This window comes from Bacillus sp. FSL K6-1106 (assembly GCF_038005245.1).
GTDB lineage: Bacteria > Bacillota > Bacilli > Bacillales > Bacillaceae > Bacillus > Bacillus altitudinis.
The window spans coordinates 230,687-286,996 of record NZ_JBBOSV010000002.1; the positions used below are offsets into that span (position 1 = coordinate 230,687).

Here is a 56,310-nt window from a genome sequence, read left to right on the forward strand (position 1 = left end):
AACACCTGTGTATGGATTATTTCGATCAAGGGGTAATAAAATACCTACCACATAAAAGAGAGCCGTTGCATTACACAAGACAGCAGCGCCAATCAACACGATCCAGATCTGATCCGGGAGCGTCAGTGTTGTGATCATAAATAAAACAATTTGGATCACACCAACGAGCAAAAGTCCGAGAAACTTATAAAGAGCCACTTCCCATGGCCTTAGACCAAACGTTTTATACATCCCAAGCATACGTTTGTCATTGCCAAATGAATTAAAAGCTGTTAACCCAGCTAGCGCACATAAGACAAAAAAAGCTTCTCCTTCAAAGCGGAAGGCAAACTGATAACGGACAAATAAAATGACAATAAGGAGGATAAGAAAGTTTAAAATATTTTCTTCATTTCTCACTTGTGACTTTATTTCCTTTACAATGAGTGACCACTTTTTCGAAGATGAAAATGGCAGCTTGTGCAGAAAGGTTAACGCTTTTTTCTCAGCCATAATTGGCATTAAAGCAAGAGAAATAAATGCGCCTCCCGCAGATAATAAGATGAAGAGGATCAAAATCGCATAATTCACCCCGTCAGGAGACATCCCTTGTGCCGCTAAGAAAAAGGGCGCTGTAAAATACATCAAATGATAATCAAACTGTACATATGATTGCTGTATTTGATTGATGTCAAAATGTGTCATTCCATACGCTACAACTAGCGCTAATAAAACAAATATCGCTGCAAATTTTTGCAACGGTAATTTTAATTTTAGTACGAGTAAATAAGTCACGTTGTAAATGAGCTGAAGCAGTGTTAAGACAAAGAGCGATTGCAACAGCACCATCAAAAAGAATGTAAGAATAAAGAAAATACCGATCCCTTGTGCAATAAAATTAGGTAAAAGCAAGATCCCGATGAAAAATAAAACAAGCCCTGTCACGACTGTCACCATCGGAATGAAGTAACCAAGACTTTTTTGAAAGGTAGACAGCGGAAACCAGCTGAGCTGCATAGAAAAACGATCTTGTTCAGGTGTTCTGACTTTGATCAGCACAAATAACAAGCTTGTAAAAATGGATGCATTGATTGCCATCGACACAACCAACAACCCAAGTGAACGTTCATCTCCATTTAAGAAAGCCTTCATAAAGACACCCGTAAAACTGTATCCGATGATGGCTCCCATTGTGACTGCAAACAAAAAGAATAAGACCACAATGATTCGCTTCGTTTGAGTATCAAAGAGCTTATACATCTCCTGCTGCCACATTTTAAGCATCATTTTAGAAATGATTAATGATTTCATCAAAATGTGCACCCCTATCACTTAACATTGAAGCTTTCAGAAACACCTGTTCCAATGTGCTTGATTGATACTTTTCTTTTAAGGCTGAAACCGTTCCTTCATCCATTTTATTTCCTTTAGAAATAATGGCGATCTTGTGGCACAGCTCTTCCGCTGAAAGCATATCATGCGTTGAAAGCAAGATTGCACCATGGTGCTCGGCATAACGTTTCATCAGTTTCTTTGTGTTTATAACCGCTTCAATATCAAGTCCTCTAAAGGGCTCATCCATGATCACTAATTGACTCTCAAGCATAAAGGCAGCAATCAGCTGTGTCTTTTTTTTCATTCCATGGGAATAGGTTTCAATCGGTCTTGATAAAGCTGTTTCCATATCAAACAATTCAATTAGTTGATTTCTTCTTTGAATTGTTTTACATTCATACATAGAAGAAACAAAATCTAAATATTCAGCACCAGTCAATGCTTCAGGGAGCAGCAGATCATCTGGAACATAGGCGACTTGTTTTTTAAAGGATGGATCATCATTTGTGACATCCTTGATATGAATGGTTCCTTCTGTATGCTTAATGATGCCGAGTACACAGTTAATCATCGTTGTTTTACCGGATCCATTTGGTCCAGCCACAGCAACGATTTGATGAGGGGCAATTTTCAAATGAAAATCATTGACAGCAGTCACGTTATTTTTATACGTCTTGGTTAAATTCTCGATCGTAAACATATAACCTCCAAGTGTCTGCATATTCTTTAAAAACAGATCAGGCTAAACCGCCCGCCACAGACGGTTTAGCCCTGGTGTCTTATCTAAGAAGTAAAAAGATGAATCCTAAGTATAGCTACTTACATTCAATTTGGACTTTTAAGCCACTTTCCCACTGAACGGCTCCTGTAAAGCTACCCTTGCCGTTTGCTAAACACCAAACTGCTGCTCCTAGAACAACTGTTGCTCCCAATCCAAGAAGGACAGCAACAAATACTAAGAACCAAGCTTGGTCCATAATAGCAGGTTCCATAGTGGAATAGTCAACTTGCGGCGCTGCATAAGTCATACTTTTCACCTCCCAGCTTATGATGATCGTATCATAGGCGTCACACTCCAAACATCAACAGAAGATCCCATTTTTGACCGAACATATTTTCGTATAAAATGTGACTTTTTATTCAATTATTCATGTTCAACTGTATAAATTCTCCCTTTTTTACTATTTTTCACCACAACATAAGAACCACAAAACCCATATATTGGCAATAAATCCATCTTTTTTCTGCCTTTTTTCAAATAGTTCATTTTCATCATCTCTTCTATTTAATCTTTCATTTTTTTGAGATAGAAAGAATTCCCCCGATATATCAGATATAAAAGTCCTAATTATATGTCGTTAACACATCAAATACGACATATTAACTGATAATTCCGACAAAAGAGTGAGCATATTTTCCTTCTTCTCTTGTCTCTTAAAATATGTATATACAAGAAAAACTGTTGGGAAAAAAGCCCTTGCCTTCTTCCACAGCACATATCATTTTACTTGCTTCTCTTTCTATAAAAAAAGCAAAGCAGCCCGACAAGTATGACTGCTTTGCTTTCATTTATGAGGAACTTGCAGCAGAGGCTGTATCAGGAAAGTAATTGTTCCCAATAATTTCACCAGCAGGAACGTGTGGTCCTGCATCACCATTTCTTTTAAATGGGAGAAGCGGGAAAACAAGTTCTGCTAAATAATAAGATTCTTCTAAGTGCGGATAACCAGAAAAGATAAATGTATCAATACCTAGAGACTGATATTCTATTATACGTTCTGCTACTGTATGCGGGTCCCCGACGAGCGCTGTTCCTGCCCCGCCTCTAACTAAGCCAATGCCCGCCCAAAGATTAGGGCTAATTTCAAGCTTCTCTTTATTCCCTTGATGTAATTCAACCATTCGTTTTTGCCCTACTGAGTCCATCCCTTGTAAAGTCTTTTGCGCATCATCAATAGTCTCTTGATCTAAATGACGAATCAGATGTTCCGCTGCCTGCCAAGCTTCATCTTCCGTTTCCCTCACGATCACATGAAGTCGAATACCAAACCTCACCGTTCTTCCCTCCTTTTCAGCCTGCTTTTTCACTTGTGCGATTTTCTCTTTTACTTGTGCAGGCGGCTCGCCCCAAGTTAAATAAACATCTGTATGTTTTGCAGCGGCTTGAATGCCTGCTTCTGATGATCCTCCAAAAAAAACGGGTGGATGTGGTGTTTGAGCTGGTGGAAATAACAGCCGTCCATTTTGTGTTTGCAGATGCTTCCCTTGAAACTGAACATTCTCTCCTTTCAATAACCTCTTCCAGATGGTCAAAAATTCTTCTGCTGCCTCATAGCGTTCATCATGAGAAATGAATAGCCCGTCTCCTTCAAGTTCTTCTTTACTTCCTCCCGCTACAACATTGATCAGCAGTCTCCCGCCTGAAAGCCGATCAAATGTGGAGGTCATTCTAGCAGCAACAGATGGCTGCATCAACCCTGGCCGAAGAGCCACAAGAAACTTTAAATGGGTTGTTTCTGCAGCTAAAGCGGCCGCTGTCAGCCATGGATCTTCACAAGATCTACCAGTAGGCAGCAAGACCCCTGTGTACCCAAGCTGATCGGCAGCTTGAGCAATTTGTTTAAAATACGGATAGTCTGCCTGTCTTGCCCCTTTCGAAGATCCTAAATAACGCCCATCCCCATGCGTTGGAATAAACCATAGAATATTCATCATATCGCCTCCTATTATTTTTCACCTTGATAACTTGTGCGCCATTTGAGCAGTCGCTTTTCTAACAGCCGTACAAATGAATCAGTCATCTTACCAACTACCGCAAAGATGATAATCCCTACAAACACTTTATCCGTTTGCGAGAATTGTCTTGCATCCATAATCATGTAGCCAACTCCACTACTCGACCCCATCAATTCAGCCACCACTAAACCAAGCCAGGCAATGCCTAATGAAAGCCTCACGCCCAGAAGAATATGAGGAAGGGCAGCAGGTAAAATGAGCTTTGTGATATTTTGATACAGATTAAACTCTAAAGCGCGAGCCACATCGAAAAGCTTGTTATCTACACTGCGAATTCCTAGAAAAGTATTGATATAGCTCGGAAAAAAAGCCCCAAGTGCAATCAATAAAATTTTCGCTGATTCATCAAAACCAAACCAAAGAATAAATAAAGGAGTCACCGCTAAATGAGGAACTGTTCTCAGCATTTGCAAGGTCGGATCTACATACTGCTCGGTTTTCCTAGAAAAACCGACACACAGACCCATCGCAAGTCCTAAACCTCCCCCAAGTAAAAACCCGCATATTGCTCTGTAGAGACTGATGTAAAGATGGCCAAACAGCTCACCGGAACGAATCAACTCACGAAAAGATTCCGCAATGACAGTGGGTGCAGGTAGTACAGTAGAAGAAACGATTTGGGAAGCAGCAGCTCCCTGCCAAATCGCAATGAGTAAAGCAGGTAATACAAGTCCTTTTAACATGATGAAGGATGAAGCTTTTCTCCTTTTTTTCTTCATTCGCTCAGTTTTAGTCACAAGGGCTGGGTTAGATGCAGCTTTCATCAACTCTTCTCCTCTTTCAGCATTTTTTCAATAAACGAATTATCTACCACCTGATTGACATCAATCTTCCGCTGAATCGCCTTTGTTTGATATTGAAAATCAGCTGTATGCTGCTGAGCGTTTATGATCTTCTTAGAAATGGGCTCATTGAGCGGCTCTGTATTGTTTAATACTTGTGTCACCACCTTCTGATCTAATTGTTTCAAACGAGCATAAAGTGTAATGGCTTCCTGTTGATGGTCTTTCTGCCATTTCACCGCTTTGTCATATACTTTTAAAAATTGCACCACTAGTTCAGGGTACTCATCGGCAAACTTGGATCTGACAAGTGTGAATCCAGGTGAATATAAATCGGTCGCTTCTCCATTAACCAGTAGCTTTGCTCCCTTTTCTATCGTTTCAAGTGATAAGAACGGCTCCCAGATCGACCAAGCATCAACTGATCCATTTTCAAACGCAGATATTGCCTCATCCGGCTGAAGCTGAATGATCTGAACATCCTTTGCAGATAAACCAGCCTGATCTAATACTTTGTATAAAAAGTCAAAACCACTGCTTCCTTTGGCAACGGCGATTTTTTTTCCTTTTAAATCTTCTACTTTTTTAATCTCACTGTTCTTATTCACTAAAATCCCATTCGCCTTTAACCCATCCTGAGATAAACCAATTTCCTTAAAATCAATACCTGCTGCCTGACCAGCTATAACAGGTGAATTACCAACCTGTGAAAAATCTAATTGATTGGCGGCGAGTCCTTCGAATTGGGGAGGACCACTTTGGAACTCCACCCACTTGACTTTCACACCTTCTTTTTCAAATGATTGCTCAAACCACCCTTTTTCCTTTGCTAAAAGAAGTGGGCTTAGACTTTGCTGAATCCCAATCCGAATCTCTTTCGGCTTGTCTTCTGATCCATTCGCTGCTTGACCACACCCAGCTAATACAAGGAGGATACCCAGAAAGAGAACGATCCTTTTTTGCCTTTTCATTCAATTTGACCTCCTTAAATTCCTGAGCCATTCGTCAGTAACAGCTCATCTGTTTTCTCAAATTCTGAAAGCACCCTTTGTCTTAAGCTCTGAAAAGCTGTTGACGTTCTATTCCGCGGGAATGGTAAGTTCACGGGAAGGATTTTATGAATTCGACCGGGTCTTGCTTGTAACAGCACAATTTCATTGGCTAAATAAATGGATTCGTCAATATCATGAGTGACAAGCACCATCGTTGTTCTTTTCTCCTGCCAAATATCCAGCAGTACATCCTGTAAGTGTTTCCGTGTAAATGCATCTAGCGCACCAAAAGGTTCATCAAGCAATAAAATCTCCGGATCACGCAGGAGTGCTCTTGCAATAGCAACACGTTGTGACATCCCGCCTGAAAGCTCATGTGGATAGGCGTGTTCAAAACCTTTTAACCGAACAATTTCAATTAATTCATCCACTTTGCGGCGAACAGCCACCTGTTTTAAATTGAAATTGGCAGCGATATTTTCTTCGACCGTCAGCCATGGAAACAAGCGATGCTCTTGAAAGATAAAGCCCTGTTTCATTCCTGGTTCTACCACACGCCTTTCTCCTATCACGATCTGCCCATCATAATCTGTATCAAGGCCTCCAATCATCTTCAGCAATGTACTTTTCCCGCATCCGCTCGGACCAATCACCGTCACGAATTCACCAGGAACGATGGTGAGCCTTACGTTTTCAAGCACTTGAATGGTTTGTTTGTCTTTCCAAAAAGACTTATCCACAATATCAATGGAAATAGTCATTGCAAGTTCACTCCTCTTGTCATCAGATAAATACACAGAAAGGCCCTTATCCCAAAAGAGAGATAAGAGCCTTCGTGTTGTCCGATCAGCTATTCATATTGAGTTGTTAGCACCATCCTAAATCATATTATTCCTATAAATCAACTATATTTTATAAAATGGTTATTTCGACCTTGTATGCTTTTCATCAATACGATCGTAAATTTCTTCTATTCGTTCTTGATTGCTGTAAATCTCATATTTGTTCCGCTCAATCAAAATGTCTAACGTGATATCCAAATGTTTTCTGTATTTTTTTCGTTTTTTCTTTTTCTCCATCTTCAGCTTCCCTCCTGATTAAAATAAAAAAAGGCCCTTCACTCATGCCTGAGTGAACGAGCCTTCGGTTGACCGATCAGCGATTTTTGTTGGTATTTTCAGTATGCTTATGTTAATACATACTATTCCGACATGTCAACTATATTTATTGTTTTTTCAGATTTATCTAAAAAATGATTGACCGGGCAGTAAACAAGATTTATAGTCTTATTAAATATTTCTTATTAAAGTAGTTGGTTTTATCTAACAAAAGGAGGATACACACATGTCAGAAGAACTTCAATTTCGTTTAGAAACAAAAGCAATACACGCAGGTCAAGAACTGGATTCAGCCACCTATTCAAGAGCTGTACCTATTTACCAAACAAGCTCTTTCGGTTTTAGAGATAGTGAGCATGCGGCGAATTTATTCGGACTTCAGGAACCCGGTAATATTTATTCACGTATTATGAACCCGACAAATGATGTGTTTGAAAAACGGATCGCTCAGCTTGAAGGTGGAATTGGTGCACTTGCTGTCTCCTCAGGACAAGCAGCGACCACTTACTCCATTTTAAACATTGCAGGAGCTGGTGACGAAATCGTATCCTCCAGCAGTCTGTATGGCGGCACATATAATTTATTTGCGCATACCTTGAAAAAACTTGGAATAACAGTAAAGTTTGTGGATTCCTCAAACCTTGAAGAACTTGAAGCAGCCATTACAGATAAAACAAAAGCAGTGTATGCAGAGAGCATCGGAAATCCAAAAGGCGACATTTTACATATTGAAGCCGTATCAGCCATTGCACACAAGCACCATATCCCTCTAATTGTGGATAACACACTTGCCAGCCCTTATTTGTTAAGACCGATTGAATTTGGCGCAGACATTGTCGTCCATTCAGCGACGAAATTCATCGGCGGCCACGGCACATCCATTGGCGGAGTCATCGTCGACAGCGGCAAGTTTCCTTGGGGTGATAGCGATAAGTTCAAAGGACTGACTGAACCAGACCCAAGCTATCATGGCCTGACGTATACGGAAGCAATTGGGGAAGCGGCTTATATCACAAAGGCACGTGTACAGCTCTTACGTGATCTAGGGGCGGCATTATCACCATTCAACTCATTTTTACTCTTGCAAGGCTTAGAAACCTTGCATCTACGTCTTAAACGCCACAGTGAAAATGCATTGAAGACAGCACAATTTTTACAAGATCATCCTCTTGTAGAATGGGTCAGCTATCCAGGTCTTGAAGGCCATGAATCCTTTGAGCTGGCTCAAACTTATTTACCAAAAGGACAAGGTGCCATCCTCACATTCGGCATTAAAGGTGGCAAAGACGCAGGAAAAAAACTCATTGATTCGGTTCAGCTTTTCTCACATCTTGCAAACGTAGGCGACTCTAAGTCACTCATCATCCACCCTGCCAGCACAACGCATCAGCAATTAAGTGAAGCAGAGCAAAAAGCCACAGGGGTGACACCAGAACTTATTCGTTTATCTGTTGGAACAGAAGCGATTGAAGATATTCTGGCAGATCTAGAACAGGCGATTTCAAAAAGTCAGTCTTAACCAAACAAAAAAAGCACACGCCTGTGTGCTTTTTCTTATTGATTAGTGATTGATTAAGCGAATATCTTGGAAGGGATAAAACACGAATGATGTTGTCCCTTGAATGTCACTCTTTGTAAAAAGACCTAAACCATTGCGACTGTCCATTGAGTTTTGGCGATTGTCACCCATGACAAAGTACTTTCCTTTAGGGACTGTAAGAGGACCAAAATCAGGTGTCAACAAGGTGCCATCTGCGGCAGCTTTCTTTTTGTTTGATGCTAAATAAGGCTCCGCCACTTTTTGACCGTTCACATATAGCTGGTCATTTTTCATTTCGATTTTATCACCAGGTAAACCAATCAATCGTTTCACATAGTGAGTACTGCGGTCTTCCCCATCAAGAACAATGATCTGTCCGCGTTTATAATCGCCGAAGTAATCGACTGTTTTATTCACAAACACCCGCTCTGTATCATGCAGTGTTGGTTCCATAGAAGTCCCCTTCACAATATACGGTGCGAATAAAAAGTTGCGAATGATAAAAACAGCAATAAATGCGATTAAGATGGCTTTGATCCAGCCCCATAATTCTGATTTCTTTTTTTGTGTTTTTGTATTTGTTGTCATAAGCTCCTCCTGAAATCCCCTAGGACAAAATGAGTTATCGCCAGCTGACCGCTGACGCCACGCTTGTTTCTCCCTAAATATAAACATATTTTGCCAACAAATCAAGCTGTAAGAGAGAAAAAGGCAAGCACCTTTCTGTGCTTGCCCAAAACTCAGTTAGTTAGCAGAAGAATCCTCTTCTGTCTCTTTGTTTGTTTTACCATAGAAATAATCAGATGGATTCACTGGTTTAAAATCAGATAGCTTATGGAATCGAAGAAGATCCCTGTACAGTACTTTATCTGACAGGCTTAACTGATTATCAACACGGGCTTTAATCGCTTCTGTCTTTTTGTTTTGTTTCACCACTTTACCCGTTTTTGTATCGTAGACCGTATTATCTACAAGGGTATATTTTGGTGTCACATAGTTTCCGTTACGGAATGCAACAGTTTGATCATGCTTCTTAGAGAATAAATCTGTTCCAAAATTCACGTACTCATTTGAATCAATACCTTGTAAGTGAAGAAGCGTTGGCATCACGTCTACTTCACCGCCATACGTATGATTCACGCCGCCTTGTTTCCCAGGGATACGAATCATGAGCGGTACACGCTGATTTTGTGCATTTTGATATGGCGTAATTTCTTTCCCTTGAATCTCACTCATTGCACGGTTATGGTTCTCAGAAATACCGTTATGGTCACCATATAATAGAATCACTGAGTCTTTATACAGACCCGATTTTTTCAAGTCCTTAAAGAATTGTTCTAATGACTCATCCAAGTATCTCGCTGTTTGGAAATAATTATCCACTGTTTTATCGCCAGTTGTTGCCTTAGCGATTGTCGCATCTTTCTCATCTAAATTAAATGGATAATGGTTGGTCAATGTCATTAAGTGTGCATAAAATGGCTTTTTCATTGATTCTAACATTGGGATTGATTCTTTAAAGAATGGTTTATCCTTCAGACCCATGTTTACAAGGTTTTCTTCATCCATGTTGTAATAAGATGCATCGAAGAATTGATCAATTCCCATATGTTTATAAATCGTGTCACGGTTCCAGAAAGATTTATAATCCCCGTGAAGCACTGCACTCGTATAGCCTGCTTTTTGATCTAAGATGGCAGGAAGTGATTGGAAGGTATTTTCACCTTTTGTCACAAACGCTGCACCCTCTGGCAAGCCAAACATACTATTATCCATCATGAGCTCAGCATCAGAAGTCTTCCCTTGACCAGTCTGGTGGAAGAAGTTATCAAAATACGTAAAATCTTCTTTTCCATGAGCTAGTTTGTTTAAAAACGGCGTCACTTCTTCTCCATTTAACTTGTAGTCAATTAAAAATGACTGGAAGCTTTCTAAATGGATTTTGATGATGTTTTTTCCTTTTGCTTGACCAAAGTATTCTGCATTTGGTTTCGCATAGTGAGAGGTCGTATAGTTCACGACATCCGTTAAATCATCACTACTCGCATTTGCTACCTGCGTTGCATTTTGTGCGGTTTGCACGCCGTCATAAATCGCATAGTTATAAACACCTAAATATTTCACAATATACTTATGATCAAATGTTCTCGTCAATAATTCTGGACGATCTTTTTCAGCTAAGTGTAGGTTAACGAAGAACAGTCCAACACCTGCAGCCACAATCAGCAGTGCGAAAGTTTTTTTCATTTGGAACTTCTTCACTTCTGGTCTCCAAATGACAATGGCAATTAAAATGATGATATCAAGGAAGTACAAAAGGTCATGCGGCTTAATACTTGCTAACACACCGCCGGTCATACCTCCCCCAAGATTACCGGCTTGTTTCATTGTCGGGAATGTTAAAAAATCATCAAAGAAACGATAGTACGCTACATTCGCATATAAAAGTGCGGTCATAATAAAATCAATGACAATTAAAACAATGGCCGATTTACGCCCCTTCAAAAAGAGAGCAAGTCCTAAAAACACGATGGCTGAACTAAATGGATTTAATAAGAGAAGACCCTCTTGAAAAGATCCCTTCACTCCTAAATTAAAGTCCATTTTGTAGGCTGTGTACGATTTTGCCCAAAATAAAAGGACAGCCAAAACAAAAAAGCTATATTTGTTCGCAAATATTTTTTTCATAAAACCTCTTCTTTCTTATTTTCGATCTGATATAAATGAAATCATAAAAAATTTACATTGATTTTGCAAATGTAAATCTTCTGCACCAAGCATTCCGATGCTCTTTTCTCCGCAGGTTACATGTGCTCCTTTAATATAACGAATAAGAAGCATCATAAGTTTCAAAAAAAATACGAGTAAATAAAAGGAAAAATATCCATTTACATTAAATTTACTGCCTCTACATGTTTCAGAGAATGATGAAGGTTTTGTAAATCACTCAGTACTACTTTACTTTTTTCATCTAATCGTGTCAAAGTAATTATAAAGAAAAGGAAGAATCACCTAGGCTTTTCGACTCACTTAGCCAAATTTATACAAAATCCGAACCGATTTGCTTTTTTATTGTGACTCAACCTCCAGCAATCCATGTATCCTCTCTGCTGCCACATACCTAAAAAACAGTTTTAAGCAAAAAAAGCTTGATTTCCCCTGCCAATGTACGGTGTGATAAAGGTATAGCTCCATCAAATAAATCAAGCTGGGGGACATCCTATGAAATCAAACAAACAAATCAACATATTTGAACAAAGATTCTCAGAAGAAGTGATAGACATCATGGCTGTTACAGGACCTTCTGGAGTCGGCGCAGGAAAAGCAGGAAAAGAGACTCTTTGGACTGCTTCAATCCCGCTCATTGCATGGAAGGAAAAAGACCGCATCATAAACGAAAAAGTGAGACTGTGCTGGTTAACAGATGAAAAGGGATTACGAGAAAAACAAGCGCAATTACATAAAGAATCTATCGTCACACTTCAAGTACGTAAAGGTGAAGGTGAATTTATGCTCGTTTCACTTGTTGATACAGATACTGAAGATAAGGAACTTCAAGAAATATTAGAAGAAGCTCAACAACCTATCTTTTACCACGATGACAAGCTGGGTACCTTTGAATTAGTGAAAGGACTAGACTTATTTGAAACAACCATCCAGTGGGGCAATGAGGAGTGCCTTCTTTACTTCAATCTTGAAGAAGAGGAAGAAATGAATGACTCTCTGAAAACGGCTAGACAACTCGTAGAAGAGCAGACAACATGGGATGCCTCCATGAAGTCATATGCAGCAAATCAGCTGATTGAACTAGCAAAAGATTGGCAGGAACAAGACGACTCCGCTGAACATTCAGAAGAGATCACACCGGATCAATTTATCAGCCGCATCTCTCTTGAAAGCCTCCATGCTTATCCAAATGGAGAATTCGAAGCCTACTATCATGACGGAGATTTATTTTGGGGACATGTCATCATTGTCTCTGGCAATATGAATGGAACGTTTCAAGATGCACACATTGCTGGCTAAAGAATGGGAGATGGATAAATGAAGATCAAAGCTTTTGACGAATTAAATCAACTAGGAAAAACACCTATTGTAGCCAAAATAGGCGGGTTTCGCCCTGATCCTTCTAAGTACAGCTGGTTTGCTGGTCATTTTTTCATCCAACGTGATAAAGGGTGGCCGGCAGATCAAGATGGAGCTATGATTCCCATTTTACAAATGTATTTACCCGAAGTACCAGGGGGAATGAACGGCTTTGATGAATGTAAGATGATTCAAATTTTCATCAACAAGAAAACCCTTCCGATCGATATCGCCAAAAACGGTGAGGGCTGGAAACTCATTGAATATTCATCAATGGAAGGATTAGAAATCGCTGAGACCCCTGAAGACGTGAAAGGAATTAAGCCTTTCCAGATAGAGTGGCTCGAAGGGGAACAACCGGATTATCCATGCTGGGAGGAAGCTTGGTCATACGTTGACTTATCAGAGGTTAATGAAAGTGAAGAAGCGACAGATCATTTCTTCGAGCATTACTCAAACTACTCGTTCACAAAAATCGGTGGATACGGAGCTTACATCCAATCTCCTCCCCACCAGATGTCAGGAGAATTCATGCTACAAATCGCCTCAGAAGAAAAACCTCGGTTCATGATTGGTGATAACGGCACGATGTATTTCTATTACGACAAAAACAATAAAGAATGGTTCATGCACTGGGATTGTTTTTAAAACCAATTGTATGGAACCACTCCCCTTTCTAAACGTAATAAACGATATGAAGGGGGCCAGAGGTATGGGATTCATTTTAGACATCTTCAATCTTGCTCTGTATATCCCTTTTTTACAGGTAGATGAAGATGATATATCACGAAATGCAGCACAGCTAAAAAAATACAGCTGGTTTCAAGCGTTATTAAGTGATCAAACGAGCAGAGAGCTGATCATTTATGATCAAGGAGTCCGCCGGGTAATTGGTCAATTTAAGACGAGTAAACTCCATAAGAAACCATACAACATCAGATGCGAACGAAAGGTACAACAAGCCATACACCGTGCCATGTCAAAACATGGAAAGAGCCGCACTTAGCTGTGGCTCTTTTCGTACAAATGTAATAAATCCTTTTGAAGAAAACAATTGACGCTCGGACAACTCTCCCCGTATATTATGTATAAATCCATCTTTTTTAGAAAAGGGGGCCTCACATGCGCTTGTTTAAGAACTGGAGAAAAAAGCAGCACAAACAGCCGATTACTTCAGATACGCAAGAAGACAGCATCCCAATTAACTTTTCCACTCTTCCCTTTGGCACAGACACCGTAGATGATTTTTTGTTCAACTTAGACCTAACCTCAAAACTGATAGATCCATACAAAGAAGCAGACACGAACAAATAGAACCTAAACTTTCGTGAACCCTCATCCAATATTGGATGATTTTTTTATACTTGGAGGAAGGTGTACCCCCTATGAAGACATATTATTTCGTCAGACACTGTCAAGCAGATGGACAATCCGAGGATGCGTCTTTAACGCCTCAAGGCATCACACAATCGCATGAACTCGCACAGTTTTTTTCCGGCATTCAGCTCAACCACATCATCTCAAGTCCTTATAAACGAGCGATTCAAACCGTTGAGCCCCTTGCTCATGCCAAACAGATCAAGGTACAAATGGATAAGCGTCTCTCTGAACGTAGGTTAAGCAGTCAACCAATGAAGGATTGGTATGAAAAACTAAAGCTCAGTTTTTCGGACTTGCATATGACCTGTGAAGGCGGAGAATCGAGCCAAGAAGCGATGAATCGTATTGTAGAGGCACTCTATGAACAAATAAAATTAGGAAGAGATCATACTTTATTCGCCACTCATGGCAATATTATGAGCCTGCTTCTAAAACACGCCGATCCTGCAATTGGATTCAAGGAGTGGGAACAACTAAGCAATCCAGATGTCTACATCCTGAAATATTTTAAACCAGACCATGTAGAAATAGAAAGAATATAGCATAAATAAAAAAGGCAGGGTTGATCCCTGCCTTTTTCTTATGAAAAACAACTATTGGTGATAGTAAAATGTCTGTACCCACTCATAGGGCTTCTTACGATCCGCACACCATTTCACAAAACCTCTTGTCTGCGTCTGCTGAAATTCCTTCCAGTCCGATAAAAGCTGGTTATAGTAGACTGCTAGTTTTTCAACATTGGTTTGAACCTTTTTATCTTCGATCAGTTTCATGACATCTTGAATCCCTTGAATTCGCTCATGATCTTTCTCATAGGTGCTTAAATAAAGATCTTCATGTATATGATGAAACGAATACCACAAAGCCGAGAAATAGGTTTCGCAAATTTGAACAATCACTCGCTGCTCTTTGCTGCCTCCCATCTCTAATGCCTTCAATAAATAGGGCAGCCCTTCCCCCTGATGCACAAACAAGCCTTGCCAGCGATACGGTCTCACATCCATTGGATCAATATTTTTCCACTCTCGAAGAACAGGGTGGATCACCCCATGTACCAATGGATACACAAGCAAATGATGACCATCCTCAAAACGTTCAATGTAATCAAAAAGCCAAGCAACAAATGAACGCCGTGCTGTAAATTCGTTCTTATTCATCTCTTCAACAAAAGACTGAAGAACCTTTAACGCATCTTTACGCAGACCCTGTTCTTTCCTTACACAGTACTGTCTAAAAAGCGGATAATCATGTGAGCGCTCATCTTCAATCATAGTCTGTAATATCGTCTTCGTTTGCAAGATAACAACTCCGCCTCTTTACATTCATTCTATTGAACTATTATAACCAATTGTAACATCCACATGAAACTAGTAAAAAGATGAGTTGTCCTTTTTCTTTTATAAAACCCTTGGCATCCTCAAATCCATTCTTTTCTGTGTTCATAAATGAATTGTATGTCTTTTTGATAATGTTCAAGGTGCCCCTCATGAATCATTTTTTGAAAGGCTCTATCCCCTTCATTCGCTTTTCGCTTCATGTATTGACATAAACCTTCTAAACGCAGCAACACCATGTCCACATAATCTTCTGGTATTTCCTCACCATAAGCTTCAAAAAATAGTTTGACTCTATACTTTATATGGGCTGCATGCTCTAATGAATGATAATTTACGACCTCCCCTGTTTCAGTACGAAAAAACCTACTGAGAGGGACACAAGTATAGAAAGTATATGCAATATCCCAAAGCTTTGGACCAGGGGCAGCTACATCAAAATCAATGACTCCCACTGGCTTTTTATCTTTGAAAATGATGTTGTACATCGCAAAATCATTATGGCACACAACCTCTATGTTGTTAGGCGTATTGTCCATTCGTTCCCAATCGTCTGAAATGGGAAAATCACTAACAGCATCATGATACAGTCTAAGCATTCTCGCTATTTCTTTCAAAGCATTGTGAGAGCACATGTATTCTTTTAAGGGATCATGACCGGCCACACCTTCAATGAAGGACAAGATCTCTCTACCTTTTTCATCAACCCCTAAAAACTTTGGAGCATAGGAGAAATTCTTTTTTTCTAAATGCTTTAATAATTTGTGTATGTTGCTATTACCTGGCTTTAATTCCCTTCTAACCGTATCCCCCGAACGATAGACGTTTGATAGATTCCCGCCTTTCAGCAATTCTTCATTGTTATTTTGATTTTCCATTTAAAATCCCCCCTAAAAATGTGGACACAATGATGTCTTGTGTCAGCTAGAGGTGGAAATATCCCCATGACGTTTACTATACTAAATTTTGCAGAAATAAATAAAGGTTATTGTAATGCGTTACCTGGAATAATATATGAAGTTAAATATTTTTTGTGATTATTTCCTTAATTTCTTCATAAACTTCAATATTCTCAAATTCTAAATCTTCTAGATTATGATCAATTTTTCTTTCAAGAATAATCCAGAAAGTGCTTCCTTTTTTCATTTTATTTTGTACAAAACCTCTTAAGTTATCTCCTATCGCTTCTTCAATTGAAAAATCTTTAAAGAATGACCTCAGCGTTCTATTAGTAATCAGTAATAGTTGCTTATTAAGATTCTGATTAATAAAGATATCTTTAAAAACTTCTACATTTATTTTATCGGCAGAATCGTATTCTTTCTCTGCATGTTTATTGACTATTTTTGTAATTAATAAAAAATATGTTGCAATAAAAAGGAATGCTGAATTAACTCTAAAGTCATTTGATCCACTCTTATATTTCAATTCTTCTTTAGCATACATTAGAATTAAATAAGGAAAGAGAAAGTGTTCTAAAGGTAAACCTTTAGTATCTTCATTCATTATATCTTTCCACCTACTACCTACTGGAGTCAATTCGTTAGCACGCCCATAAGCTACATTCGGCATTAGTTTTATAGCAGCTGTAAAAGATTGAATTACCTCTTTCGCAGGCAGAACGAATTTCTTTTTTCTATTAACACTTTCAAGTAGATAATTATAACTATCATTACCTCTATAGGATTCTTGTTCTTTCTGATCTAAAGTTATGAATGCCCCTCTTTGTATTTCATAGAAATAACCCAAATTTTTCATTCGATCTTTTAAGCCATTTTGAAATCGGTCTAAAGCATAAAAATCTAGTCCTCTAACAGCATTTTGGCTATTTGTGTACCTTGTAATATTGTCTCTTAACTCTTTCTTCTGAGACTCTTCAGCACTTCGTTTAGTTTTAATTACTTTCACAAGTAAGTGTCCATTGGATTCTAAAACAGAGAGTTCTTTATTAGTCTTGTGTTTATAGAAATCACCCAGAGTTTTGGCAGTTTGGCACCCATTAACTATCTGTGGTGCTTTCATTACTAAACTCCCCATAGTTTCATAGTACTCATCACAAACCACAGTAACCCCATTATTATAATACCAAAAGTTTTCTGGTTCATTTCTTATAGTATCTTTAATACCTTTGTTTATTTTAGTACTCTTTAAATAGTTTCTTATATTTGAATGGAAAAGATGCTTTTCACCTTCGTTAACAAATTGAGAAAAATCTTTAACTCTTACTTTTGCTACAATCGTTTCGAAAGTAGAGAAATTCTCTTCTATATTCATCCTGAATGTTTTTTCACGAAAGTCTTTTGGTAATAGTCCTTTTTTTATTTCTATACTTTCCTGAATATCATCTAAATCAGATGAGAAGAAATTTAAATTCTTAAACTCGATACTAAGATGTTTTAAATTTGATTTTATCTGCATTCTTTCCCAATCACTTATGTGGTTGTTTGTAATATAGTAACAATTTATAATCTCATCATTTTGATATGACTCTCTAACATTTTTACATGCTTCTTTTACAGCATCTCTTTCGGTAATTGGTTCTTCTGTACATACTCGCTGACAATCAGCTATAAACCTTTGTGTAGAGTCAATATTATGAGATGTCTTATACTTACATTGTAATAAGTGAACTTCACCGTTATATTCAAAAACTGCGTCTAAACCGTTATCAAATTTCCCGCCTATCTCTTTAGCTTGTGCTACTTCGTCTTCTCTTAACTCGAATATGTTATAAAGTATCCACTCACAAAAACTGTCCCCCACACTTATGGAATCATTACTTCCACATTCACTAAGATATTCCTCTATAGATTCCTCAATTTGTCTTTGTAAAATTTGGTCGTATTTGTTTTTTTTTGCTACAGCCACACTCATCTCTCCTTAGTTACGAAATGTATAGGATAATTTTAACACTAAATCTCTAAAAAAGGATACAGAAAATAAGTAATTTCACCCTTGTAGCAAATACAAAACTCGCCACTAGGAATCGAAACTCGATGATTAAAAGTCACCAAAACAGAAAAAACGTCTTTCTACAATATTGTAGAAAGACGTTTTTTTGTAGTTGAGGTTTTGTAAAGTTAATACCGGTGGCCGGGGTCGAACCGGCACTCCGTGAGGAACACGATTTTGAGTCGTGCGCGTCTGCCAATTCCGCCACACCGGCATGATCATTAAAGAGCGCAACTTATAATAAATAAAAAATGGTGCCGAGGGCCGGACTTGAACCGGCACGGTAGTCACCTACCGCAGGATTTTAAGTCCTGTGTGTCTGCCAATTCCACCACCCCGGCAGTCTTTTCAAAAAAGGCGACACCCGGATTTGAACCGGGGATAAAGGTTTTGCAGACCTCTGCCTTACCACTTGGCTATGCCGCCATAATTGGAGCGGAAGACGGGATTCGAACCCGCGACCCCCACCTTGGCAAGGTGGTGTTCTACCACTGAACTACTTCCGCATATCAACTGGGCTAGCTGGATTCGAACCAACGCATGACGGAGTCAAAGTCCGTTGCCTTACCGCTTGGCTATAGCCCAATAATAAAATGGGGCGATTGATGGGAATCGAACCCACGAGTGCCAGAGCCACAATCTGGTGCGTTAACCACTTCGCCACAACCGCCATAGATGTTATGAATCATATAATTGGCAGGGGCAGTAGGAATCGAACCCACACCGGAGGTTTTGGAGACCTCTGTTCTACCGTTAAACTATGCCCCTATGAAAATAAAAATGGTGGAGGGGGGCGGATTCGAACCGCCGAACCCGGAGGGAGCGGATTTACAGTCCGCCGCGTTTAGCCACTTCGCTACCCCTCCACATTTGAAAAACAGTGCCGGCAAGAGGACTTGAACCCCCAACCTACTGATTACAAGTCAGTTGCTCTACCAATTGAGCTACACCGGCAAATAGTGGTGGCTCGGGACGGAATCGAACCGCCGACACACGGATTTTCAGTCCGTTGCTCTACCAACTGAGCTACCGAGCCAAGTATTCTTTTTAAAAAATGGCGGTCCGGACGGGACTCGAACCCGCGACCTCCTGCGTGACAGGCAGGCATTCTAACCAACTGAACTACCGGACCAATAAAGATAAATTTGGTTGCGGGGGCAGGATTTGAACCTGCGACCTTCGGGTTATGAGCCCGACGAGCTACCGAACTGCTCCACCCCGCGACGATATAAAAGATATGGTGGAGGATGACGGGCTCGAACCGCCGACCCTCTGCTTGTAAGGCAGATGCTCTCCCAGCTGAGCTAATCCTCCGAATAAAATGCTGGTATGTATTTCTATAAAAATGGTGACCCGTACGGGATTCGAACCCGTGTTACCGCCGTGAAAGGGCGGTGTCTTAACCGCTTGACCAACGGGCCCTTTATTATGTAAATTGTGGCGGAGAGCAAGGGATTCGAACCCTTGAGACGGGGTTACCGCCTACACGATTTCCAATCGTGCTCCTTCGGCCACTCGGACAGCTCTCCAAATTGGCTCCGCAGGTAGGATTCGAACCTACGACCGATCGGTTAACAGCCGATAGCTCTACCACTGAGCTACTGCGGAATGAAGAAAGCCTGGCGATGTCCTACTCTCACAGGGAGAAACCCCCAACTACCATCGGCGCTGAAGAGCTTAACTTCCGTGTTCGGTATGGGAACGGGTGTGACCTCTTCGCCATCATCACCAGACAATTTAGTGACAAAAGATATTATACTATGTATTACAAATAAATCAAGAGATTTTTGAAAAATGTTCTCTCAAAACTAGATAACAATGTTCATGCTTCACATTAGAATATAGGTTAAGTCCTCGATCTATTAGTATCTGTCAGCTCCACGTGTCACCACGCTTCCACCTCAGACCTATCAACCTGATCATCTTTCAGGGATCTTACTTCCTTGCGGAATGGGAAATCTCATCTTGAGGGGGGCTTCATGCTTAGATGCTTTCAGCACTTATCCCGTCCGCACATAGCTACCCAGCGATGCCCTTGGCAGAACAACTGGTACACCAGCGGTGCGTCCATCCCGGTCCTCTCGTACTAAGGACAGCTCCTCTCAAATTTCCTGCGCCCGCGACGGATAGGGACCGAACTGTCTCACGACGTTCTGAACCCAGCTCGCGTACCGCTTTAATGGGCGAACAGCCCAACCCTTGGGACCGACTACAGCCCCAGGATGCGATGAGCCGACATCGAGGTGCCAAACCTCCCCGTCGATGTGGACTCTTGGGGGAGATAAGCCTGTTATCCCCGGGGTAGCTTTTATCCGTTGAGCGATGGCCCTTCCATGCGGAACCACCGGATCACTAAGCCCGACTTTCGTCCCTGCTCGACTTGTAGGTCTCGCAGTCAAGCTCCCTTGTGCCTTTACACTCTGCGAATGATTTCCAACCATTCTGAGGGAACCTTTGGGCGCCTCCGTTACATTTTAGGAGGCGACCGCCCCAGTCAAACTGCCCACCTGACACTGTCTCCCTGCCCGATAAGGGCAGCGGGTTAGAAGGTCAATACAGCCAGGGTAGTATCCCACCGATGCCTCCACCGAAGCTAGCGCTCCGGTTTCCAAGGCTCCTACCTATCCTGTACAAGCTGTACCAACATTCAATATCAGGCTGCAGTAAAGCTCCACGGGGTCTTTCCGTCCTGTCGCGGGTAACCTGCATCTTCACAGGTACTATAATTTCACCGAGTCTCTCGTTGAGACAGTGCCCAGATCGTTGCGCCTTTCGTGCGGGTCGGAACTTACCCGACAAGGAATTTCGCTACCTTAGGACCGTTATAGTTACGGCCGCCGTTTACTGGGGCTTCAATTCGCACCTTCGCTTACGCTAAGCGCTCCTCTTAACCTTCCAGCACCGGGCAGGCGTCAGCCCCTATACTTCGCCTTACGGCTTCGCAGAGACCTGTGTTTTTGCTAAACAGTCGCCTGGGCCTATTCACTGCGGCTTCTCGGGGCTTTAACACCCTAAGAAGCACCCCTTCTCCCGAAGTTACGGGGTCATTTTGCCGAGTTCCTTAACGAGAGTTCTCTCGATCACCTTAGGATTCTCTCCTCGCCTACCTGTGTCGGTTTGCGGTACGGGCACCTCTCACCTCGCTAGAGGCTTTTCTTGGCAGTGTGGAATCAGGAACTTCGCTACTAAATTTCGCTCGCCATCACAGCTCAGCCTTCACGGGAAACGGATTTGCCTATTTCCCAGCCTAACTGCTTGGACGCGGATATCCAATACCGCGCTTACCCTATCCTCCTGCGTCCCCCCATTGCTCAAATGGTGAGGAGGTGGTACAGGAATATCAACCTGTTGTCCATCGCCTACGCCTTTCGGCCTCGGCTTAGGTCCCGACTAACCCTGAGCGGACGAGCCTTCCTCAGGAAACCTTAGGCATTCGGTGGACGGGATTCTCACCCGTCTTTCGCTACTCATACCGGCATTCTCACTTCTAAGCGCTCCACCAGTCCTTCCGGTCTGACTTCACTGCACTTAGAACGCTCTCCTACCACTGTTCGTAAGAACAGTCCGCAGCTTCGGTGATACGTTTAGCCCCGGTACATTTTCGGCGCAGAGTCACTCGACCAGTGAGCTATTACGCACTCTTTAAATGGTGGCTGCTTCTAAGCCAACATCCTGGTTGTCTAAGCAACTCCACATCCTTTTCCACTTAACGTATACTTTGGGACCTTAGCTGGCGGTCTGGGCTGTTTCCCTTTCGACTACGGATCTTATCACTCGCAGTCTGACTCCCAAGGATAAGTCATCGGCATTCGGAGTTTGACTGAATTCGGTAACCCGGTAGGGGCCCCTAGTCCAATCAGTGCTCTACCTCCGAGACTCTTACCTTGAGGCTAGCCCTAAAGCTATTTCGGAGAGAACCAGCTATCTCCAGGTTCGATTGGCATTTCACCCCTACCCACACCTCATCCCCGCACTTTTCAACGTGCGTGGGTTCGGGCCTCCATTCAGTGTTACCTGAACTTCACCCTGGACATGGGTAGATCACCTGGTTTCGGGTCTACGACCACGTACTCATGCGCCCTATTCAGACTCGCTTTCGCTGCGGCTCCGCATCTTCTGCTTAACCTTGCACGGGATCGTAACTCGCCGGTTCATTCTACAAAAGGCACGCCATCACCCGTTAACGGGCTCTGACTACTTGTAGGCACACGGTTTCAGGATCTATTTCACTCCCCTTCCGGGGTGCTTTTCACCTTTCCCTCACGGTACTGGTTCACTATCGGTCACTAGGGAGTATTTAGCCTTGGGAGATGGTCCTCCCGGATTCCGACGGAATTTCACGTGTTCCGCCGTACTCAGGATCCACTCTGGAGAGAACAACATTTCAGTTACAGGGCTGTTACCTTCTTTGGCGGGCCTTTCCAGACCTCTTCGCTTATATCGTTCCTTTGTAACTCCGTATAGAGTGTCCTACAACCCCAAGAGGCAAGCCTCTTGGTTTGGGCTGTTCCCGTTTCGCTCGCCGCTACTCAGGGAATCGCATTTGCTTTCTCTTCCTCCGGGTACTTAGATGTTTCAGTTCCCCGGGTATGCCTTCTCATACTCTATGTATTCAAGTATGGATACTACTCCATTACGAGCAGTGGGTTTCCCCATTCGGAAATCTCCGGATCAAAGCTTGCTTACAGCTCCCCGAAGCATATCGGTGTTCGTCCCGTCCTTCATCGGCTCCTAGTGCCAAGGCATCCACCGTGCGCCCTTTCTAACTTAACCATTTCTTACTTTAGAAAGAATCACTATGTGTGATGAACTTTGCATTGCATTCAATGTGAATGTATTACTTATTGTTATCTAGTTTTCAAAGAACAATCCTGTCTCGCTAGAGACATGTTTGAAGGAATGATCCTTCAAAACTAAACAAGACGAAAAACGTACGCTGCTCCATATATCCTTAGAAAGGAGGTGATCCAGCCGCACCTTCCGATACGGCTACCTTGTTACGACTTCACCCCAATCATCTGCCCCACCTTCGGCGGCTGGCTCCATAAAGGTTACCTCACCGACTTCGGGTGTTGCAAACTCTCGTGGTGTGACGGGCGGTGTGTACAAGGCCCGGGAACGTATTCACCGCGGCATGCTGATCCGCGATTACTAGCGATTCCAGCTTCACGCAGTCGAGTTGCAGACTGCGATCCGAACTGAGAACAGATTTGTGGGATTGGCTAAACCTTGCGGTCTCGCAGCCCTTTGTTCTGTCCATTGTAGCACGTGTGTAGCCCAGGTCATAAGGGGCATGATGATTTGACGTCATCCCCACCTTCCTCCGGTTTGTCACCGGCAGTCACCTTAGAGTGCCCAACTGAATGCTGGCAACTAAGATCAAGGGTTGCGCTCGTTGCGGGACTTAACCCAACATCTCACGACACGAGCTGACGACAACCATGCACCACCTGTCACTCTGTCCCCGAAGGGAAAGCCCTATCTCTAGGGTTGTCAGAGGATGTCAAGACCTGGTAAGGTTCTTCGCGTTGCTTCGAATTAAACCACATGCTCCACCGCTTGTGCGGGCCCCCGTCAATTCCTTTGAGTTTCAGTCTTGCGACCGTACTCCCCAGGCGGAGTGCTTAATGCGTTAGCTGCAGCACTAAGGGGCGGAAACCCCCTAACACTTAGCACTCATCGTTTACGGCGTGGACTACCAGGGTATCTAATCCTGTTCGCTCCCCACGCTTTCGCTCCTCAGCGTCAGTTACAGACCAGAGAGTCGCCTTCGCCACTGGTGTTCCTCCACATCTCTACGCATTTCACCGCTACACGTGGAATTCCACTCTCCTCTTCTGCACTCAAGTTTCCCAGTTTCCAATGACCCTCCCCGGTTGAGCCGGGGGCTTTCACATCAGACTTAAGAAACCGCCTGCGAGCCCTTTACGCCCAATAATTCCGGACAACGCTTGCCACCTACGTATTACCGCGGCTGCTGGCACGTAGTTAGCCGTGGCTTTCTGGTTAGGTACCGTCAAGGTGCAAGCAGTTACTCTTGCACTTGTTCTTCCCTAACAACAGAGCTTTACGATCCGAAAACCTTCATCACTCACGCGGCGTTGCTCCGTCAGACTTTCGTCCATTGCGGAAGATTCCCTACTGCTGCCTCCCGTAGGAGTCTGGGCCGTGTCTCAGTCCCAGTGTGGCCGATCACCCTCTCAGGTCGGCTACGCATCGTCGCCTTGGTGAGCCGTTACCTCACCAACTAGCTAATGCGCCGCGGGTCCATCTGTAAGTGACAGCCGAAACCGTCTTTCATCCTTGAACCATGCGGTTCAAGGAACTATCCGGTATTAGCTCCGGTTTCCCGGAGTTATCCCAGTCTTACAGGCAGGTTACCCACGTGTTACTCACCCGTCCGCCGCTAACATCCGGGAGCAAGCTCCCTTCTGTCCGCTCGACTTGCATGTATTAGGCACGCCGCCAGCGTTCGTCCTGAGCCAGGATCAAACTCTCCGAGGTATGCAGGATGCATATCACACATGCGTTGCTACACGATGTAGCGAACTTAGCATGTGATCATTTCCTGCCTCGTCAGCGTTTGACTGACTACCTATGATGTATCATAGGATTTTTTTATAAAAACTCGAATTAACAGGTACGTTTTGTCTTGTTTAGTTTTCAAAGATCATCTTCGTTATCGCTCAGAAGCGACTTTCTTAATATAACATTTGAGCGCCGTGTGCGTCAAGTGTTTTTCTGAATTTCTTTTTGTCCGCTTTTCTTTAAAAGCAACTCGGTTGCTCATTAGCGACGTTTAATAATATACCATCATAATATTCATACGTCAATATCTTTTTTAACAAAATATCCTCGATGATAGATTTTTTGCCCCTTCGTCTCAATTGGCTCTACTAGCACAATTCCTTTTTCCACAAAGAAATCAATCATCACACTAAGATCAGGTGTGAAATGTTTGAGATCAGGATGTGCAAGAAGCTCGCCAAACAGCCAAATATCCTGCTGTTCCATGACATGACGCAAATGAGCCGCACCAATTTCTGCTTTTGAATGAATCAAGAAATCATTCGCTAGGAATAAAAGTTCTAACCGTTTATGAAGACTTTCGTGGCTTTCAATCAACTCTGAATAAAGTTTATATACTTCCGGCTCCATATGACGTACTTGGTTCCAAACGGTCACTTCTGGGTGGAAGCCTTTATCAATCACTTCAATACGCGCCAGATGATGCAGGGCATGCACAATGGAATTATATGCATCGAGGAATTGATTTGATTCAAAAAATGCTTTTCCTTCTATATATCTGCGAATGAGCTTGCCATATTCTAAACCAATTTTGAGCTTACGGTTAGAAAACGGGAATGTACTCAGTTCATCAATCAAGTTGAAAATATATTCATTTCGATCAAACAGGACTTTTCCGTTTAAAATCCAATCAATAATCCGCCTGTTGGTACCTAAGGTAATCCATTCCTTCAGCTGATCATCTGTGACAACATTTAAAGAAGCTGTCTGGTGATCGGATTCATAGTGCTTAATAAATAACGGTTCTTCCGCATTCTTTACGATGACTAGAAGCGCTGCATCAAAGTTATCCGTCTCAGAAGATACTTTATGCCTTCTTTCTACTATAATCACAGCTAATGTATCTGGATGACTTGCTCTCTCTTGATAAATAGGACGGAGAAGATTTTCCATAGTGATTCCTCCAATACTCGGGTGTAAGGTTCTTCTCTAATGCTATGTATTTCTCCTCATAGAATCAAAATTCCTTCAATACATGAAAAAAGATCGTTGAATCATTATAAGCAATTTATTCACAAAACTCTATAACTAATTCAAACAGAAAGGTAAAATGTGCTATATTGGAGATAAGGGGGACTAGGGATGGCGAAATACTCCAGTAAGATTAATAAAATCAGAACATTTGCACTTAGTTTGGTTTTTGTTGGTTTTTTGATCATGTATATCGGTGTGTTCTTCAAGGAATCGGTCTGGCTGTCGACCTTCTTTATGCTACTCGGCGTGTTATCGATTGGATTGAGTACAGCCGTTTACTTTTGGATCGGTATGCTTTCTACGAAGGCAGTCCGTGTCGTATGTCCAGGCTGTGAGAAGGAAACAAAAGTGCTTGGGCGGGTGGACATGTGCATGCATTGCAGAGAGCCACTTACACTCGATCCAGCATTAGAAGGCAAAGAGTTTGATGAATCCTACAATCGAAAAAAGTCATAAAAATAAGCTGACCATTCAACTGGTCAGCTTTTTCATTAATGATTTTCTTTTTTTGCACATTCTTGACAAGTGCCATAGATCTCCAAGCGATGATGACTTACTGTAAAGCCTGTCACATGAGATGCAAGCTGTTCTACTTCATCAAGGCCAGGATAGTGAAAGTCAACGATCTTTCCGCAGTTTTCACAAATCGCATGGTAATGGTCAGATGTCGCAAAATCAAATCGGCTTGAGGAATCCCCATACGTTAATTCTTTTACTAATCCAGATTCCCGGAAGACTCGTAAATTGTTGTAAACCGTTGCTACACTCATATTAGGAAATTTCCCTTCAAGTGCCTTATATATATCGTCCGCGGTTGGGTGTGTCATAGAATTTACGAGAAACTCCAAGATGGCATGGCGCTGCGGAGTAATTCGAACACCGGTTTCTTTTAGAGCGTCTAAAGCATCTTTTAGTTCGTGAGCAGCCATTTCATCATGCACCTCTCTTTTCAAAAATATTCTTATATTATAATCTTTATAAATAGTGTACCCCCAGAGCCGAAACTTTGTCAATTACAATCCTCTTTTTTACCTATTCTTCTGTACAAAAAAGACCGGCACGACTGCCGATCTCATCTCGCCAACATATTAAGCGTGAGCTTTCAGTTCCTCAAGCGCTTCTTCCACATGATCTTTCACCTTTACTTTACGCCACTCTTTCACAAGCTTTCCTTCTTTATTAATAAGAAACGTTGAGCGTTCAATTCCCATGTATTCCTTACCAAAGTTCTTTTTCAGCCTCCACACACCGAAAGCTTCAGACAATTTTTGTTCGTCATCTACAAGAAGCAGGAAAGGTAAGTCATGTTTTTCTTTAAACTTTTGGTGCTTGTCTTGACCGTCTGGGCTTACGCCGATAATCACAGCATCTAATTCCGCAAAGCTTTGATGGCGGTCACGAAAATCACAGGCTTCCGTTGTGCAGCCCGGCGTCATATCTTTTGGATAAAAATAAAGGACAATGTGTTTCCCTTTAAAATCAGAGAGCTTTACTTTCTCTCCATTATCACCAAGTAATTCAATATCAGGTACTTGCTGCCCCACTTCGATTGTCATGATACAATCCCTCCAACCTATTTTTTCATTAGCCTATCTAATTTCGAGAAGATATTCAACTAAGGACGCTTGCATCGGCATGTTAAAATAATGATAGACGACGTGATACGTTGAGATAGGAGGCTATTTATGAAATTCACCGAATCAGAAAAATTACATCAAGAGGCGCTGGAGCATATTGTTGGAGGGGTTAACAGCCCATCTCGTTCATATAAAGCAGTGGGCGGCGGGTCACCTGTTGCAATGGAAAAAGGCGAAGGCGCTTATTTTTGGGATGTTGACGGAAACCGTTATATCGACTATTTAGCAGCATACGGTCCAATTATTACGGGACATGCTCATCCTCATATTACAAAAGCCATCACGAAAGCAGCCGAGACGGGTGTCCTTTACGGAACACCAACGAAGCATGAAGTCACTTTTGCTAAGATGCTGAAGGAAGCGATGCCTGCTTTGGACAAAGTTCGTTTTGTCAATTCAGGGACAGAAGCTGTGATGACGACAATCCGTGTCGCTCGCGCTTATACAGGCAGAACAAAGATCATTAAGTTTGCCGGATGTTACCACGGCCATTCTGATCTTGTGCTAGTTGCGGCCGGCTCTGGACCTTCCACTTTAGGAACACCAGATTCAGCGGGCGTGCCTAAAAGTATTGCCAATGAAGTCATTACCGTTCCATTCAACGATATAGACAGCTACAAAGAAGCATTAGACCGCTGGGGTGATGAAGTAGCAGCTGTTCTTGTTGAGCCAATTGTCGGGAACTTTGGCATCGTAGAGCCTAAAGACGGTTTCCTACAGCAGGTTAATGACCTGACTCATGAAAAAGGGGCTCTAGTCATCTATGATGAAGTCATTACAGCTTTCCGCTTTATGTATGGTGGTGCACAGGACTTGCTTCAAGTAAAACCTGACCTCACTGCATTAGGTAAAATTATCGGCGGCGGTCTTCCAATCGGCGCTTACGGCGGCAAAAAAGAAATTATGGAGCAAGTCGCCCCGCTTGGACCAGCCTACCAAGCTGGTACGATGGCAGGTAATCCCGCCTCTATCCTTTCTGGTATTGCATGCTTGGAAGTGTTAAAAGAAGACGGGATCTACGAACGTCTTGATCAGCTCGGTGCCATGTTAGAAGAGGGAATTTTAGCCCACGCAAAAAAACATCAAGTAGATATTACAGTGAATCGCTTAAAAGGTGCTCTCACCATTTATTTTACAAAGGAAACGATTGTGAACTACGAGCAGGCTGAAAATACGGATGGTGAAATGTTCGCCCGTTTCTTTAAATTCATGCTCGCACAAGGTATTAACCTCGCTCCTTCTAAATATGAAGCGTGGTTCTTAACCATTGCACATACTGAAAATGATATTTCTGAAACGCTCAAAGCAGTAGATCATGCGTTTGAACAGCTGAAACAATCATAATGAAGAGAAAAACAGACGTAAATTCATGCGTCTGTTTTTTTATTTACCAGCTCTTGATTGTCAAAAGCGAGTGAATCTGTTACATTTTTTCTCAATACCTTCTTTTGATGTTTTCATGAACTTTCAAAAATCACTTGAATATTTCGGAAGACCGCTGTATATTACTTAGTTGTTTCATCAAAATATTTATGATATATGACAAGTGGTCATCTATTATCGAAAAGAAAGGAATGCAGGGACAAAACCAATGAAACTTGGAGCCCGTATTTTAAAAACTGGTATTGCCATTGTACTCGCGCTTTACCTGGCAACATGGCTTGGGTTGCCGACACCCGTCTTCGCGGGAATTGCAGCTGTATTTGCTATCCAGCCATCTATTTATCGATCATTTTTAACGATTGTTGATCAAGTGCAAGCCAATATTATTGGAGCAGCACTTGCCATTACGTTCGGTCTGCTTTTTGGCACAGGACCAGTCATCATCGGCTTAACTGCCGTCATGGTCATTGCGATTAATTTAAAGCTGAAGATTGAACACACGATTCCGATTGCACTCGTAACCGTCATCGCGATTTTAGAAAGTGCAGGGGATCATTTCCTTTCCTTTGCCTTAATTCGAACAGCAACTGTGGTGTTAGGCGTACTTTCTTCATTTTTAGTGAATTTGATTTTCCTGCCGCCAAAGTATGAAACAAAGCTTGTTCATCACATTATGGAAAATACGGAGGAGATTTTAAAATGGATCCGTCTGAGCTCCAGACAGTCTACTGATCATTCCACTTTAAAGGATGACATCGATCAAATAAAAGAACGTATGATCAAATTAGATCACATTTACTTGTTATACAAAGAAGAACGAAGCTATTTAAAGAAAACAACTTATGTCAAATCTAGAAAGCTTGTTTTATTCAGACAGGCAATCATGACGTCTAATCGAGCGCTGTACTTGCTGAAAAAGCTTCATAAGTTAGAAAATGAAATTCATTTGATGCCAGAGCATTTCAGAGAGAGCTTAACAGATGAGATTGATTATTTGCTTTATTGGCATGAACGTACCTTGATGAAGTTTGTTGGAAAAATGAAACCGCAGGACGATGATTTTCAGAATGAATGCTCTCTTCGTCTTGAAGCATTAACGAAATCATTTATTCAGCATCAGCAAAATCAAGAAAACGACTTGCTGGATTACAATATGCTGAATGTGATGTCGAGTATTATTGAATACCGTGATGAATTGGAGCATCTAGATACTTTGATTACAAGCTTCCAAACGTATCACCCAAAAGATAGTGAGATAGAGACAGAAGAAAAAGAAGCTTAAATACAAAAGCCCGATTCTAAGAATCGGGCTTACATTTTTGACAAAGGGCTAAAATGATCTTTATTTAGCCCTTTGTCTTCTTTTCAGCGTAGTTGAAAACCCTTGAAATCAAGGAAGGACGAGTACTGGAGCGGAGCGAATGCCATATTCGTGAGCACCAGCACGCAGGACTGTCAAAGAATGCGGGGTTTGTCTACACGCTGTGACCGATTCTTAGAATCGGTCTTATTTTATTTTCTTCATTTTAGGATCAAGGGTGTCTCTTAATCCATCTCCCATCAAGTTAAAGCCAAGAACCGTCAGCATGATCGCAATCCCCGGGAAAAATAAAGTCCATGGCGCTTGTACGAGATAAGGTCTCGCATCTGCAAGCATTTTTCCCCACTCTGGGCTTGGCGCTTGTGCACCTAATCCTAAAAACCCCAAGGCGGCCGCTTCGATAATGGCTGTACCAATCGCAAGCGTCGCCTGAACGATCACCGGCACCATACTATTTGGTAGAATGTGACGAAGAACAATACGGCGGTGTGACATCCCGACTGCCTTTGCTGCTAAAACATATTCTTCTTGCTTAATGCTCAGCACCTTTGAACGAACCAGCCGGCCAAATGTGGGGACGTTAATAATCGCTATGGCAATAAGGGCATTTTGTAAGGAAGGTCCTAAGATGGAAACAATCGCAATCGCTAATAGTATGCTAGGAAAAGCGAGTAAAATATCAAATAGTCTTGAGATGACAGCATCCAGTAATCTACCGCCGTAACCTGCCATCAATCCAAGCAATGTCCCTAAAATAACCGACCCGAGAACGGAGAAGAAACCCACCCATAATGAAATTCGAGCTCCATGCACCACTCTAGAAAATATGTCTCTCCCGAAATCATCCGTACCAAACCAATGCGCAGCTGAAGGGGCACTAAATCGTTCGCCTAGTGACTGCTCGTTGATTCCATAAGGAGCAATGAGCGGTGCAAAGATTGCTAGGATCAGAAATAAAAAGACAATCACAGTGCCAATGACCGCCAGCTTGTGCTGAAAGAACAGTTTCATCGATTCAAGAATCAGTGATTGAGAGCGTTCTTCCTTTTGTTTAGGTGCTTGAAGCTCTTTTTGCGCTTCCATGTCGTCACTCTCCCTTCTCTAGTATTTAATCCTCGGATCAATGACTGCATACAAGATATCCACAATGAAATTGATCAGCACAAATATGAGCGCAACAACAAGAATGCCAGTTTGAATAACAGGATAATCACGATAGCTAATTGCATCGTAAATATACCGCCCAATTCCCGGCCAAGCAAAGATCGTTTCTGTTAAAATGGCTCCGCCTAGCAAGAGACCTGTTTGAAGACCAATAATCGTTAAAATCGGAATGAGCGCATTTTTCAGCCCATGCTGATAAATGATGAAAAATGAACGTACCCCTTTTGCTTTTGCTGTTCGAATAAAATCTGAATGAAGGACTTCCAACATACTTGCCCTCGTAATCCTTGCAATAATCGCAGCAGGAATCGTTGCGAGAGCGGTACTTGGTAAAATTAAATGCTTGATGCTGTCAAAGAATTGATCAAATCGCCCTTGCAAAAGCGTGTCCAGCGTATGAATATAGGTGATCGACTCTACCGGATTTCTGACGTTTTCTCGTCCTGTAGTCGGCAAAATACCTAATTCAATCGAGAATAGCCACTGTCCCATTAAGCCTAACCAGAAAATCGGCATGGACACCCCAATGAGCGCAATAAACATGGCCACATAATCAAAGAAAGAATGTTTAAACCACGCACTAATGATTCCGGCATTCACACCGACAATAATCGCCAGCAACATAGCGAAGAAAGTCAATTCTAATGTAGCGAATAAGTAAGGCTTCATTTCCTGGGCAATAGCCGCTCCTGTTCGTATGGAAGTCCCTAGATCGCCTTTTAAAAGCCCCAGCATGTAGTGACCATATTGTACGTACCACGGCTGGTCTAAACCAAGCTGAATCGTCAATTGCTCTACTGCTTCTTTCGTTGCCCGCTGTCCTAAGATGACCTGCGCCGGATTTCCAGGGATAAACCGAATAATAGAAAATACAACTAAGGTCATTCCGATCAGTACTGGAATGAGCATTCCTGCTCGCTTCATACAATAAGCAAACAAACAGCTTTCACCGCCTTTTCATTGTTTGGATAAGGGAGATCGAACGATCTCCCTTATTTGCTTATTCGAAATATACGTCAGTCAATGCTTCGGAACCAGTCGGATGCGGCTGGTAGCCTTTTAAATCTTTAGATGCGGCAAGCATTGGAATTGAATGGACTAATGGAATCCAAGGTGCTTCATCATGAATGATTTCTTGAGCTTCTTGATATAATTCATTTCGCTTCTTTTGATCCGTATCGGTCTGCGCTTCAATGAGGATGTCATGCATTTTATCGTTTTGGAAGAATGTATAGTTGTTACCGCCAATACTGTCTTTATCTAATAATGTATAGATGAAATTATCAGGATCGCCATTGTCCCCTGTCCATCCTAATAAGAACACATCTGCTTCGCCTTTACTTGCTTTATCTAAATAAGTCGCCCAATCATATGTGACGATTTCGGCTTTGACACCAACTTTTTCAAAGTTTGACTGAATGACTTCAGCTACCTTCATCCCGTCTGGCATATATGGACGCGGCACAGGCATTGCCCAAAGCTTGATGCGAAAACCGTCAGGGAAGCCTGCCTCTTTCAATAGTTCTTTTGCTTTTTCCGGATCATATGGATATGGCTCAATCTCGTCATTGTAGCCTTCTAATGACGGAGGAAGTGGATTTTTTGCTGGTTCAGCAAGCCCTCCATAAAACGACTCTATGATTGATTCTTTATCAACTGCATAATTGAGCGCCTGACGAACCAACTTGTTATCAAGCGGCTTTCTAGTCACTGTCAGCCCGATATAACCTACGTTCATGGATGGTCTTTCAATCAGCTGGAGCGCTTTGTCTGTTTTAATGCCATCTAAATCGGACGGATTGACGCCATCCATCAAGTCGATTTCGCCTGTTTTAAGCGCATTTAAACGAGCAGAGTTTTCAGGAATAGAGCGGAAGATGATTTGTTTCAGTTTTGGTTTATCTTTTTGCCAGTAATCTTCGTTCTTTTCTAAGACAATACGGTCGTTCTGCTTCCATTCTTTAAACTTAAATGGTCCTGTGCCCACTGGGTTTTCTCTAAATGAATCACCACTTTTTTCAACTGCTGCAGGACTAGCGATACCAAATGGTGACATGGCGATGTTTTTCAGAAATGTTGCTTGCGGGCGTTTGAGTTGAAATTCAATTTCATGCTCTCCTTTGACGATGATGTCTTTAATGACATGCCCTTTATCTTTTTTATAGCCGCCAAACATGCCGTAGTAAGGAAATTTTTCGGCATCTCCATTCATCCAGCGGTCAAAGTTGAATTTCACTGCTTCTGCATTAAAGTCTGTGCCATCGTGAAATTTCACACCTTCTCTTAAGTAGAACGTGTACGATTTTCCGTCCTTCGCAACATCCCATTCTGTTGCGAGGCCCGGATGGATGGTCGTGTCTTTTTCACCGTAATTCAAAAGCTTTTCAAACATATTCTCTGTGACCTTGAAGGTTTCGCCTTCTGTTGTTGTAATCGGATCAAGTGACGTAGAGTCTCCTCCTCTGCCGAATACGAGAGTGTCTTTTGTGGCTTTTTCTTCTGATGTTGATGAAGATGAACAGCCACCTAAAAATAACGCAAGTGCCAGCACAAAAATGAAACTACTGAATAACCATGTCTTCTTCATTGTGTTCCTCCTTTTGATATAAATAGCACGCAGCTGCATGACCTGTTTCCTCTTCATACAAAGGCGGAACAGCTTGCAAGCATTGCGCCCACCTTTTTGGACATCTTTTATAGAAAGGACAGCCATCTTCTGACACCAGGGTGGATTCTTCCGCTGACACATCCTGCGTTTCCAGCACGTGATCCATATGTGGAATGGATTTCAGAAGAAGCGATGTATAAGGATGAAGCGGATTGTGAAATACGTCCTCCGCAGGACCCATTTCTACAATACGGCCAGCGTACATCACTGCAATTCGGTCGCTCATATACTTGACAACGCCTAGATCGTGAGAAATAAACAAGTACGTCAGAGAAAGCGTCTTTTGCAATTCGAGCATTAAATTCAATATTTGTGCTTGAACCGATACATCTAAAGCGGAAACTGGCTCATCGGCAATCACAAGACTTGGATGAGTAATGAGCGCCCTAGCAATTCCAATACGCTGCCTCTGACCGCCGCTGAATTGGTGCGCATAACGGTCTCCATAGGATGGGTCAAACCCAACAATGTGCAGCATCTCTTTTACCCGCTTTTGTCTTTCTGCTTTTGTTCCATGTTTATGAACAATGAGCGGTTCTTCTAAAATGTCTTTGATTTTCATTCGTGGATTTAAGGAAGCGTATGGATCTTGGAAAATCATTTGAATGTCTTTTCTGAAGGAACGCATGTCTCGTTCTTTCAGAAGCGTCACTTCTTTTCCTTTCATTTGGATTGAGCCAGAAGTCGGTTCGATTAATCTCATTAAGCTTTTGCCAAGGGTTGATTTCCCGCAGCCAGATTCGCCCACAATGCCGAGCGTCTCTCCTTCTTTCACGTGAAAGGACACTTGATTTAAAGCCAAAGTCGTCTGTTTGTGTTTAGAAAAAAATGCCGATGTGTCATAACGCTTCGTCAGTTGATTCACTTGCAACAGTGGGTGATTCAGTGTCTTCTCCTCCTTCCATTAGAAAACATGCGACGCGGTGATTGTGTGAAATGGATTGTAAAGATGGGTCTTTTTCAAGACATTGCGTCATTTGATATGGACAGCGTGGTGCAAATTGACAGCCGGACCGAATAGCTCCTGGCTTAGGTACATGACCCGCAATAGACATGAGTTTTTCTTTTTTCTCTTTAAATGATGGAACAGAGGCGAAAAGACCTTTCGTGTAGGGATGGAGAGGTTTTTGGAAAATACGGTCAACGGTTCCTTCTTCTACGATTCGACCGGCATACATAATCATGACACGCTGGCATATTTGCCGCACGACGCCTAAATCATGAGTAATAAATAAAATAGCAGTGTCCATCTCTTCATTTAACTTTTTGAGCAAACGAAGAATTTGTGCTTGGATGGTGACATCAAGTGCAGTCGTTGGTTCATCTGCAATCATGAGCTTTGGGTGACACAGCATCGCCATCGCAATCATCACACGCTGACGCATGCCGCCCGATAGTTCATGTGGATATTTTTTGAGTAATGACGCTGCTTGTTTCAGGCCAACCGTTTGAAGCAAATCTACTGCCTTCACTTTTGCTTCTTTTTGGCTGATAGCCTGATGTGTAAAAAGGGCTTCTGTCATTTGCTTGCCGATGGTCATGAGTGGATTGAGAGAAGTCATGGGTTCCTGGAAAATCATTGAAATGTCATTCCCTCTGACCTCTCGCCATTGTTTCTCCGAAAGTGACAGCAGGTTTTGACCTTCAAATTGTATATGACCTGTTGTTTCTGTTTGGTGATTCAGCCCCATTAAAGACATCGATGTGATGCTTTTCCCGCAGCCAGATTCGCCCACAATACCTAAGGTTTCTCCTTTTTGAATAGAGAATGAGATGTCATGGACGATCGGCACTCTCTGCTTTTTTTGCTGAAAGGCAATGGACAGCTGTTTGACATCTAGCAATACTTCTTGTTCTTTCACATCTTCACCACCCCGTCATACTTTTTAAAATTGTATTGAGACAAGCTGGGAAATATGTCATGTTTTTGACAAGCATAAAAAAGCCTATCCGCTAGAATCGGATAGGCTTCTACTAATTTAATGTTTGAATGGTAAATAGATGGCGATAGTGGCTGTCTCGGTTCATTAATTCCTCATGTGTTCCTTTTTCCACAATCTCGCCTTGTTCCATGACCACAATGAGGTCCGCATGTGTAATCGTTGATAAACGGTGCGCAACAATAAAAGTTGTGCGATCTTTTGCCAGCTTTTGCATCGCTTCTTGAATATAATGTTCACTTTCTAAATCAAGCGCAGACGTCGCTTCGTCTAAAATAAGCAGCGGTGGATTTTTAAGAAATACCCTCGCAATTGAAATTCGTTGTTTTTGACCGCCTGACAGCTTTACGCCACGTTCTCCTACCTTTGTGTCATATCCTTCAGGAAGAGACATGATGAACTCATGGGCATTAGCCGCTTTGGCCGCCGACACAATTTTCTCAAAGGATGCTTCTGGGTCTCCCACAGCGATATTTTCTTTAATGGTGTCACTGAATAAGAATGTATCTTGGAGGACCATCCCGACTTGATTCCGGAGGCTTCTTGCCTTGTACTCTTTAATATCAATGCCGTCAATTTCGAGTGATCCGCTTGTGACATCATAAAATCTTGGAATTAAGCTGACGAGCGTCGACTTCCCTCCGCCGCTCATTCCTACAAGCGCAACGGTTTGACCTTTTTCTACTTTCAAGGAGATATTGTGTAAAATTTCTTCCTGTGTATGTTCGTAACGGAACGACACATCTTTAAATTCTACCTCTCCTTTTAAGTGATTGGCTTCTTTTGCATTCGGCTTGTCTGTTACTTCATACGGTTCATCAATAAACTCAAAAATACGATCCATTGATGCTACTGACTGAGTTAAAGTCGTCGATGAGTTAATGAGACGGCGAATCGGGTTGTACATCCGATCAATGTAGCCGACAAAGGCAATCATTGTCCCAATTGAAAGCGACCCGTTAATGACGGTATAACCAGCAAAAGCAATGATGAGCAGCGGCGCAATGTCTGTGATCGTATTGACGACAGCGAATGTTTTGGCATTCCAATTCGTATGATTGATCGCTTTGTTTAAGAAATTTTTATTTTCATCGTGAAAATTCTCTTGTTCGTATTCTTCAATCGCAAAGCTGCGAATGACAGGCATTCCTTGTACTCGCTCATGCAGGTGCCCTTGTACCTCAGCCAGTGCCTGCGACCGCTCTTTTGTCAGCTTGCGAAGCCGTCCGTAAAAATACTTCACTGCTAACGCATACAGCGGAAAAATAATGACAGACACAATGGTGAGTTTAAGATCCAGTGTACACATAATGGCTATCACAATCAGGACGGTCATCAAATCAAGCCAAATGTTCATAAGCCCTGTGATGACAAATTCCTTTGTTTGCTCAACATCGTTGATGACCCTTGAAATAATTTCCCCTGTTCTCGTGTTGGCGTAATAACGAAGGCTCAACTTTTGAATGTGCGAGAACAGTTTTTCCCGAATATCAAATAATACTTTACTGCCTGTCCACTGCGCATAGTATTGTCTGTAGTACTCAACAGGCGGTCTCATCACTAAAAATAATACAAGCATGATTCCCATAATAATAAAGAGAGTGGATGTTTTTTCTTCAGCCGATCCAGAGCCTTGAATCACATCATCAATGACATACTTTAAAAGCAGAGGCAATGTTAAGGGGATCGAGAACTTAATCATTCCGATCACCATTGTCAATGCAATCTGTTTTTTATACGGTGTTACAAAAGCCATGTAACGTTTTATGACCCCCATGTAAATCTCCTTCCCAATCTATCAGTGCCTCTTATCCGTACGCAATCAAAAACCTGTTGGCTTTGAAAAGCCAAACAGGTTTTAGCTGCTGTTACTTATTTTGTATAACGCAAAAAACGTTCATACCACATATCCACAAATTCTGGAGCAAACGGTCCCTTCCGCTGGTGAATCCAATGCAGTAATGTATTTAGATGCTCTCGTAAGATACTATCGATTTCTTTTGGATAATTCATCTGCCTCTTATGATCTGCATATTCATCCTCATCCAAAATATTATACGTCATGTCCGGAAAGACTTTGACATCTAAGTCGTAATCAATATACTTAATCGCCTCTTCATCTGTCGCAAAAGGAGAGCTGATGTTGCAGTAATAATACACCCCATCATCTCGAAGCATCCCAATGACATTAAACCATTGTTTTGCATGAAAATAGCAAATAGCCGGTTCTCTTGTCATCCATGTTCGGCCATCGGATTCAGTCACCATTGTTCGATCGTTTGCACCAATGATACACAATTCCGTTGCTTTCAGAATGGTGGTTTCATTCCAAATCCTGTGGATCAAGCCATTATGTTTATAGCTTTGAATTTGGATGGTTTCTCCTTCCTTGGGATAGCCCATATTTTCTCCCCTACTTTCTATAACAAACAAACCTAACAGTCCAAAGACCTAATTTCCCAACTAAACATGTCTCTATTATATTATACCGTTACATCATTAAAAAATGAAATGAAAAAGCCATTCAACCCAATTGAACGGCACACTCTTTTACATCACGGTTGAGCTCTTCTCCATTTGTTTATACGAATTGATGACTTGTTCAGTCTGTTTTGTAAATAGTGTTTGGACTTTTTGCAGTTCCTCTCGTTTCTGTTTGATTTGATCATGAAGCTTATGCCGCTCTTCCTTTTTTTCACCTTGCAGCAATCGTTTTTCTGTCTCTAAGTACAGATCAAGTTCTCCTTGTACATCGAGCAGTTGATCCATAAGCTGCATTTGTTCTTTGACAAGCTGGTCGAAATCAGACATCTAACTCCTCCCTTTCATTCGTATCGACTTTTTGTATCTATACCATTTCTTGAAAGAAGGAAGAAGTCCTTTGACTGTTTATGTAGAGGTTTTACAGGTTTTGTCGGATGGTGGGGAGAGGCAAAAAGAAAAGCACTTCATTCGTAGATGAAGTGCTTCCCTTTGTTTCAGTGATTAGCTGTTTTGTTGTTTGTTTTGCTCAGCTTTTTGGTTGTATTTTTTTACGTGCTGTGCGTCAGTCTCGCTAGCAAATTCAGTGCCATATTGACCGCCTTGTGCAGCAGCTTGGTTTTGTTTTTTCACTTGTTGTGCGTTTGTTTTGTTTTGTTGTTTATCCATCATTATCACCTCCACGCACATTAATTTGTGCAGAAGGTGTACATCTTATTCATGATTTTTTTAAACAAGCAAAGAACGTCCGCCATCGACGATAATCGTCTGTCCTCTAATCATATCTGCTTTGCCTGATACAAGGAATTCTACACTGTCGACCATGTCTTTAATTTCCACCATACGGCCTGCTGGTGTATTTTTCTTGGCATCTTCTAATAGCTCTTCACGATTTGGGAAGTGCTTGAGTGCATCTGTATCGATGGCGCCGCCTGATACGGCATTTACGACGATATTTTTTTGTGACAACTCAACGGATAGATAGCGTGTCAAAGCTTCTAGTGCTGCTTTAGATACACCGACCACCGTGTAGTTTTCAAGGTAGCGGATGGAGCCTAGTGAGCTAATGCTGACGATATGTCCGCCGCCGTTTTTCTCCATTAATTTGGCTGCTTCTTGTCCGCAGAATAACAAGGCTTTCGCATTGATATTCATGGTCCAGTCCCAATGATTTTCTTCAAGATCCATGATTGGACGCTGAACGCCAGATGCCGCATTGTTCACAAATACGTCTAAACGGCCAAACGTTTCGTCAATTTGCTGGAACATGTCTTTGATTTTCTCTGGCTGACCAACGTTGGCTTTGACAACTAAAGTTTTAACACCCATCGCTTCAATTTCTTCAGCTGTTTCAAGTGCTGCTTTTTTGCTTCTTGCATAGTTAATGACAATGTCATATCCTTTTTCAGCCAGGCGAAGGGCTACTTCTTTCCCGACACCTCTACTGCTGCCTGTAATTAGTGCACATTTACGCTTGTTCATTATGGTTCATCTCCTGATTTGAATAGTTTTCGTCCATTCGCTTCACACTAATAGGAAAGTTCCTATTAGGAGGTTACATTCATGTATGTCGGACGCGATTTAAGCCAGCTTGGCATGATGTCAAAGGATCAATGGAAAGATACTGAGCTTGCTTTTTTTCATCATGCTTTCCAACAAATTTTACCTTATTTAAACGAAGAAGGGCAATCTAAGTATCGAGAAATCATTTCTGAAATTGAAAACCGCGGGGGTCTGCACCGAAATGAAGCCGATTATACCCATGGTACAACGGTTAAATATGACTAGGCTGTTCAAGTGCCATCGTCCATATTTTTTGATGTGAGACTGGCAAAGCATATGCCTCAAATTCTTCTGTTGTGACTTTTTTCAGCATCGTGTCATCAGATACAGAGGTCACACGTCCAAAGAAAACAGAAATATTCCAGATGAGGTGGGTAAATACATGTTGAATGGTGCCTTCTAAATCACCAAGTTCTGCTTGTACACCCGCTTCCTCTTGTAAGAAATCAATCAGCTGCTCTTTTTCCGTTTTTCTTCCCTTCATTGTTTCCATGTTTGGGAACTCCCATAAATTCGCAAGCAGACCTGTACTTGGACGCTTATGAATATAAAGGTGGCCTGCATCATCAAATAACACCACTGCTGCCATTGATTTCGCAGTCGGCTTTTTCTTTTTACTTTTCACCGGCAGCTCATGCTGAACGCCTTCCTCAAGTGCCGAGCAATGCATGTTTACAGGACAAATGAGGCATGCAGGAGAGGTTGGGGTGCAAATAAGTGCACCTAGCTCCATTAGCCCTTGATTGAATTCTGACGGCTTTTCCCGGGAAATGAGCTGATCAACCGCAAATTCGAAAATGTTTCTCGTTTTTGGTTTTGCAATATCATCCCATATGGACAAGATACGGGAAATGACCCTCATCACGTTGCCGTCTACCGCAGGGTATGGCTTGTTATAGGCGATACTCAGCACTGCGCCGCTCGTATACGGGCCTACACCTTTCAGTTTTGAAAATTGTTCTTTCGTATCAGGGACAACGCCCCCGTAGGATTCATAGACTTCTTTCACAGCTGCCTGTAAATTACGCACTCGTGAGTAGTAGCCAAGACCTTCCCATGCTTTCATGACCTTTTCTTCATCAGCTAAAGCAAGATCCTTCACCGTCGGGAATTGCTCCATAAACCGATTGAAGTACGGAATGACCGTATCCACTCTTGTTTGCTGGAGCATCACTTCTGATACCCAGACGCGATATGGATCTTGATTTTCACGCCATGGAAGTGTTCGTTGTTCTTTTTCATACCAATCGATTAAATCATGCTGAAAGCCCGCAATATCTTTGCGGTCCAGCTTTTCTTGAATGTCTTTCATCTCTATACTCCTTCTCATTGGACCGAGGGCTAACGTTCTGAAAAGAACCTTATTTGTTGTATACTGTTTGTAGATACGTTAACATGTTACATTAAATCGAGATAAAGCAAAAGTGATTTTGCACATAGTCTTGATGAGAGACGTATACTTTGTATGATTGTTCCTAAGCATGACAACTAGGAGGTAATCAATTGGACACTGGTACTCATGTAGTAATGGGCATTTCTCTTGGGGGACTTGCGCTTTTAGATCCAGCCGTCAGCGCAGATCCACACATGGCACACGCCGTGATGATCGCGACCATCGCCGGCTCCCAAGCACCAGACATTGATACTGTGCTAAAACTAAAAAATAATGCAGTTTATATAAGAAATCACCGGGGATTTACTCATTCCATTCCGGCTGTACTGTTTTGGTCATTGCTAATTCCGGCTGTGATTTTCCCATTTGTGCCGGGGGCAAATTTACTCCACCTTTGGTTATGGACACTATTAGCCGTTGTGCTTCATGTGTTTGTCGATATTTTCAATGCATACGGCACACAGGCCATTCGCCCATTTTCAAAGAAATGGGTAGCGCTTGGGATCATTAATACGTTTGATCCGTTTATCTTTTTTACACATCTTGTCGCCATTGTCGTTTGGGCGATTGGCGGTCATCCCGGCTATACGTTCATTACGCTGTATGCCGTGATTTTTTGTTACTATATCGTCAGGGTCATCATGCAGCTTCAGATTAAACGTCAGCTGCGTGCACGATTTGATGAAATTGAAGACATTATTATTTCGCCTACAATGAAGTTCAGACAATGGCGCATTGCCGTGAAATGTAAATCCTCTTTCCATGTTGGACGCAGTATGAATGGTGAGATCATCATTTTAGACACCTTTAACCGTGTGCCGGTCCCTGATACTGAGATTATGAAAATTGCCAAACAGGATGAAAACATTTCAGCCTTTCTCTCCTTCTCCCCTGTCTACCGGTGGGAAGTAGATAAATACAAGGATCATTATGAAGTCCGGTTCATTGATTTGCGCTACCGCAGCAAAGGTCACTATCCTTTTGTTGCAATCTGCCATATCGACATGGACCACCAAATCAAAAATTCCTATACCGGTTGGATTTTCAGTGAAGAAAAACTGCAAAAAAAATTAAGACTCGGCTCTGTGTGAGCGAGTCTTTTTTTGTGCTTACATCTTCGTCATATATTCCACAATAAACTCCCAAAAGCCAGGTCCCTCTTGGTAAATCAGCCGGTCTATTTTTTCGATGAGTTTGATGTAGAGTTCTTGTTCGAGGTCTTCTCTTTCTTGATATGCCGTGTTTTGTAGTTTCTTTTTGATCATGGGTGAGAAGGTTTCAATGAGTTCTTCCATTTCTCCATTGGTCATTTTGTCTTCTTGCACGGACATCTCCCCCTGTTTCTTCTTTTAGTTTGTTGAGCGCTTTTTTGTGGATGTTTGAGATGTTTTGTCTTGATTCGCCCAGCCGGTCGGCTATTTCCTTCATCGTTTGACCTTCAACATAAATATGGGTTAAGACCATTTTTTGTTTGTCTGTGAGCTGCTGATAGGCCTTGTACAATCTTGGGTCTTGCAGGTGCTCCCCTAAGTCTTGCTGGTTAAAGAGCACAGCTTCATACGTATCTGTTTGAACAGGGTCTTTCACTTCTTGCGTATCAGGATGATCGAGTATGAGCGGAAAACGCTGCTGCTTTTTTTTCACTCGTTTGTCAAAGTCGACTGAAAAGATGCGGATCATTGTGGAAATATACTTGATGATGCGGATTTTTTGATAAAACTGCTTGAACTCAGAATCTAGTTTTTTCGCATTTTCTTCGTTTGGCTCTTCCATGACTTGCCTAAGCAGTTGCTGGTTTTTAGGATTGCTTAAAAATTGCTGAATGAGCGGGTGGTCAACGATTTCCTTCCATTTTGCTTTCAATAACAGCCGATAATCCATGTGCATCCTCCCCTTTGTTCTCTCTACTTGCATTAAGTGGACAAAAGTTAAAAAAAGTAAACTTTGTGAAACGGGTCTAATGGTTCATTTTCTCCCCCTTTGATTTCCTATTTCTTCTTTCATACCACTTATAGAGAAGACGAGCATCCGCTGGGAGGTGAGACAAATGGAGACCTTTTTTTCGGAGGAATGGCTGAAGCAGCTCGGTCAGGCTGGCTTTCCTGCCATTTTGACGGTTTATTTGCTGACACGTTTTGAACGAAAGTTTGATGAATTAAGCAAGCTCATCCAACGATTGGTCGCTGTTCAAAAAAATGATGAATCAGATTGACATCTTCTTGATTCGTTTCACCTTATGAAAACGAGGGCGAAATGAAAGGCCTTTTGTCACCTCACACAATACGATGTTGAAAGGGGATTTTATCATGAGTGAAAAGCAAAATGGTGTACCGCAGCCGATTCGAGGAGAAAAAGGAGCAACAGTCAAAATTCCACGTAATCTCGAGCGAGACAGACAAAACCCAGATATGCTCACGCCACCAGAAACCGATCATGGAACGGTTCCCAACATGAAATATTCTTTTTCTGATACGCACAACCGTTTAGAAAAAGGCGGCTATGCCCGCGAGGTAACGGTGCGTGAACTGCCTATCTCTAAAAGTCTTGCCTCTGTGAACATGCGGCTAAAGCCTGGTGCGATTCGTGAGCTGCACTGGCATAAGGAAGCGGAATGGGCGTACATGATTTACGGGGAAGCCCGAATTACATCGGTTGATGCAGAGGGGCGGAATTTTACAGAGGATGTGACTGAGGGAGATTTATGGTACTTCCCTTCTGGCTTGCCGCATTCTATTCAAGCACTTGAACCAGGAGCTGAGTTCTTGCTTGTGTTTGATGATGGTTCCTTCTCTGAAAATAGTACGTTCCAAGTGACTGATTGGCTTGCCCATACCCCAGAGGAAGTCGTTCTCCAAAACTTTGGAATGACAAAGGAGCAATTTAAGAAGCTGCCAGAGAAAGAGAAGTATATTTTCCAAAAAGGAATTCCTGGTTCCCTTGAGTGTGACAAGGTGCAAACAGAGCAAGGAGAAGTCCCGAACTCCTTTAAATATGAGCTGTTAAAACAAGAGCCAATTACGTCAAGCGGTGGACAAGTGTGGATTGCGGACTCTACCAATTTCAAAGCGTCTAAAACGATTGCATCCGCTCTTGTGAAAGTTGATCCAGGTGCCATCCGTGAGCTGCACTGGCATCCAAATACGGATGAATGGCAATATTTCATTTCTGGAAAAGCTCGAATGACGGTCTTTGCTTCTGATGGACATGCGAGAACCTTCAACTATCAGGCGGGAGACGTTGGCTATGTGCCATTTGCGATGGGGCATTATGTAGAAAATACAGGCGACGAACCGCTCTATTTCTTAGAAATCTTTAAGAGCGATCATTATGCAGATATCTCGCTCAATCAGTGGCTTGCGGTCACACCGAAACAGCTTGTTTTGGATCATTTAGATCAAGGCGAAGAATTCTTGAAATTGCTTGATACTGAAAAACATCCTGTCATCGCTGCACCTAAAAAAGAGGATTAATTCCACCTTCCTGCAAAAAGGCTGTCCTTTTTGCAGGTATCTTCATGTAAAGGAGTGTTGTTTACCCATGCAACAATCTGTTCACGCTTTATGGCAAGGGCTGAAATGGCTCATGGCGGCGTCAGCTGTCTGTTACATATTTTTATTGTTTTGTGTGCTGTTCTTTCATTTGACCGGTGCTTTTTATCAATCGATTTTATCGTTGATTCTGTTTATGGGCATCTATGTTGTACTTGGGATCTCTTTTGAACATCTGGAACACGTGCTCATGCAGTTTGTTCGTAAGTGTCGGTCCAAAAAACGATCCATCGTTTTCTATGCCGTTTTATTTCACCTTTTGTTTATTTGGGGTGCTGTCTACTTATCAGATGAATTGGTTGACGGCATTTTGCTGACTACTTCTGAAGAAATTCTCTTTGCGCTAAGTCTTTGGTTATTTCATTTTTTGTTTGATTATGCGTCGTTTCCATTTGAGAAAGAAGCTTCATGACTCTACTCTCTTTCTGACGAGAGTGCTTCTTTGATTTGCTTCATATGATGGGTATCGTGTTCGATCAGTCCTTGGAAATAACTTAATAACGTCAGCTTGGTTTGACCAATAAAAAAAGGTTCATTCCAGCGAGATGGTTCAATTTTCTTCATTTCTTGAAGTAATTCTGTTCTGACAGCAATAAATCGAACGATCGTCTCGCTTTTCTTTTCCTTTCTCGCTCTTTCAGCTGACTGCTGATTCATTTTGTGCACATCAGGAGCTTGAGGTAATGGCCGATCGTTCCAAAATTCCTTTAGTCGAGCCTTTAAAATAAATTCATCCCATGGAACGAAATGGGCGATGATTTCAGCGGTGCTCCATTTTCCATCAGCGATCGCTCTGCGCCATTCTTTGTCTGTTAATTCCGTTAGTGACTGTACCCATTCAATGGAGTGTTCAAAATGAGCAATAGTGGACTCTTTGTTTAACGTCAAATGGTCTCCCCCATTCACATGCTTTTATGTAGATTGTATCAATGATGAGAAAAAACACCACTTATGATGTAAAGTGGTGTTTCTTGTGTTTTCTCCGTGCATAGAGGATCGCACCAATCAAACTGACGAGTGAAATCAATGCGAGAATTCTGATATAAGGCGGATAGTAGGTTAGCACGATCTCGTTTTTGCCTTTTTCTATTGGAAAACCGATAAACGCATAATTGGCTTGTTCAATATCGGTTTGATGGCCGTTCACAGTGAGCTCCCAGCCTTTTTCATATGGAACAGGCAGAATCATATAATCATCGCCGCGCTTGTTCTCATAAGAAATCGTAAAGCGGTTATTTTTAAGCTTCACCTGCTGGCTGCCATCATCCTGTTTTTCTTTTTCATATGCCCGCGCAAGGGTGCGGTAAGGCTCATGATACAGCTTTAATTGACTCAGCTCATACGTCCCTTTTGGCACTCGTATGGAAAGGATTTTTTCCGCAGGGACTCTGATCGTCACGTCATTAACGCCTGTTTTGTAGATAGACGTATTGCTTTTGCGTGATGTGACATAGTCATCCACAGATAACTGAAACCCTTCGTTACGGTCGGTCCGCTTCACATAAAAGCTCACATACACATCCCCCACACGAGCGATATCATCTGGAAGGGTGATATTCAGCCCGCCCGTTTTCCCGTATACATCAAGCACGCCATTTTCGTATACAGCTTGTTCAGTATGAATGTTTGTATCCTTTATTCGATCAGGCGATTGGTCGATTTCAGCATTTCCTTTTTTGTTTAAGATCACACCTTGCAACATCGCATGTTCTTTATCAAGTGCTGACGCATGCTCTAGTGACTTTTCTGAATAGACGGTACTCGTTGTTCTTGCAAATGGGAGCGGACGTGTATTTTCATACACTTCATAATGTTCGCTTTCCAATATGGGCTTAAAATAAACCGGCGGTGAGAAAGACATCGATTTGTCTCTCATATAATACTTCCCGTAGGTCAGACTGTATAAATTCGCCCTGTCCCCCATTGTTGCATACCGACTGACACTTTCCCGTCCCATATCAATTTGCAGGTCATTCCAGTAGAAATGGAGCAGATGCTGATTCAATATACTTGAATACGCACTCATGCCTTGAAAGCCTTCAAATAACGGGGTGTTGTTGCGCACGCCGTTCATCCAATCAATCCGGGCAAGCGGATCTTCTTTTGAGCGGCTTTGAATTTGCTGAATGAGCTTCATTTGCTCATGTCCAGCATACGCCTCACTATTCAGATACGTATCTGATACGCTCTTAATATTGCTTCTTTCAAATAAGTAGCCCTGCTGATACACGCCTGCTGTCAGTAAGCTCACAACGATGAGCACAGCTGACAAGAGATGAAGGTGCAGACGTTTCCCCGCATGTATCGAGAGGAAGAACAAGCTGATCACAAGCAGTCCTATTCCGGTAAATACAACAACATCCATATTTCCCTTTGCTCGTTCTGAAAGGGCGACTGCGAGAAGGAATACAATCCAAGCGCCTAAAACCGCACGTGTTTTCCACTTCCACTCCATTTGCGAGAAATGCTTGATGGTGATGGCTACGACTGCTCCGACTGTAAAAGCAAGAATATATTCAAATCTGTACTGCGGTGCAGAAAAACCATTAAACACGCTCGCCATCTTTGGACTGTAGTGAAAAATGATCAGCAGAACACTGATCGATGTGAACATGAAAAACCATCTGTTCCGGTATAGCGGAACGAGAAACAGACAAATCAGAAAGATGACCGGCAATAAGTACACCCTGCTTGTAAACAGCAGATGATCATGCAGCTCGAACCAAGGAATTGCCTGTTCATACGGCGGTCTTACATTATTGAGAAAGCCGTAAACAGACGGGATAAAAAAGGCAGCACTGATCCCAAACGATAACAACGTAGAGATCGCAAGGGTCCAGAACACCTTCCAGCCTCGCTCCTCGCTTTGAAGCTTAATCATATATCTGAAGACGAGATAAATGGCTAAAAAGATAAAGTGAATGTAAGCAAAGTAAAAATTATTGATCAGCATGAGACTGCAAGCCGCAATAAACCAAGCCGGCTTGCCTGTTTTAAAAATCCGTTCAACCCCGAGCACAAGCAGCGGAAGCCACATCATGCTGTCGGTGAAAAACTCCCAAAACGTTTGATGCCGAAAGTACACAATAGACAGTCCGTAAATACCGGCTCCTGTCAGCGCCCCCAGCCTATGCTGCACAATCGAAAGGAGCACACGATATGCGATGAACAGAATGACTGTCAGCTTGATCACACTCAGCCAAATAACAGCATTTGCCCAAAAGTGAATGTCTGTTGACTGTACAAGGTGAAGCGCATTTAACAGCCAGACAACAGCGACTGTGACCATAAAGACCATCGACGTTGTAAAATAATAACCTAATTGCGTATATGTACCGCCGCCTAGACCAAATTGATAGGAATAAAAGAAGTTTCCTTTGACGTATTCGTCATACAGCAGCTTTTTAAACGGGAGCATTTGCGAAATGCCATCTCCATCTCCCGTCATATATCGGCCTTGCGTATATTCATATAAGAAAAAGGAGTGTCCTAATAAAGCAAGAATGAGGCACATTCCAATGAGTATCCATCTACGTTTCATCATCTAAATCCTTTCTCCAAAAGATCCACTTTTCATTGAAACAAAACAACCCAGCAAGCGATTCGTGCTTGCCGGTTATTTGACTCCACGTTATTTAAATAACTGCGTTAACACTCGGTCTTGTTCTTTTGAGCTTGTCTCTTGTTCCATGACATTTGATTCTTGAATTAAGTAATGCGGCCTCTTTTTCGTTTCATAGTAAATCCGGCCAATGTATTCTCCGATCACACCTAGACTCAAGAGCTGGACACCACCGAGGAAAAGCACAGCTGAGATTAAAGTGAAATAACCCGGTACCATGATGCCCGTTCTGACGATTTGAATAAAGGTCGCCACGATGTAAATCAAAGAGAGAAATAAGATCAAAATACCCGTATAAAAACAAATACGCAGCGGGCGGTTGTTAAAGGAAATGACACCATCAATCCCGTAGTTAAATAATTTCTTTAGTGACCATTTTGTATCACCATGCTGTCTTTCCACATTTTCATAATAGATGACCTTTTCTTCAAAGCCAATCCAGCAAAAAAGGCCTTTTGAAAAACGATTTCCCTCTTTCAGCTGAAGCAATGCGTCGATCGCTTGACGGGAAATTAAGCGGAAATCTCCTACACCATCACGCAAGTCCACTTCGACCACCTTGTTCATCACTTTATAATACATCGATGATAGGTAAGAACGAAGCTTGCTGTCCCCTTTACGGTTTCGTTTGGCAATGACTTGATGATAACCTTCTTCGTAGCCTCTAACAAAATCCTGAATCAAATACGTTGGGTGCTGCAGGTCGGCGTCCATAATGATCGCAGCTTCCCCTTTTGCATGCTCAAGACCTGCTAAAATTGCAGCTTCTTTCCCAAAGTTACGAGAAAAGGAAATGTATTTGACTTTTGCACTTTTGTGAGAGAGCTCTCTCATGTATTGAAGCGTATTGTCTTTGCTTCCATCATTCACAAAGATGATTTCAAAGTCATAATGAAAATCGCGAAACTCTTCCTCGAGTGCCTCAAAGATTCGTCTGATGTTTTCACCTTCATTGTAAGAAGGAATTATAACAGAGAGCAGTTCCCGTTCCATATCGCACCTTCTCTTCACTTTTTTCACATAGTCTGTTATGTTCATTATTCCTTTTTTGTCAGAAAACGAAACCCTTTTTTATTATCCATAAATTTCATGTATCCTTAATCGTTACATTATATCAGAGTTTTATTTCCAGTGATTTTCACCAACATGAATTTAATGTAATTTTAAGTTTATCCATTGTAAAAAGCCTGTAATTTTGATCACAGACTGGGTATTGTTTCATAAAATTGTTTGGTCAATTATATATTTTCCTGTTTATTGAAAAAATGAGTGGAAGTGAAAAGGGCAACCCTTTTAATGCAGCAGCCCTTTGTCGTTTTGTTGCAGATGCTCATTTGCCTTCGATTGTTTATTTTGAAATAAATGCAGCTGAGCGCCGTAGCTTTCGATCCATTCTCGGACAATCCGTTCAGTCGTTTCTTGTCCTTTATACTTGCGGCCAGCCTTTGCATAGGTTGTTTCAAAATCACTCCAAAGGAGCTCTACCCATGTACGTGCTTCTTCATATGTGAGCATATTGTTTTTTTCCATTAGTTGTTCGGTTAATCGCTCAAAATATTGTTCCATACTGGTTCCTCCTTCATCTAGCAGAAAGTGCCTTTTTAAAAAAATCTCTTTTTTCATATACTACCCTTACGTCTTCAAAAGACGCAAATGATTTGTATTGTTTGGAGGGAATCAGTATGCGTAATAAAGCAAAGGGCTTTCCAAATCAAGTGAATCACAAGTTTGAAGGCGAACCAGGGGCCACAGATGCTTATGCGTCTAAAAGGCCGAACGGTGAGACGAATACACGTCCACAGGAACGTATGAGGGCATCAGGGAAACACTAATTTTTCCAAAGGGAGTGCTTGAGATATGAGTTCAAATGGGAAATCGTATATGGAAGACTTTGTTCAATTAAGAACAACCGCTTACCCTCAACCATGGGCGAATGCTAAACATTCTGCCTCTCAGGTCAACGGAGAAACGCAGCAAACGCAGCACGACATCGTACTTCAGAACAACGTCCGTAAACAACGTTCGAAGTAAAGAAAAGGACTGATCTCTAACGATCAGTCCTTCAGATTGTTGACAAAGGGCTAAAATGAACTTTATTTTAGCCCTTTGTCTTCTTTTCAGCGTGATAGAAAACCTTTGCAGTCTAGGAAGGACGAGTACTGGCGCGGAGCGAATTTGACATTCGTGAGCACCAGCACGCAGGACTGACAACGAATGCGAGGGTTTGTCTACACGCTGAAGGACTGATCTCTAGGGATCAGTCCTTTTGCGTAAGCATTGAAATCGGCAGGGCATCTTCTTTATTTGGCGCTGATACTCTGTAGCCCCAAGCAAAAACCCCATTTAAATACTCCACATAAAACTGCTCGTCTGTATCTTTGATGTGATAAGTCGTTTTGGTTTGAATAGCAGCTGGATCTAATAAATAGGCTTTCGCCATGTCAATTTTCCGCTCCAACACGGCATATTCATTCACAATGCCTAGCTGCTCAGCCTTTCTTGCTTTTTCAGAAAGAGCGGCAATCTCCTGCTTTAATTCGTATTCTGTCATTTCACTATAGCGTTTTTCCATCTGTCATTCCCCTTTGTCTAAAACGTGATCAATTGTATCAAGATCAAAGCCTTTTCGGTAAAGAAATTGCTTCACTTTCATTTTTTTCTCAAATGATCCGTCATATCCTACCTTGCGTTTTGCCTTCTCAAGCATATAGTGAAGGGCTTCTTCTTCCTTTTCCTCTTCTTGTCCATCATAGGCTTCTTGAAGGGCTTTATCAATGATATCAAATGAAAATCCTTTTCGCTGAAGCTGCAATTTGATACGCTGTTCAATTTCTTTTGCGGACCGGTTTTTCTCTTTCTTAACCAGCTTTAGCACTTGTTTCACTGCTTCCTCTAGCTGCAAATCATTCGGATATTGCGATAGTGCTTGTTCGATGGTGTCATCGTCTATGCCTTTCAGCTTTAATTCTTTTTTTAGCACTGACGGGCCTTTGCTATTCGTTTTTCGGTGGGTGCTTACATACGCTTCTGCAAATTCAAGATCATTTACATACTTATAATGTTTTAATTTGTGTATAATTTCACTAATAGCAGGTGCTGGTATGTCTTTTTTCGTCAAATAATCGGTGACTTCTTTCACTGATCTCATCCGATACGATAAATAATCGACGGCCTGCTGAAATCCTTTTTTTACTGCATCACCGAATTGAATCTCTATGATATCGGCTTCGTCCAGCTCTTTTCCCTTTTTCAAATCATGCTGGACGAGCACATCTAGATCAACGCTAAATGCGTACTTTTCATCAAGAAAGATGTTCACGCGTTCTGTATTGTTTTTCTGAGCAGAGATTTTCGTAATATAGGGCATCCTGTGATCACTCCTTTTTTCAAACAGTCAGGATGTTTCTTCTGATTCAAAATTGTGAAAGATATAGGTATGTATATGAGAGGAGAAGATGTCAATTGAATATCGCCATTACCGGAGGAACCGGGTTTATCGGCCAGCATGTCACAAAGGTGCTCGCAGCTGAAGGACATCATCTATATATTCTAACAAGAAATCCAAAGGAATCCGAACAAAATCATTTACACTATGTGCAGTGGCTGACAGATGGTGCTAAGCCTGAACATGAATTGCCTGCGATTGATGTATGGATTAACCTTGCTGGAAAATCCATTTTCACACGCTGGACGGACAAAGCAAAAAAAGGCATTCTCTCCAGCCGTATTCAATCCACACAAGAAGTGAGACGCATTATAGAAGCGCAGGAATCGAAACCATCTGTGCTCATTCAAGCAAGTGCTGTCGGTATCTACGGCACTTCTAAGACAGAGGATTTTACGGAGGAAGCCCCTCCAGCCGATACAGACTTTTTAAGTCATACGTCAAAACTTTGGGAAGCTGAAGGGCAAAAAATTGAGGCGCTCGGTATTCGCACAGTTTATACACGCTTTGGGGTAGTGCTAGGAGAAAAAGGCACACTTCCTCTTATGACCTTGCCATACAAGCTGTTTGCCGGTGGAACGATTGGCTCTGGCTCGCAATGGGTATCTTGGGTTCACGTGGAGGATGTAGCACATCTCATTGCGTATGCCATTGAGCATGAACACATATCAGGTCCACTCAATGTCACATCTCCAAATCCTGTTCAAATGAAGCAGCTGGGACAAACCATTGCATCTACCCTTCATCGCCCTCACTGGCTGAAGGTGCCGTCCTTTGTCATCAAAACCGCACTTGGCGACATGTCATTGCTTGTATTAGAAGGTCAACGTGCTCTGCCGAAAAAGGCACTGCTGTCTTCTTATGAATTTTTACACCCTGAGCTAAAAGAAGCGATTTTGCATTCAGAGGAATAAATTTTGTCAAAAACACCCATCCTATTAAAAATGAGATGAGGGGGCGATTTTGATGAAGAAAAAAGAACACCAGCCGACTTCAAAACTGAAGAAAACCCAGGAAGTTCTGTATCAGCAGGAATTCAAAAAAGCGGAAAGAGCAGCAGAAAAAAGAAACAAATAAAACGGATATTCCTCTTTTACAAGCCCATAACTAAAGTGATCTTGTAAAGGAGGGAAAAGCTTTGAAAAAAGACCAACACAAAAAATCCAACCACCAGCTTGCGGCACAAGAGACGGATGGCGAATATGTTGAATTTTCCAAAGAACTTGCAGATCCGAATGACGTAAAAGCGATGGCACGTATGAAAGCAGCCGATCAGCGTGCCAAAAAACAATAAGTAAAAAAACAGACCTTATCAAAAGGTCTGTTCTTATTTGATTTCAGTTAGCAGGCTTGATGCCTTCTGACGTGACTTTTCCTCAGGCACCTCTTCTGGATAACCGATGTGAAGAATCGCGGCAAAGCGTTCGTTTTCCTTTAACCCCATATCCTGTTGAAACCCTTTGTCGTATAAGATACGGCCGCTCTTCCATACCATACCGATTCCTTGATCCCAAGCCAGCAACTGGAAGTTTTGAATGAGCGCACTCACAGCGGCAAAATCATCATTTCTCACAACTGGATTTTCGTCTTCTTTTAGAACAACAAGTAAAAGTGCTGGTACTTTAGAAAAATAATCTCTGTACTGATTGATCTTTTCTTCTTTTGCGTCTGGATTGTTGCGTTTAAAGAAAGCAATAAACCGCTCAACAAATACCTCTTTTGCTTCATCCGTCACTGCATATAAAAAACGCCAAGGTTCCGTGATTTTATGATTGGGTGCATAGACTGCGTCCTCTAATAATGGCTGAAGCTGCTCAATGCTCACCGGCGTTTCTTTGAATTTTCGAATCGATCGTCTATATCTGACAGCGTCTCGAACCGTTAACGCTTCTGTTTGTTGTTTTGTTTCTGGCATATATGTCATCCTTTCAATCAACCTTAATTGAAATTGATTCTCATTCACATTATAAACATGATCATGTGTTGTTTGCAAATAAGACCTCACCTCTCTGCTAAAAAGTTGTTTGACTTTTTCAAGTAATGTTACAATCATATTACGTTTTAAACAAATTTTGAGAAAAAAGCCAAGATGATGAAATGGTTTCAGGTATTTCCACTTTGTTAAATGCGGCTATTTTTTCAAAAAGCTTTCAACCCATGATTGGAAGGGAGGCTTCTGAATGGAATGAAAATCAATATTGGGCAAATCATAAAGCTCTATCGTTATAAACAAAATATGACCCAATCGGAGTTGGCAGAAGGAATTTGTTCTGTCTCTCATTTAAGTAAAATTGAAAATGGCTCAAAAGAGGCCAATCAAGATACGATCAATCTTTTGCTTGAACGGCTTGGAATTAGTCAAGAAACGCTTTCGCAAAAGGCGCGTCACCTGCTGTCATTGCTCGATGAGTTTCAAATGAACATGTATTTCTATGCACTCGATCAAGCAGAGCAAAATGCAGAAATGATCATTCATCACGAGGAACAGTTCTTTTCGCTAGATTTAGGGATTCAGTATCATTTGTCCTTATTTCAATTTTACTTATTAACAGAAAAACAGCAGCTTGCCTTAAAAACGCACCGCGTGCTTAAGAAGTTTGAAAAAACCTTTATTGACACAGAAAAAGAAACGTTTGAATATCTAGATGGCATCCACCAGATTAAAATCGGTCAGCTCGAAGAAGGATTGAAAAGACTTGAAAGCTGCTTTTCTTACGCTTCTGTTGAACAGAGCGACCTGTATTATCACTATGCAAAAGCACTTGGAGCCATGGGGCATCTCGGTGATGCGCTTGAGGCCACACATCAAGCAATGGATTTGTATAGACAAAAAAATAATTTCAAGCGGGTCATTCATTGTACACTCATTCATGGGGTCATCTCACTGGAATTAAAGGCCTTTCAAACAGCTAAAAGATATTTAAAAGAAGTGATTTTACACACATCGCTTCACCCTGATGCTTATATTAAGATGACAGCTTATTTTTATTACGGGGTTCTCTTAAAACGCCAAGGCGATTTCTCATCCGCTGTGCCTTATTTACTAGATTCACTCAATTATTTTAATCAAGAACAGATAGAAGATCGTTACTGTGAAACGCTCTATGAAATCGCGACATTGTATGCGGAATATGATCGCAAAAAGGCGCTTCCATACATACACGAGCTGCTCAAACAGCCTCGTATTCAACCAAACTGTTTATATATGATTAAAATCTATAAATTGATGATTGAAGAGAATCCTCATGATTTGAAAACTTATTTAGTAGAAGCAGCGATTCCTTACTTTGAACACAATCAGCTCCACAATGAGTACTTGTTTGCTCTTAGAACCTTACTTTCGTATGCGGCTTCTGAGCTTGATAAGCGTGCGTATATGTCTTACACAACGAAGCTGCTTGATCACTTAGCATCATATATCCCGTATTACAAAAAAGCATGACCTTCTGCCGATCGAAGGTCATGCTTTTTCTATGATTAGATGGTCTTTTGTTGATCTGTATCGGGACGGGTGACTTGTTCGACAGAATGAATGTACCGTTTTCTCGCAAAATAATCGTAAGCATGCTGCCCAAAGCCAAGCCAAATGCTGAGTACAATGAATGGGACCGTTCCCCATAATGCAGGGATATGACAAGCCATTCTCAGCCAAGTATAAATCCCTGAGTTTTTTTGATTTTTCGCTAAGGAAATAGACACGATTCGTTTCTCTGCCTTCTCTTCACTAATTTTATTCAGTCTCAGCAGCTGTGAGTGTCTAAATGATTCAAAGTGAATTCGGTTTTTCCAATCGAGTGATTTCAACAGGTCAATCGCTTTTGCACATGAAGGACTTTGTCCGTCATAAAACACAAGCAGTCTGAGTGATTTGATGGAACGCTGTTCTCTTTTCTTTGATTCAGCGAGCTTCTTTTTTTCTTGATCGAGATAGATGATTTTTTTCATAAATTGATCGCCAGCCCTTTTCCTTCATTTATTTTTTTTAGTTCGTTCAAAGGAGATTACAACTAGATTACTATAGTTGCTGGGCCTCTTGTATTGGGAAAAAGCCACCCGACGTGCGTTATAT

General features: G+C 41.8%; 56 protein-coding genes, 16 tRNA genes, 3 rRNA genes and 1 pseudogene (1 of these 76 running past the window's edge). 20 read left to right on the plus strand and 56 right to left on the minus strand.

Translation table 11 applies throughout. The features are described from left to right. The 8 genes from MHI20_RS15745 to MHI20_RS15780 all read right to left on the minus strand — a co-directional run. Positions 1-1,290, minus strand: the 5' portion of a protein-coding gene (locus tag MHI20_RS15745; protein ID WP_340939695.1) for a hypothetical protein. Its footprint begins 177 nt before the window's first position; 1,290 of the gene's 1,467 nt are visible here — the first part of the coding sequence; the start codon lies at positions 1,288-1,290; the stop codon falls past the left edge of the window. Continuing rightward, entirely contained in the window at positions 1,268-2,014 is a 747-nt protein-coding gene (locus MHI20_RS15750) for an ABC transporter ATP-binding protein (RefSeq protein ID WP_041507552.1), read from the minus strand. Before MHI20_RS15750 ends, MHI20_RS15745 begins: the two co-directional genes overlap by 23 nt. A 115-nt stretch (positions 2,015-2,129) precedes the next feature. Then, complete coding sequence (locus MHI20_RS15755; RefSeq protein WP_003211695.1) at positions 2,130-2,342, minus strand: hypothetical protein; 213 nt, start codon at positions 2,340-2,342, stop codon at positions 2,130-2,132. Between the two features lie 541 nt (positions 2,343-2,883). Then, complete coding sequence (gene ssuD / locus MHI20_RS15760) at positions 2,884-4,026, minus strand: FMNH2-dependent alkanesulfonate monooxygenase (RefSeq protein ID WP_047947124.1); 1,143 nt, start codon at positions 4,024-4,026, stop codon at positions 2,884-2,886. Between the two features lie 14 nt (positions 4,027-4,040). Next, positions 4,041-4,829, minus strand: coding sequence for an ABC transporter permease (locus MHI20_RS15765; RefSeq protein WP_340940407.1), 789 nt, complete (start codon positions 4,827-4,829; stop codon positions 4,041-4,043). A 44-nt stretch (positions 4,830-4,873) separates the two neighbouring features. Further along, positions 4,874-5,863 carry an aliphatic sulfonate ABC transporter substrate-binding protein gene (locus MHI20_RS15770; protein WP_047947123.1) on the minus strand — a complete coding sequence of 330 codons (990 nt, stop codon included), beginning with the start codon at positions 5,861-5,863 and terminating at the stop codon, positions 4,874-4,876. 14 nt (positions 5,864-5,877) lie between these two features. Continuing rightward, on the minus strand, positions 5,878-6,645 hold the full coding sequence (locus MHI20_RS15775) for an ABC transporter ATP-binding protein (protein ID WP_041507556.1): 768 nt from the start codon (positions 6,643-6,645) through the stop codon (positions 5,878-5,880). 162 nt (positions 6,646-6,807) lie between these two features. Continuing rightward, entirely contained in the window at positions 6,808-6,963 is a 156-nt protein-coding gene (locus MHI20_RS15780) for an FbpB family small basic protein (protein WP_034647783.1), read from the minus strand. Positions 6,964-7,228: 265 nt separating this feature from the next. Here MHI20_RS15780 and MHI20_RS15785 point away from each other — a divergent pair, with 265 nt between their 5' ends. Next, a complete protein-coding gene (locus MHI20_RS15785) occupies positions 7,229-8,521 on the plus strand; it encodes a homocysteine synthase (RefSeq protein ID WP_340939702.1) in 1,293 nt (430 codons plus the stop codon). Between the two features lie 42 nt (positions 8,522-8,563). Here MHI20_RS15785 and lepB read toward each other — a convergent pair whose 3' ends face one another. Both lepB and MHI20_RS15795 read right to left on the minus strand, forming a co-directional pair. Beyond that, positions 8,564-9,130 carry a signal peptidase I gene (lepB, locus tag MHI20_RS15790; protein ID WP_039170157.1) on the minus strand — a complete coding sequence of 189 codons (567 nt, stop codon included), beginning with the start codon at positions 9,128-9,130 and terminating at the stop codon, positions 8,564-8,566. A gap of 156 nt (positions 9,131-9,286) precedes the next feature. Further along, on the minus strand, positions 9,287-11,230 hold the full coding sequence (locus MHI20_RS15795; protein WP_178929966.1) for an LTA synthase family protein: 1,944 nt from the start codon (positions 11,228-11,230) through the stop codon (positions 9,287-9,289). Positions 11,231-11,764: 534 nt separating this feature from the next. Here MHI20_RS15795 and MHI20_RS15800 point away from each other — a divergent pair. From MHI20_RS15800 to MHI20_RS15820, 5 genes are all read left to right on the plus strand, one after another. Then, positions 11,765-12,568: a DUF2262 domain-containing protein gene (locus MHI20_RS15800; protein WP_144678983.1), complete on the plus strand. Its 804-nt coding sequence runs from the start codon at positions 11,765-11,767 to the stop codon at positions 12,566-12,568. A gap of 18 nt (positions 12,569-12,586) precedes the next feature. Continuing rightward, positions 12,587-13,276, plus strand: a complete 690-nt coding sequence (locus MHI20_RS15805) for a DUF1963 domain-containing protein (RefSeq protein WP_340939711.1) — start codon at positions 12,587-12,589, stop codon at positions 13,274-13,276. Between the two features lie 64 nt (positions 13,277-13,340). Then, positions 13,341-13,634, plus strand: coding sequence for a hypothetical protein (locus tag MHI20_RS15810; RefSeq protein WP_008349126.1), 294 nt, complete (start codon positions 13,341-13,343; stop codon positions 13,632-13,634). A 116-nt stretch (positions 13,635-13,750) separates the two neighbouring features. Next, a complete protein-coding gene (locus MHI20_RS15815; protein ID WP_008349128.1) occupies positions 13,751-13,942 on the plus strand; it encodes a hypothetical protein in 192 nt (63 codons plus the stop codon). Between the two features lie 71 nt (positions 13,943-14,013). Continuing rightward, positions 14,014-14,550 carry a histidine phosphatase family protein gene (locus tag MHI20_RS15820; RefSeq protein WP_340939714.1) on the plus strand — a complete coding sequence of 179 codons (537 nt, stop codon included), beginning with the start codon at positions 14,014-14,016 and terminating at the stop codon, positions 14,548-14,550. Positions 14,551-14,601: 51 nt separating this feature from the next. On the opposite strand, the gene MHI20_RS15825 is transcribed toward MHI20_RS15820, so the two are convergent. The 23 genes from MHI20_RS15825 to MHI20_RS15935 all read right to left on the minus strand — a co-directional run bounded on the left by MHI20_RS15825 (position 14,602) and on the right by MHI20_RS15935 (position 25,995). Then, positions 14,602-15,306, minus strand: a complete 705-nt coding sequence (locus tag MHI20_RS15825; protein WP_340939717.1) for a hypothetical protein — start codon at positions 15,304-15,306, stop codon at positions 14,602-14,604. 119 nt (positions 15,307-15,425) lie between these two features. Next, entirely contained in the window at positions 15,426-16,220 is a 795-nt protein-coding gene (locus MHI20_RS15830) for a phosphotransferase (protein ID WP_340939718.1), read from the minus strand. Positions 16,221-16,362: 142 nt separating this feature from the next. After that, entirely contained in the window at positions 16,363-18,210 is a 1,848-nt protein-coding gene (locus tag MHI20_RS15835; protein WP_340939721.1) for an AIPR family protein, read from the minus strand. Between the two features lie 216 nt (positions 18,211-18,426). Next, positions 18,427-18,508 (minus strand) — tRNA-Leu (locus MHI20_RS15840). Between the two features lie 38 nt (positions 18,509-18,546). After that, positions 18,547-18,635, minus strand: a tRNA-Leu gene (locus MHI20_RS15845). Between the two features lie 14 nt (positions 18,636-18,649). Next, positions 18,650-18,720 (minus strand) — tRNA-Cys (locus tag MHI20_RS15850). Between the two features lie 5 nt (positions 18,721-18,725). Next, positions 18,726-18,800: transfer RNA gene (locus MHI20_RS15855), tRNA-Gly, on the minus strand. 7 nt (positions 18,801-18,807) lie between these two features. Continuing rightward, positions 18,808-18,879: transfer RNA gene (locus MHI20_RS15860), tRNA-Gln, on the minus strand. 9 nt (positions 18,880-18,888) lie between these two features. Beyond that, positions 18,889-18,964 (minus strand) — tRNA-His (locus MHI20_RS15865). A 24-nt stretch (positions 18,965-18,988) separates the two neighbouring features. Further along, a tRNA-Trp gene (locus MHI20_RS15870) sits at positions 18,989-19,062 on the minus strand. A gap of 13 nt (positions 19,063-19,075) precedes the next feature. Next, positions 19,076-19,160: transfer RNA gene (locus tag MHI20_RS15875), tRNA-Tyr, on the minus strand. 15 nt (positions 19,161-19,175) lie between these two features. Then, positions 19,176-19,248, minus strand: a tRNA-Thr gene (locus tag MHI20_RS15880). Positions 19,249-19,254: 6 nt separating this feature from the next. Further along, positions 19,255-19,330 (minus strand) — tRNA-Phe (locus MHI20_RS15885). 19 nt (positions 19,331-19,349) lie between these two features. Next, positions 19,350-19,426, minus strand: a tRNA-Asp gene (locus MHI20_RS15890). A 14-nt stretch (positions 19,427-19,440) separates the two neighbouring features. Then, positions 19,441-19,517 (minus strand) — tRNA-Met (locus MHI20_RS15895). A 15-nt stretch (positions 19,518-19,532) separates the two neighbouring features. Next, positions 19,533-19,608: transfer RNA gene (locus MHI20_RS15900), tRNA-Val, on the minus strand. A 32-nt stretch (positions 19,609-19,640) separates the two neighbouring features. Then, positions 19,641-19,715, minus strand: a tRNA-Glu gene (locus MHI20_RS15905). 17 nt (positions 19,716-19,732) lie between these two features. Continuing rightward, positions 19,733-19,823 (minus strand) — tRNA-Ser (locus MHI20_RS15910). A gap of 4 nt (positions 19,824-19,827) precedes the next feature. Beyond that, positions 19,828-19,902 (minus strand) — tRNA-Asn (locus MHI20_RS15915). A gap of 9 nt (positions 19,903-19,911) precedes the next feature. Continuing rightward, positions 19,912-20,027 (minus strand): 5S ribosomal RNA (rrf, locus tag MHI20_RS15920). 109 nt (positions 20,028-20,136) lie between these two features. Continuing rightward, a 23S ribosomal RNA gene (locus MHI20_RS15925) occupies positions 20,137-23,067 on the minus strand. Positions 23,068-23,249: 182 nt separating this feature from the next. After that, positions 23,250-24,798: ribosomal RNA gene (locus tag MHI20_RS15930) — 16S ribosomal RNA — on the minus strand. The 16S, 23S and 5S rRNA genes sit together here with 16 tRNA genes alongside, the layout of an rRNA operon. A gap of 318 nt (positions 24,799-25,116) precedes the next feature. Beyond that, on the minus strand, positions 25,117-25,995 hold the full coding sequence (locus tag MHI20_RS15935) for a nucleotidyltransferase-like protein (RefSeq protein ID WP_327855168.1): 879 nt from the start codon (positions 25,993-25,995) through the stop codon (positions 25,117-25,119). A gap of 189 nt (positions 25,996-26,184) precedes the next feature. Between MHI20_RS15935 and MHI20_RS15940 the strand changes: the two genes are divergently transcribed. Then, positions 26,185-26,532, plus strand: coding sequence for a YgzB family protein (locus MHI20_RS15940; RefSeq protein ID WP_007496750.1), 348 nt, complete (start codon positions 26,185-26,187; stop codon positions 26,530-26,532). Between the two features lie 35 nt (positions 26,533-26,567). Here MHI20_RS15940 and perR read toward each other — a convergent pair whose 3' ends face one another. Then, a complete protein-coding gene (perR, locus tag MHI20_RS15945; protein WP_003217782.1) occupies positions 26,568-27,005 on the minus strand; it encodes a peroxide-responsive transcriptional repressor PerR in 438 nt (145 codons plus the stop codon). A gap of 159 nt (positions 27,006-27,164) precedes the next feature. Continuing rightward, the gene (bcp, locus tag MHI20_RS15950) at positions 27,165-27,632 is read right to left on the minus strand and encodes a thioredoxin-dependent thiol peroxidase (RefSeq protein WP_340939726.1); all 468 of its coding nucleotides are present in this window, start codon (positions 27,630-27,632) and stop codon (positions 27,165-27,167) included. Between the two features lie 129 nt (positions 27,633-27,761). Between bcp and MHI20_RS15955 the strand changes: the two genes are divergently transcribed. Both MHI20_RS15955 and MHI20_RS15960 read left to right on the plus strand, forming a co-directional pair. Then, positions 27,762-29,057 carry a glutamate-1-semialdehyde 2,1-aminomutase gene (locus MHI20_RS15955; protein WP_024718257.1) on the plus strand — a complete coding sequence of 432 codons (1,296 nt, stop codon included), beginning with the start codon at positions 27,762-27,764 and terminating at the stop codon, positions 29,055-29,057. Between the two features lie 247 nt (positions 29,058-29,304). Further along, a complete protein-coding gene (locus tag MHI20_RS15960) occupies positions 29,305-30,378 on the plus strand; it encodes an FUSC family protein (RefSeq protein WP_025206980.1) in 1,074 nt (357 codons plus the stop codon). 225 nt (positions 30,379-30,603) lie between these two features. Here the strand turns inward: MHI20_RS15960 and MHI20_RS15965 are convergent, their stop codons facing one another. The 10 genes and pseudogenes from MHI20_RS15965 to fabL all read right to left on the minus strand — a co-directional run bounded on the left by MHI20_RS15965 (position 30,604) and on the right by fabL (position 40,152). Then, positions 30,604-31,500 (minus strand): ABC transporter permease, encoded by an 897-nt coding sequence (locus MHI20_RS15965; RefSeq protein WP_007496739.1) that lies wholly within the window; start codon positions 31,498-31,500, stop codon positions 30,604-30,606. Positions 31,501-31,518: 18 nt separating this feature from the next. Beyond that, positions 31,519-32,520 carry an ABC transporter permease gene (locus MHI20_RS15970; RefSeq protein ID WP_007496737.1) on the minus strand — a complete coding sequence of 334 codons (1,002 nt, stop codon included), beginning with the start codon at positions 32,518-32,520 and terminating at the stop codon, positions 31,519-31,521. Positions 32,521-32,581: 61 nt separating this feature from the next. Continuing rightward, a complete protein-coding gene (locus MHI20_RS15975; protein ID WP_017358851.1) occupies positions 32,582-34,168 on the minus strand; it encodes an ABC transporter substrate-binding protein in 1,587 nt (528 codons plus the stop codon). Further along, positions 34,143-35,120, minus strand: coding sequence for an ABC transporter ATP-binding protein (locus MHI20_RS15980; RefSeq protein WP_084231714.1), 978 nt, complete (start codon positions 35,118-35,120; stop codon positions 34,143-34,145). Before MHI20_RS15980 ends, MHI20_RS15975 begins: the two co-directional genes overlap by 26 nt. After that, positions 35,089-36,111 carry an ABC transporter ATP-binding protein gene (locus tag MHI20_RS15985; protein ID WP_025206976.1) on the minus strand — a complete coding sequence of 341 codons (1,023 nt, stop codon included), beginning with the start codon at positions 36,109-36,111 and terminating at the stop codon, positions 35,089-35,091. Before MHI20_RS15985 ends, MHI20_RS15980 begins: the two co-directional genes overlap by 32 nt. Positions 36,112-36,223: 112 nt before the next feature. Then, positions 36,224-37,966 (minus strand): ABC transporter ATP-binding protein, encoded by a 1,743-nt coding sequence (locus MHI20_RS15990; protein WP_008341950.1) that lies wholly within the window; start codon positions 37,964-37,966, stop codon positions 36,224-36,226. Between the two features lie 95 nt (positions 37,967-38,061). Next, positions 38,062-38,592, minus strand: a complete 531-nt coding sequence (ntdP, locus tag MHI20_RS15995) for a nucleoside tri-diphosphate phosphatase (protein WP_008341956.1) — start codon at positions 38,590-38,592, stop codon at positions 38,062-38,064. Between the two features lie 147 nt (positions 38,593-38,739). After that, the gene (locus MHI20_RS16000) at positions 38,740-39,000 is read right to left on the minus strand and encodes a YgaB family protein (RefSeq protein ID WP_039167929.1); all 261 of its coding nucleotides are present in this window, start codon (positions 38,998-39,000) and stop codon (positions 38,740-38,742) included. A 174-nt stretch (positions 39,001-39,174) separates the two neighbouring features. Further along, positions 39,175-39,324, minus strand: a pseudogene (locus MHI20_RS16005) (gamma-type small acid-soluble spore protein); the annotation flags it as partial. A gap of 75 nt (positions 39,325-39,399) precedes the next feature. Then, positions 39,400-40,152 carry an enoyl-[acyl-carrier-protein] reductase FabL gene (gene fabL, locus MHI20_RS16010; protein WP_007496726.1) on the minus strand — a complete coding sequence of 251 codons (753 nt, stop codon included), beginning with the start codon at positions 40,150-40,152 and terminating at the stop codon, positions 39,400-39,402. An 81-nt stretch (positions 40,153-40,233) separates the two neighbouring features. Here fabL and MHI20_RS16015 point away from each other — a divergent pair, with 81 nt between their 5' ends. Then, positions 40,234-40,458 carry a hypothetical protein gene (locus MHI20_RS16015; protein ID WP_008341962.1) on the plus strand — a complete coding sequence of 75 codons (225 nt, stop codon included), beginning with the start codon at positions 40,234-40,236 and terminating at the stop codon, positions 40,456-40,458. Here the strand turns inward: MHI20_RS16015 and mutY are convergent. Continuing rightward, positions 40,445-41,545: an A/G-specific adenine glycosylase gene (gene mutY, locus MHI20_RS16020; protein ID WP_268413554.1), complete on the minus strand. Its 1,101-nt coding sequence runs from the start codon at positions 41,543-41,545 to the stop codon at positions 40,445-40,447. The genes MHI20_RS16015 and mutY overlap by 14 nt on opposite strands. Before the next feature lie 191 nt (positions 41,546-41,736). Here mutY and MHI20_RS16025 point away from each other — a divergent pair, with 191 nt between their 5' ends. Beyond that, positions 41,737-42,717: a metal-dependent hydrolase gene (locus MHI20_RS16025; RefSeq protein ID WP_008341965.1), complete on the plus strand. Its 981-nt coding sequence runs from the start codon at positions 41,737-41,739 to the stop codon at positions 42,715-42,717. A gap of 18 nt (positions 42,718-42,735) precedes the next feature. On the opposite strand, the gene rsoA is transcribed toward MHI20_RS16025, so the two are convergent. Both rsoA and MHI20_RS16035 read right to left on the minus strand, forming a co-directional pair. Then, positions 42,736-42,957: a sigma-O factor regulator RsoA gene (rsoA, locus tag MHI20_RS16030; protein ID WP_340939756.1), complete on the minus strand. Its 222-nt coding sequence runs from the start codon at positions 42,955-42,957 to the stop codon at positions 42,736-42,738. Next, positions 42,905-43,507 (minus strand): sigma-70 family RNA polymerase sigma factor, encoded by a 603-nt coding sequence (locus MHI20_RS16035; RefSeq protein WP_058336504.1) that lies wholly within the window; start codon positions 43,505-43,507, stop codon positions 42,905-42,907. Before MHI20_RS16035 ends, rsoA begins: the two co-directional genes overlap by 53 nt. Before the next feature lie 166 nt (positions 43,508-43,673). Between MHI20_RS16035 and MHI20_RS16040 the strand changes: the two genes are divergently transcribed. From MHI20_RS16040 to MHI20_RS16050, 3 genes are all read left to right on the plus strand, one after another. After that, entirely contained in the window at positions 43,674-43,838 is a 165-nt protein-coding gene (locus MHI20_RS16040; RefSeq protein WP_003217819.1) for a YvrJ family protein, read from the plus strand. Positions 43,839-43,932: 94 nt separating this feature from the next. After that, positions 43,933-45,096 (plus strand): oxalate decarboxylase family bicupin, encoded by a 1,164-nt coding sequence (locus MHI20_RS16045; protein WP_017358845.1) that lies wholly within the window; start codon positions 43,933-43,935, stop codon positions 45,094-45,096. A 67-nt stretch (positions 45,097-45,163) separates the two neighbouring features. Further along, positions 45,164-45,586 carry a regulatory YrvL family protein gene (locus MHI20_RS16050; protein WP_340939762.1) on the plus strand — a complete coding sequence of 141 codons (423 nt, stop codon included), beginning with the start codon at positions 45,164-45,166 and terminating at the stop codon, positions 45,584-45,586. 2 nt (positions 45,587-45,588) lie between these two features. On the opposite strand, the gene MHI20_RS16055 is transcribed toward MHI20_RS16050, so the two are convergent. The 4 genes from MHI20_RS16055 to MHI20_RS16070 form a co-directional block, all read right to left on the minus strand. Continuing rightward, entirely contained in the window at positions 45,589-46,062 is a 474-nt protein-coding gene (locus MHI20_RS16055; RefSeq protein ID WP_039167943.1) for a DinB family protein, read from the minus strand. A gap of 61 nt (positions 46,063-46,123) precedes the next feature. After that, positions 46,124-48,718 carry a YfhO family protein gene (locus MHI20_RS16060; protein WP_340939766.1) on the minus strand — a complete coding sequence of 865 codons (2,595 nt, stop codon included), beginning with the start codon at positions 48,716-48,718 and terminating at the stop codon, positions 46,124-46,126. A gap of 87 nt (positions 48,719-48,805) precedes the next feature. Further along, positions 48,806-49,789 (minus strand): glycosyltransferase family 2 protein, encoded by a 984-nt coding sequence (locus tag MHI20_RS16065; protein WP_008341983.1) that lies wholly within the window; start codon positions 49,787-49,789, stop codon positions 48,806-48,808. Positions 49,790-50,089: 300 nt separating this feature from the next. Continuing rightward, positions 50,090-50,362: a YfhJ family protein gene (locus MHI20_RS16070; RefSeq protein ID WP_017366871.1), complete on the minus strand. Its 273-nt coding sequence runs from the start codon at positions 50,360-50,362 to the stop codon at positions 50,090-50,092. Positions 50,363-50,478: 116 nt separating this feature from the next. Between MHI20_RS16070 and MHI20_RS16075 the strand changes: the two genes are divergently transcribed. Together MHI20_RS16075 and MHI20_RS16080 are read left to right on the plus strand one after the other, a co-directional pair. Further along, positions 50,479-50,628, plus strand: coding sequence for a small, acid-soluble spore protein K (locus tag MHI20_RS16075; RefSeq protein WP_045034502.1), 150 nt, complete (start codon positions 50,479-50,481; stop codon positions 50,626-50,628). A gap of 25 nt (positions 50,629-50,653) precedes the next feature. Beyond that, positions 50,654-50,827 carry a YpzG family protein gene (locus MHI20_RS16080; protein ID WP_003217811.1) on the plus strand — a complete coding sequence of 58 codons (174 nt, stop codon included), beginning with the start codon at positions 50,654-50,656 and terminating at the stop codon, positions 50,825-50,827. A gap of 226 nt (positions 50,828-51,053) precedes the next feature. On the opposite strand, the gene MHI20_RS16085 is transcribed toward MHI20_RS16080, so the two are convergent. Both MHI20_RS16085 and recX read right to left on the minus strand, forming a co-directional pair. Then, a complete protein-coding gene (locus MHI20_RS16085) occupies positions 51,054-51,368 on the minus strand; it encodes a YfhH family protein (RefSeq protein ID WP_008341991.1) in 315 nt (104 codons plus the stop codon). Positions 51,369-51,371: 3 nt separating this feature from the next. Next, the gene (recX, locus tag MHI20_RS16090) at positions 51,372-52,163 is read right to left on the minus strand and encodes a recombination regulator RecX (RefSeq protein ID WP_017358838.1); all 792 of its coding nucleotides are present in this window, start codon (positions 52,161-52,163) and stop codon (positions 51,372-51,374) included. 95 nt (positions 52,164-52,258) lie between these two features. Between recX and MHI20_RS16095 the strand changes: the two genes are divergently transcribed. The 3 genes from MHI20_RS16095 (at position 52,259) to MHI20_RS16105 (ending at position 53,535) form a co-directional block, all read left to right on the plus strand. Continuing rightward, positions 52,259-53,155 (plus strand): TIGR01777 family oxidoreductase, encoded by an 897-nt coding sequence (locus tag MHI20_RS16095; RefSeq protein ID WP_047947011.1) that lies wholly within the window; start codon positions 52,259-52,261, stop codon positions 53,153-53,155. 52 nt (positions 53,156-53,207) lie between these two features. After that, positions 53,208-53,318, plus strand: a complete 111-nt coding sequence (locus tag MHI20_RS16100; RefSeq protein WP_017358836.1) for a YfhE family protein — start codon at positions 53,208-53,210, stop codon at positions 53,316-53,318. Between the two features lie 61 nt (positions 53,319-53,379). Then, positions 53,380-53,535, plus strand: a complete 156-nt coding sequence (locus tag MHI20_RS16105; protein ID WP_008341997.1) for a YfhD family protein — start codon at positions 53,380-53,382, stop codon at positions 53,533-53,535. 33 nt (positions 53,536-53,568) lie between these two features. Here MHI20_RS16105 and MHI20_RS16110 read toward each other — a convergent pair whose 3' ends face one another. After that, the gene (locus MHI20_RS16110) at positions 53,569-54,156 is read right to left on the minus strand and encodes a nitroreductase family protein (protein WP_024720283.1); all 588 of its coding nucleotides are present in this window, start codon (positions 54,154-54,156) and stop codon (positions 53,569-53,571) included. A 270-nt stretch (positions 54,157-54,426) separates the two neighbouring features. Here MHI20_RS16110 and MHI20_RS16115 point away from each other — a divergent pair, with 270 nt between their 5' ends. Further along, the gene (locus MHI20_RS16115) at positions 54,427-55,683 is read left to right on the plus strand and encodes a transcriptional regulator (protein WP_008341668.1); all 1,257 of its coding nucleotides are present in this window, start codon (positions 54,427-54,429) and stop codon (positions 55,681-55,683) included. Between the two features lie 35 nt (positions 55,684-55,718). Here MHI20_RS16115 and MHI20_RS16120 read toward each other — a convergent pair whose 3' ends face one another. After that, positions 55,719-56,186 (minus strand): thiol-disulfide oxidoreductase DCC family protein, encoded by a 468-nt coding sequence (locus MHI20_RS16120; protein ID WP_007496690.1) that lies wholly within the window; start codon positions 56,184-56,186, stop codon positions 55,719-55,721. Between the last annotated feature and the right edge of the window lie 124 nt (positions 56,187-56,310).

What these genes read in the sequence shown, in the direction of transcription:
- MHI20_RS15750 (WP_041507552.1), bottom strand. Translation starts at nt 2,014, where the DNA reads ATGTTTACGATCGAGAATTTAACCAAGACGTATAAAAATAACGTGACT.
- MHI20_RS15755 (WP_003211695.1), bottom strand. Translation starts at nt 2,342, where the DNA reads ATGACTTATGCAGCGCCGCAAGTTGACTATTCCACTATGGAACCTGCT.
- ssuD (WP_047947124.1), bottom strand. Translation starts at nt 4,026, where the DNA reads ATGAATATTCTATGGTTTATTCCAACGCATGGGGATGGGCGTTATTTA.
- MHI20_RS15765 (WP_340940407.1), bottom strand. Translation starts at nt 4,829, where the DNA reads ATGAAGAAAAAAAGGAGAAAAGCTTCATCCTTCATCATGTTAAAAGGA.
- MHI20_RS15770 (WP_047947123.1), bottom strand. Translation starts at nt 5,863, where the DNA reads ATGAAAAGGCAAAAAAGGATCGTTCTCTTTCTGGGTATCCTCCTTGTA.
- MHI20_RS15775 (WP_041507556.1), bottom strand. Translation starts at nt 6,645, where the DNA reads ATGACTATTTCCATTGATATTGTGGATAAGTCTTTTTGGAAAGACAAA.
- MHI20_RS15780 (WP_034647783.1), bottom strand. Translation starts at nt 6,963, where the DNA reads ATGGAGAAAAAGAAAAAACGAAAAAAATACAGAAAACATTTGGATATC.
- MHI20_RS15785 (WP_340939702.1), top strand. Translation starts at nt 7,229, where the DNA reads ATGTCAGAAGAACTTCAATTTCGTTTAGAAACAAAAGCAATACACGCA.
- lepB (WP_039170157.1), bottom strand. Translation starts at nt 9,130, where the DNA reads ATGACAACAAATACAAAAACACAAAAAAAGAAATCAGAATTATGGGGC.
- MHI20_RS15795 (WP_178929966.1), bottom strand. Translation starts at nt 11,230, where the DNA reads ATGAAAAAAATATTTGCGAACAAATATAGCTTTTTTGTTTTGGCTGTC.
- MHI20_RS15800 (WP_144678983.1), top strand. Translation starts at nt 11,765, where the DNA reads ATGAAATCAAACAAACAAATCAACATATTTGAACAAAGATTCTCAGAA.
- MHI20_RS15805 (WP_340939711.1), top strand. Translation starts at nt 12,587, where the DNA reads ATGAAGATCAAAGCTTTTGACGAATTAAATCAACTAGGAAAAACACCT.
- MHI20_RS15810 (WP_008349126.1), top strand. Translation starts at nt 13,341, where the DNA reads ATGGGATTCATTTTAGACATCTTCAATCTTGCTCTGTATATCCCTTTT.
- MHI20_RS15815 (WP_008349128.1), top strand. Translation starts at nt 13,751, where the DNA reads ATGCGCTTGTTTAAGAACTGGAGAAAAAAGCAGCACAAACAGCCGATT.
- MHI20_RS15820 (WP_340939714.1), top strand. Translation starts at nt 14,014, where the DNA reads ATGAAGACATATTATTTCGTCAGACACTGTCAAGCAGATGGACAATCC.
- MHI20_RS15830 (WP_340939718.1), bottom strand. Translation starts at nt 16,220, where the DNA reads ATGGAAAATCAAAATAACAATGAAGAATTGCTGAAAGGCGGGAATCTA.
- MHI20_RS15935 (WP_327855168.1), bottom strand. Translation starts at nt 25,995, where the DNA reads ATGGAAAATCTTCTCCGTCCTATTTATCAAGAGAGAGCAAGTCATCCA.
- MHI20_RS15940 (WP_007496750.1), top strand. Translation starts at nt 26,185, where the DNA reads ATGGCGAAATACTCCAGTAAGATTAATAAAATCAGAACATTTGCACTT.
- perR (WP_003217782.1), bottom strand. Translation starts at nt 27,005, where the DNA reads ATGGCTGCTCACGAACTAAAAGATGCTTTAGACGCTCTAAAAGAAACC.
- bcp (WP_340939726.1), bottom strand. Translation starts at nt 27,632, where the DNA reads ATGACAATCGAAGTGGGGCAGCAAGTACCTGATATTGAATTACTTGGT.
- MHI20_RS15955 (WP_024718257.1), top strand. Translation starts at nt 27,762, where the DNA reads ATGAAATTCACCGAATCAGAAAAATTACATCAAGAGGCGCTGGAGCAT.
- MHI20_RS15960 (WP_025206980.1), top strand. Translation starts at nt 29,305, where the DNA reads ATGAAACTTGGAGCCCGTATTTTAAAAACTGGTATTGCCATTGTACTC.
- MHI20_RS15965 (WP_007496739.1), bottom strand. Translation starts at nt 31,500, where the DNA reads ATGGAAGCGCAAAAAGAGCTTCAAGCACCTAAACAAAAGGAAGAACGC.
- MHI20_RS15975 (WP_017358851.1), bottom strand. Translation starts at nt 34,168, where the DNA reads ATGAAGAAGACATGGTTATTCAGTAGTTTCATTTTTGTGCTGGCACTT.
- MHI20_RS15990 (WP_008341950.1), bottom strand. Translation starts at nt 37,966, where the DNA reads ATGGGGGTCATAAAACGTTACATGGCTTTTGTAACACCGTATAAAAAA.
- ntdP (WP_008341956.1), bottom strand. Translation starts at nt 38,592, where the DNA reads ATGGGCTATCCCAAGGAAGGAGAAACCATCCAAATTCAAAGCTATAAA.
- MHI20_RS16000 (WP_039167929.1), bottom strand. Translation starts at nt 39,000, where the DNA reads ATGTCTGATTTCGACCAGCTTGTCAAAGAACAAATGCAGCTTATGGAT.
- fabL (WP_007496726.1), bottom strand. Translation starts at nt 40,152, where the DNA reads ATGAACAAGCGTAAATGTGCACTAATTACAGGCAGCAGTAGAGGTGTC.
- MHI20_RS16015 (WP_008341962.1), top strand. Translation starts at nt 40,234, where the DNA reads ATGTATGTCGGACGCGATTTAAGCCAGCTTGGCATGATGTCAAAGGAT.
- mutY (WP_268413554.1), bottom strand. Translation starts at nt 41,545, where the DNA reads ATGAAAGACATTCAAGAAAAGCTGGACCGCAAAGATATTGCGGGCTTT.
- rsoA (WP_340939756.1), bottom strand. Translation starts at nt 42,957, where the DNA reads ATGTCCGTGCAAGAAGACAAAATGACCAATGGAGAAATGGAAGAACTC.
- MHI20_RS16035 (WP_058336504.1), bottom strand. Translation starts at nt 43,507, where the DNA reads ATGGATTATCGGCTGTTATTGAAAGCAAAATGGAAGGAAATCGTTGAC.
- MHI20_RS16040 (WP_003217819.1), top strand. Translation starts at nt 43,674, where the DNA reads ATGGAGACCTTTTTTTCGGAGGAATGGCTGAAGCAGCTCGGTCAGGCT.
- MHI20_RS16045 (WP_017358845.1), top strand. Translation starts at nt 43,933, where the DNA reads ATGAGTGAAAAGCAAAATGGTGTACCGCAGCCGATTCGAGGAGAAAAA.
- MHI20_RS16050 (WP_340939762.1), top strand. Translation starts at nt 45,164, where the DNA reads ATGCAACAATCTGTTCACGCTTTATGGCAAGGGCTGAAATGGCTCATG.
- MHI20_RS16060 (WP_340939766.1), bottom strand. Translation starts at nt 48,718, where the DNA reads ATGATGAAACGTAGATGGATACTCATTGGAATGTGCCTCATTCTTGCT.
- MHI20_RS16065 (WP_008341983.1), bottom strand. Translation starts at nt 49,789, where the DNA reads ATGGAACGGGAACTGCTCTCTGTTATAATTCCTTCTTACAATGAAGGT.
- MHI20_RS16070 (WP_017366871.1), bottom strand. Translation starts at nt 50,362, where the DNA reads ATGGAACAATATTTTGAGCGATTAACCGAACAACTAATGGAAAAAAAC.
- MHI20_RS16075 (WP_045034502.1), top strand. Translation starts at nt 50,479, where the DNA reads ATGCGTAATAAAGCAAAGGGCTTTCCAAATCAAGTGAATCACAAGTTT.
- MHI20_RS16080 (WP_003217811.1), top strand. Translation starts at nt 50,654, where the DNA reads ATGAGTTCAAATGGGAAATCGTATATGGAAGACTTTGTTCAATTAAGA.
- MHI20_RS16085 (WP_008341991.1), bottom strand. Translation starts at nt 51,368, where the DNA reads ATGGAAAAACGCTATAGTGAAATGACAGAATACGAATTAAAGCAGGAG.
- recX (WP_017358838.1), bottom strand. Translation starts at nt 52,163, where the DNA reads ATGCCCTATATTACGAAAATCTCTGCTCAGAAAAACAATACAGAACGC.
- MHI20_RS16100 (WP_017358836.1), top strand. Translation starts at nt 53,208, where the DNA reads ATGAAGAAAAAAGAACACCAGCCGACTTCAAAACTGAAGAAAACCCAG.
- MHI20_RS16110 (WP_024720283.1), bottom strand. Translation starts at nt 54,156, where the DNA reads ATGCCAGAAACAAAACAACAAACAGAAGCGTTAACGGTTCGAGACGCT.
- MHI20_RS16115 (WP_008341668.1), top strand. Translation starts at nt 54,427, where the DNA reads ATGAAAATCAATATTGGGCAAATCATAAAGCTCTATCGTTATAAACAA.
- MHI20_RS16120 (WP_007496690.1), bottom strand. Translation starts at nt 56,186, where the DNA reads ATGAAAAAAATCATCTATCTCGATCAAGAAAAAAAGAAGCTCGCTGAA.